This is a genomic window from Colwellia sp. Bg11-12, from assembly GCF_014076955.1.
Classification (GTDB): domain Bacteria; phylum Pseudomonadota; class Gammaproteobacteria; order Enterobacterales; family Alteromonadaceae; genus Colwellia_A.
Genome location: NZ_JACGUZ010000050.1, coordinates 115,343 through 173,013, shown reverse-complemented (window position 1 = coordinate 173,013; position 57,671 = coordinate 115,343). Strand labels below are relative to the sequence as shown.

54 protein-coding genes and 1 pseudogene (1 of these 55 cut by a window edge) are annotated in these 57,671 nt (G+C 36.8%); 27 read left to right on the top strand and 28 right to left on the bottom strand.

Annotated elements, in window-relative coordinates; genetic code table 11:
- From aroB to H4J39_RS02655, 3 genes are all read left to right on the top strand, one after another.
- On the top strand, window positions 1–569 hold the 3' portion of the coding sequence (aroB, locus tag H4J39_RS02665) for a 3-dehydroquinate synthase (RefSeq protein WP_182225857.1). Its footprint begins 496 nt before the window's first position; only the last 569 of its 1,065 coding nucleotides appear in the window; the start codon falls outside the window, past its left edge; the stop codon is at window positions 567–569.
- 24 nt (window positions 570–593) lie between these two features.
- Window positions 594–1,961, top strand: a complete 1,368-nt coding sequence (locus H4J39_RS02660) for an SPOR domain-containing protein (protein WP_182225856.1) — start codon at window positions 594–596, stop codon at window positions 1,959–1,961.
- 89 nt (window positions 1,962–2,050) lie between these two features.
- Window positions 2,051–2,869 (top strand): Dam family site-specific DNA-(adenine-N6)-methyltransferase, encoded by an 819-nt coding sequence (locus tag H4J39_RS02655; RefSeq protein ID WP_220462104.1) that lies wholly within the window; start codon window positions 2,051–2,053, stop codon window positions 2,867–2,869.
- Window positions 2,870–2,875: 6 nt separating this feature from the next.
- Here the strand turns inward: H4J39_RS02655 and H4J39_RS02650 are convergent, their stop codons facing one another.
- Window positions 2,876–3,106, bottom strand: a complete 231-nt coding sequence (locus tag H4J39_RS02650; protein WP_259368729.1) for a DUF2970 domain-containing protein — start codon at window positions 3,104–3,106, stop codon at window positions 2,876–2,878.
- A 297-nt stretch (window positions 3,107–3,403) separates the two neighbouring features.
- Here H4J39_RS02650 and H4J39_RS02645 point away from each other — a divergent pair, with 297 nt between their 5' ends.
- On the top strand, window positions 3,404–4,579 hold the full coding sequence (locus H4J39_RS02645; RefSeq protein ID WP_182225855.1) for a sensor domain-containing diguanylate cyclase: 1,176 nt from the start codon (window positions 3,404–3,406) through the stop codon (window positions 4,577–4,579).
- A gap of 64 nt (window positions 4,580–4,643) precedes the next feature.
- Here H4J39_RS02645 and nagB read toward each other — a convergent pair whose 3' ends face one another.
- Window positions 4,644–5,450 carry a glucosamine-6-phosphate deaminase gene (gene nagB, locus H4J39_RS02640; protein ID WP_182225854.1) on the bottom strand — a complete coding sequence of 269 codons (807 nt, stop codon included), beginning with the start codon at window positions 5,448–5,450 and terminating at the stop codon, window positions 4,644–4,646.
- 250 nt (window positions 5,451–5,700) lie between these two features.
- On the bottom strand, window positions 5,701–6,390 hold the full coding sequence (locus H4J39_RS02635) for a TorF family putative porin (protein WP_182225853.1): 690 nt from the start codon (window positions 6,388–6,390) through the stop codon (window positions 5,701–5,703).
- A 419-nt stretch (window positions 6,391–6,809) separates the two neighbouring features.
- Between H4J39_RS02635 and rpe the strand changes: the two genes are divergently transcribed.
- A complete protein-coding gene (gene rpe, locus H4J39_RS02630) occupies window positions 6,810–7,484 on the top strand; it encodes a ribulose-phosphate 3-epimerase (RefSeq protein WP_182225852.1) in 675 nt (224 codons plus the stop codon).
- A 32-nt stretch (window positions 7,485–7,516) separates the two neighbouring features.
- Window positions 7,517–8,524 carry a tryptophan--tRNA ligase gene (gene trpS, locus H4J39_RS02625; RefSeq protein WP_182225879.1) on the top strand — a complete coding sequence of 336 codons (1,008 nt, stop codon included), beginning with the start codon at window positions 7,517–7,519 and terminating at the stop codon, window positions 8,522–8,524.
- 85 nt (window positions 8,525–8,609) lie between these two features.
- Here trpS and H4J39_RS02620 read toward each other — a convergent pair whose 3' ends face one another.
- Both H4J39_RS02620 and H4J39_RS02615 read right to left on the bottom strand, forming a co-directional pair.
- On the bottom strand, window positions 8,610–9,587 hold the full coding sequence (locus H4J39_RS02620; protein WP_182225851.1) for an FHA domain-containing protein: 978 nt from the start codon (window positions 9,585–9,587) through the stop codon (window positions 8,610–8,612).
- Window positions 9,578–10,831 (bottom strand): serine protease, encoded by a 1,254-nt coding sequence (locus H4J39_RS02615; protein WP_182225850.1) that lies wholly within the window; start codon window positions 10,829–10,831, stop codon window positions 9,578–9,580. The genes H4J39_RS02620 and H4J39_RS02615 overlap by 10 nt, the downstream gene beginning before the upstream one ends.
- Window positions 10,832–10,973: 142 nt before the next feature.
- Between H4J39_RS02615 and H4J39_RS02610 the strand changes: the two genes are divergently transcribed.
- The 10 genes from H4J39_RS02610 (at window position 10,974) to H4J39_RS02565 (ending at window position 22,574) form a co-directional block, all read left to right on the top strand.
- Window positions 10,974–11,408 (top strand): CBS domain-containing protein, encoded by a 435-nt coding sequence (locus H4J39_RS02610; RefSeq protein WP_182225849.1) that lies wholly within the window; start codon window positions 10,974–10,976, stop codon window positions 11,406–11,408.
- 191 nt (window positions 11,409–11,599) lie between these two features.
- On the top strand, window positions 11,600–13,795 hold the full coding sequence (locus H4J39_RS02605; protein WP_182225848.1) for a TonB-dependent receptor: 2,196 nt from the start codon (window positions 11,600–11,602) through the stop codon (window positions 13,793–13,795).
- Window positions 13,796–14,285: 490 nt separating this feature from the next.
- Window positions 14,286–14,510, top strand: coding sequence for a FeoA family protein (locus H4J39_RS02600; RefSeq protein ID WP_070375663.1), 225 nt, complete (start codon window positions 14,286–14,288; stop codon window positions 14,508–14,510).
- Entirely contained in the window at window positions 14,510–16,726 is a 2,217-nt protein-coding gene (gene feoB, locus H4J39_RS02595) for a ferrous iron transport protein B (RefSeq protein ID WP_182225847.1), read from the top strand. Before H4J39_RS02600 ends, feoB begins: the two co-directional genes overlap by 1 nt.
- A 185-nt stretch (window positions 16,727–16,911) precedes the next feature.
- Window positions 16,912–17,307, top strand: a complete 396-nt coding sequence (locus H4J39_RS02590; protein WP_182225878.1) for an MmcQ/YjbR family DNA-binding protein — start codon at window positions 16,912–16,914, stop codon at window positions 17,305–17,307.
- A gap of 183 nt (window positions 17,308–17,490) precedes the next feature.
- The gene (locus tag H4J39_RS02585) at window positions 17,491–18,144 is read left to right on the top strand and encodes a hypothetical protein (protein ID WP_182225846.1); all 654 of its coding nucleotides are present in this window, start codon (window positions 17,491–17,493) and stop codon (window positions 18,142–18,144) included.
- Window positions 18,145–18,150: 6 nt separating this feature from the next.
- Window positions 18,151–20,493, top strand: a complete 2,343-nt coding sequence (locus H4J39_RS02580) for an EAL domain-containing protein (RefSeq protein ID WP_182225845.1) — start codon at window positions 18,151–18,153, stop codon at window positions 20,491–20,493.
- The gene (locus H4J39_RS02575) at window positions 20,494–21,732 is read left to right on the top strand and encodes a hypothetical protein (RefSeq protein WP_182225844.1); all 1,239 of its coding nucleotides are present in this window, start codon (window positions 20,494–20,496) and stop codon (window positions 21,730–21,732) included.
- A gap of 296 nt (window positions 21,733–22,028) precedes the next feature.
- Window positions 22,029–22,310 (top strand): DUF6482 family protein, encoded by a 282-nt coding sequence (locus H4J39_RS02570; RefSeq protein WP_182225843.1) that lies wholly within the window; start codon window positions 22,029–22,031, stop codon window positions 22,308–22,310.
- A gap of 3 nt (window positions 22,311–22,313) precedes the next feature.
- Entirely contained in the window at window positions 22,314–22,574 is a 261-nt protein-coding gene (locus tag H4J39_RS02565) for a DUF3081 family protein (RefSeq protein ID WP_182225842.1), read from the top strand.
- Window positions 22,575–22,636: 62 nt separating this feature from the next.
- Here the strand turns inward: H4J39_RS02565 and H4J39_RS02560 are convergent, their stop codons facing one another.
- Genes H4J39_RS02560 through H4J39_RS02545 form a run of 4 tightly spaced genes read right to left on the bottom strand, consistent with a single transcriptional unit; the run spans window position 22,637 to window position 24,911 of the window.
- The gene (locus H4J39_RS02560; RefSeq protein ID WP_182225841.1) at window positions 22,637–23,374 is read right to left on the bottom strand and encodes an SDR family NAD(P)-dependent oxidoreductase; all 738 of its coding nucleotides are present in this window, start codon (window positions 23,372–23,374) and stop codon (window positions 22,637–22,639) included.
- On the bottom strand, window positions 23,337–23,762 hold the full coding sequence (locus H4J39_RS02555) for a thiol-disulfide oxidoreductase DCC family protein (protein WP_182225840.1): 426 nt from the start codon (window positions 23,760–23,762) through the stop codon (window positions 23,337–23,339). The genes H4J39_RS02560 and H4J39_RS02555 overlap by 38 nt, the downstream gene beginning before the upstream one ends.
- Before the next feature lie 31 nt (window positions 23,763–23,793).
- Window positions 23,794–24,210, bottom strand: a complete 417-nt coding sequence (locus tag H4J39_RS02550; RefSeq protein ID WP_182225839.1) for a DUF3429 domain-containing protein — start codon at window positions 24,208–24,210, stop codon at window positions 23,794–23,796.
- Window positions 24,211–24,263: 53 nt separating this feature from the next.
- Entirely contained in the window at window positions 24,264–24,911 is a 648-nt protein-coding gene (locus H4J39_RS02545) for a flavin reductase family protein (protein ID WP_182225838.1), read from the bottom strand.
- 293 nt (window positions 24,912–25,204) lie between these two features.
- On the opposite strand from H4J39_RS02545, the gene H4J39_RS02540 reads away from it, so the two are divergent.
- The gene (locus H4J39_RS02540; RefSeq protein ID WP_182225837.1) at window positions 25,205–25,972 is read left to right on the top strand and encodes a MipA/OmpV family protein; all 768 of its coding nucleotides are present in this window, start codon (window positions 25,205–25,207) and stop codon (window positions 25,970–25,972) included.
- Window positions 25,973–25,985: 13 nt separating this feature from the next.
- Here H4J39_RS02540 and H4J39_RS02535 read toward each other — a convergent pair whose 3' ends face one another.
- The 6 genes from H4J39_RS02535 to H4J39_RS02510 form a co-directional block, all read right to left on the bottom strand.
- The gene (locus H4J39_RS02535) at window positions 25,986–26,420 is read right to left on the bottom strand and encodes a hypothetical protein (protein ID WP_182225836.1); all 435 of its coding nucleotides are present in this window, start codon (window positions 26,418–26,420) and stop codon (window positions 25,986–25,988) included.
- A 66-nt stretch (window positions 26,421–26,486) separates the two neighbouring features.
- Entirely contained in the window at window positions 26,487–28,244 is a 1,758-nt protein-coding gene (locus H4J39_RS02530) for an alpha-amylase family glycosyl hydrolase (protein ID WP_182225835.1), read from the bottom strand.
- 13 nt (window positions 28,245–28,257) lie between these two features.
- A complete protein-coding gene (locus H4J39_RS02525) occupies window positions 28,258–29,487 on the bottom strand; it encodes a glycosyl transferase (RefSeq protein ID WP_182225834.1) in 1,230 nt (409 codons plus the stop codon).
- Window positions 29,488–29,501: 14 nt separating this feature from the next.
- A complete protein-coding gene (locus tag H4J39_RS02520; protein WP_182225833.1) occupies window positions 29,502–30,353 on the bottom strand; it encodes a mannosyl-3-phosphoglycerate phosphatase in 852 nt (283 codons plus the stop codon).
- A complete protein-coding gene (locus tag H4J39_RS02515; RefSeq protein WP_182225832.1) occupies window positions 30,350–31,231 on the bottom strand; it encodes a kinase in 882 nt (293 codons plus the stop codon). Before H4J39_RS02515 ends, H4J39_RS02520 begins: the two co-directional genes overlap by 4 nt.
- Before the next feature lie 359 nt (window positions 31,232–31,590).
- Entirely contained in the window at window positions 31,591–32,118 is a 528-nt protein-coding gene (locus H4J39_RS02510) for a hypothetical protein (protein ID WP_182225831.1), read from the bottom strand.
- Between the two features lie 173 nt (window positions 32,119–32,291).
- Between H4J39_RS02510 and H4J39_RS02505 the strand changes: the two genes are divergently transcribed.
- Both H4J39_RS02505 and H4J39_RS02500 read left to right on the top strand, forming a co-directional pair.
- Window positions 32,292–32,855 carry a CIA30 family protein gene (locus H4J39_RS02505; protein ID WP_259368728.1) on the top strand — a complete coding sequence of 188 codons (564 nt, stop codon included), beginning with the start codon at window positions 32,292–32,294 and terminating at the stop codon, window positions 32,853–32,855.
- An 18-nt stretch (window positions 32,856–32,873) separates the two neighbouring features.
- On the top strand, window positions 32,874–33,089 hold the full coding sequence (locus tag H4J39_RS02500) for a TIGR02450 family Trp-rich protein (protein ID WP_182179287.1): 216 nt from the start codon (window positions 32,874–32,876) through the stop codon (window positions 33,087–33,089).
- A 52-nt stretch (window positions 33,090–33,141) separates the two neighbouring features.
- Here the strand turns inward: H4J39_RS02500 and H4J39_RS02495 are convergent, their stop codons facing one another.
- Window positions 33,142–34,014, bottom strand: a complete 873-nt coding sequence (locus H4J39_RS02495; protein WP_182225830.1) for a LysR family transcriptional regulator — start codon at window positions 34,012–34,014, stop codon at window positions 33,142–33,144.
- A 349-nt stretch (window positions 34,015–34,363) separates the two neighbouring features.
- Between H4J39_RS02495 and H4J39_RS02490 the strand changes: the two genes are divergently transcribed.
- On the top strand, window positions 34,364–35,665 hold the full coding sequence (locus tag H4J39_RS02490) for a sensor domain-containing diguanylate cyclase (RefSeq protein ID WP_310649708.1): 1,302 nt from the start codon (window positions 34,364–34,366) through the stop codon (window positions 35,663–35,665).
- Window positions 35,666–35,688: 23 nt separating this feature from the next.
- Here the strand turns inward: H4J39_RS02490 and H4J39_RS02485 are convergent, their stop codons facing one another.
- A complete protein-coding gene (locus H4J39_RS02485; RefSeq protein WP_182225829.1) occupies window positions 35,689–36,042 on the bottom strand; it encodes a DUF3802 family protein in 354 nt (117 codons plus the stop codon).
- Window positions 36,043–36,434: 392 nt separating this feature from the next.
- On the opposite strand from H4J39_RS02485, the gene H4J39_RS02480 reads away from it, so the two are divergent.
- Both H4J39_RS02480 and H4J39_RS02475 read left to right on the top strand, forming a co-directional pair.
- On the top strand, window positions 36,435–39,428 hold the full coding sequence (locus H4J39_RS02480; protein ID WP_182225828.1) for a TonB-dependent receptor: 2,994 nt from the start codon (window positions 36,435–36,437) through the stop codon (window positions 39,426–39,428).
- 290 nt (window positions 39,429–39,718) lie between these two features.
- Entirely contained in the window at window positions 39,719–40,042 is a 324-nt protein-coding gene (locus H4J39_RS02475) for a DUF3718 domain-containing protein (protein ID WP_182225827.1), read from the top strand.
- Window positions 40,043–40,173: 131 nt separating this feature from the next.
- Here H4J39_RS02475 and H4J39_RS02470 read toward each other — a convergent pair whose 3' ends face one another.
- The 8 genes from H4J39_RS02470 to H4J39_RS19255 all read right to left on the bottom strand — a co-directional run bounded on the left by H4J39_RS02470 (window position 40,174) and on the right by H4J39_RS19255 (window position 50,389).
- Entirely contained in the window at window positions 40,174–40,992 is an 819-nt protein-coding gene (locus H4J39_RS02470) for a DUF1338 domain-containing protein (protein WP_182225826.1), read from the bottom strand.
- A gap of 197 nt (window positions 40,993–41,189) precedes the next feature.
- Window positions 41,190–42,659 carry a succinylglutamate-semialdehyde dehydrogenase gene (gene astD, locus H4J39_RS02465; protein WP_182225825.1) on the bottom strand — a complete coding sequence of 490 codons (1,470 nt, stop codon included), beginning with the start codon at window positions 42,657–42,659 and terminating at the stop codon, window positions 41,190–41,192.
- Window positions 42,660–42,781: 122 nt separating this feature from the next.
- On the bottom strand, window positions 42,782–43,798 hold the full coding sequence (gene astA / locus H4J39_RS02460) for an arginine N-succinyltransferase (protein ID WP_182225824.1): 1,017 nt from the start codon (window positions 43,796–43,798) through the stop codon (window positions 42,782–42,784).
- Window positions 43,799–43,902: 104 nt separating this feature from the next.
- Window positions 43,903–45,117 (bottom strand): aspartate aminotransferase family protein, encoded by a 1,215-nt coding sequence (locus tag H4J39_RS02455; protein ID WP_182225823.1) that lies wholly within the window; start codon window positions 45,115–45,117, stop codon window positions 43,903–43,905.
- 334 nt (window positions 45,118–45,451) lie between these two features.
- Window positions 45,452–46,597, bottom strand: coding sequence for an HDOD domain-containing protein (locus H4J39_RS02450; RefSeq protein ID WP_182225822.1), 1,146 nt, complete (start codon window positions 46,595–46,597; stop codon window positions 45,452–45,454).
- A 106-nt stretch (window positions 46,598–46,703) separates the two neighbouring features.
- Entirely contained in the window at window positions 46,704–47,288 is a 585-nt protein-coding gene (locus H4J39_RS02445) for an aminodeoxychorismate/anthranilate synthase component II (protein WP_182225821.1), read from the bottom strand.
- A 317-nt stretch (window positions 47,289–47,605) separates the two neighbouring features.
- Window positions 47,606–48,847 (bottom strand): alginate export family protein, encoded by a 1,242-nt coding sequence (locus tag H4J39_RS02440; RefSeq protein WP_259368727.1) that lies wholly within the window; start codon window positions 48,845–48,847, stop codon window positions 47,606–47,608.
- 363 nt (window positions 48,848–49,210) lie between these two features.
- Complete coding sequence (locus H4J39_RS19255) at window positions 49,211–50,389, bottom strand: YcbX family protein (RefSeq protein WP_182225820.1); 1,179 nt, start codon at window positions 50,387–50,389, stop codon at window positions 49,211–49,213.
- A gap of 167 nt (window positions 50,390–50,556) precedes the next feature.
- Between H4J39_RS19255 and mpl the strand changes: the two genes are divergently transcribed.
- On the top strand, window positions 50,557–51,963 hold the full coding sequence (gene mpl / locus H4J39_RS02430) for a UDP-N-acetylmuramate:L-alanyl-gamma-D-glutamyl-meso-diaminopimelate ligase (protein WP_182225874.1): 1,407 nt from the start codon (window positions 50,557–50,559) through the stop codon (window positions 51,961–51,963).
- Window positions 51,950–52,567 (top strand): flavin prenyltransferase UbiX, encoded by a 618-nt coding sequence (locus tag H4J39_RS02425; protein ID WP_182225819.1) that lies wholly within the window; start codon window positions 51,950–51,952, stop codon window positions 52,565–52,567. The genes mpl and H4J39_RS02425 overlap by 14 nt, the downstream gene beginning before the upstream one ends.
- On the opposite strand, the gene H4J39_RS02420 is transcribed toward H4J39_RS02425, so the two are convergent.
- Together H4J39_RS02420 and H4J39_RS02415 are read right to left on the bottom strand one after the other, a co-directional pair.
- Entirely contained in the window at window positions 52,564–52,749 is a 186-nt protein-coding gene (locus tag H4J39_RS02420; protein ID WP_182225818.1) for a hypothetical protein, read from the bottom strand. The genes H4J39_RS02425 and H4J39_RS02420 overlap by 4 nt on opposite strands.
- A 37-nt stretch (window positions 52,750–52,786) precedes the next feature.
- A complete protein-coding gene (locus H4J39_RS02415; protein WP_182225817.1) occupies window positions 52,787–53,224 on the bottom strand; it encodes a hypothetical protein in 438 nt (145 codons plus the stop codon).
- 298 nt (window positions 53,225–53,522) lie between these two features.
- Here H4J39_RS02415 and H4J39_RS02410 point away from each other — a divergent pair.
- From H4J39_RS02410 to H4J39_RS02400, 3 genes and pseudogenes are all read left to right on the top strand, one after another.
- Window positions 53,523–54,056: pseudogene (locus H4J39_RS02410) on the top strand (alkaline phosphatase family protein); the annotation flags it as partial.
- A gap of 227 nt (window positions 54,057–54,283) precedes the next feature.
- Entirely contained in the window at window positions 54,284–55,372 is a 1,089-nt protein-coding gene (locus H4J39_RS02405) for a hypothetical protein (RefSeq protein WP_182225815.1), read from the top strand.
- 37 nt (window positions 55,373–55,409) lie between these two features.
- Window positions 55,410–56,825, top strand: a complete 1,416-nt coding sequence (locus H4J39_RS02400) for a hypothetical protein (protein ID WP_182225814.1) — start codon at window positions 55,410–55,412, stop codon at window positions 56,823–56,825.
- Between the two features lie 110 nt (window positions 56,826–56,935).
- Here H4J39_RS02400 and H4J39_RS02395 read toward each other — a convergent pair whose 3' ends face one another.
- Complete coding sequence (locus tag H4J39_RS02395; RefSeq protein WP_182225813.1) at window positions 56,936–57,478, bottom strand: DUF2780 domain-containing protein; 543 nt, start codon at window positions 57,476–57,478, stop codon at window positions 56,936–56,938.
- Window positions 57,479–57,671: the final 193 nt, after the last annotated feature.

Sequence of the window (57,671 nt, the reverse complement as noted above, 5' to 3'; positions counted from 1 at the left end):
ATAGTTTAGTTACGCTGCCTATTCGCGAATTTAATGCGGGCATGGCTGAGGTAATTAAGTACGGTATTCTAGGTGATAGTGACTTTTTCACTTGGTTAGAAAAAAATATTAACAAAATAAAATTAGGGGATAAAAACACTCTAATTGAAATGATTAAAACCTGTTGCCAATGTAAAGCTGATATTGTTGCGGCTGACGAAACTGAAGCAGGTGTTCGTGCATTATTAAATCTAGGTCATACCTTCGGTCATGCTATAGAAGCTGATCAGGGCTACGGGAACTGGCTTCATGGCGAAGCTGTTGCTACTGGCATGGTACTTGCCTCTAAGTTATCAGTAGCAATGAATTTGCTTGAAGCGTCAGATCTTCGTCGCATTGAAACATTAATTGCCGCATTTGATTTACCACTAATAGCTCCTGAAAATATGGGGTTTGAAGAATTTATTTGTCACATGCGTCGTGATAAGAAGAATTTAGCAGGTGTATTACGCTTAATCGTACCCACCGCTATTGGTCAATCAGAAATGCGCGATGATATTAGTGAGGACATGCTTCAGCAAATTCTGTAATTTTTAATACAGAACAGGTGAACCATGTCTGCACAAGCACATGCCATAGAATATAATGCTCCCCAAAGTGTTACCACCATTAGCGCCAATGCGCGTGTTGACTATATTTTACGCTTTTCAAAGCATGCTGTATTGGTTGTTGACCAAGACGCTAATGTTTATTCTCAAGTAGCAAGTCAGTTTCTTGGCTCTTTGGGTAATGATCATAATGCTGCTTTTATTGCTATATCACCTAAATTAAACGATATACAAATTCGCTGTCGTATTGTTGAACAACTCTTCGCTGATACTTTATTTGATCCCGAACAGTCATTGGCTGTTAGTGTGATCAATTTAGCGAAGCAAGAAAAACAAACGATTGATATTGTTATAGAGCACGCTCAGTTTTTATCAGTACAGATTTTGCATGAATTATGTCAATTAACAGACATTGCTAAAAAAGCAAATTATGCCATTAGCGTTCTTATGCTAGGCACACCCCAAGCAGGGCTGACACTTGCGAAAAACAAATCATTATTTCATAAAAAAATATCGGTATTATCGGGTCAGACAGGACAATTATTAACGCTGAGTTCAAAAGCATTTAAAGGGAACACATCCTTTTTTAAATTGAACCGATTCACAAAGTGGACCATGGCTTTTATAGGCTTTGTCATTTGTTTAGTGTTCACAGGTTATTGGTTGTTTCAACAAGATGTTTTTAGTGAAAATACAAAGCTTAAGTTACAAGAGGTGGCGTCAAATTCCACCAGTATTATTTCCGCTTACAGTAAGAAAAACCTGAGCACATCGGCAGAAGTTGAAGACATTTTTATTTCTTTAACTGCAAATGAAAAAACAGTAAAAGAAAGAACAAGCGTTCCCGCCAAGCCTGCAGATATTGTTAAAGCGATTGTGAACTCTGAAAGTACCGCGACTGAATTAATAGCACCAAAATTAATTAATAAAGCCAAACGCTTTGAATCTTTTTTGGATGAAAATCCAAAAAAACAAAACAAAATAGTACCAAAATTAACATTAGTCGCCGCTGTATCAGACGATGTACTGAGTAAAACACCTAAAAGTAATGTTGGCTTAATTGAAAGTGTGGGTGCTAAAGCCAACTATTATAAGAGTGAACAGACTGGATTTGTTATTCAAATTGCTGGATTTACGCGTCTCTCTGTCTATCAAGAATTTATACCTGATTTTAACGATATAAACATTAGGAGCTACTATAGGCTCTTTAATCAACAAACTATGCTAATGATTACCTCAGAGGTTTTTAAAACTCGTTTAGCGGCTGAAAAAGCCATTACGTTACTGCCAAGTAGTATTCAAGTACATCAACCTTGGGTAAAGTCGGTTGAAGCAATTAATAATGAAATCAATGCTTATCAACTCTCCCAATAATAAGCTAATCAGGATACAATTCGTTTTCTTTTTTAAACGTCTATTTAAGCGTCATACTTAAATAATGAGTTGTAAGGCAAATGGGTTAAATGATTAAAAAGCATCGAGCATTTTTAAAGTGGGCTGGCGGAAAATATGGTCTCAGCGATGTGATTAATAAAATGCTACCTAAAGGTGATCGCTTAATAGAACCTTTTGTAGGTGCTGGCTCGGTATTTTTAAACAGTAAATATGAACATTACTTGTTGAATGATATAAACCAAGACTTAATCAACCTCTACAACATTATCAAAGAAAACCCGCAAAAGTTTATCAAAGATGCAGCTGTATATTTTACGCCTGAGTATAATCAAGCCGATGTATATTATCGGTTACGCGCTGAGTTTAATGCGAGTACGGATAGCTATTTTCGCTCGCTTGTTTTTCTTTATATGAACCGTCACGGTTATAATGGTTTGTGTCGTTATAATAAATCAGGTGGATATAACGTCCCTTTTGGTAAATATAAACGACCATACTTTCCTGAGAATGAAATGCTATTTTTTGCTGAAAAAGCAAAAAAAGCTACATTTGTTTGTGAAGGATACCGTGAAACATTTGCACGGGTAAAAACGGGTGATGTAATTTATTGTGATCCTCCTTACGTGCCTTTAAGTAAAACAGCTAGTTTTACGAGCTATGTCGGGAATGGCTTTGGTTTGGATGAACAAGCAGACTTAGCGAATATTGCAGAAGAGGTCACTGAGCAACATAAAATATCAGTGTTGATCAGTAATCATGACACTATTTGGACGCGCAAGATTTATGAACACGCGAATAAGCAAAAAACGATACAAGTATCGCGTACTATCAGTCAAAAAGCGACTAAACGTAATAAAGTTGCGGAGTTACTCGTTCTCTATAAGTAACTTACACTAGGGTAAAACCAAAGAAACAACCGCAATCAAAACGCCGATAAGAAGAGCAACACCTATAACGCCAGCTATAATGAAATGACTGAGTTTGCCTTCGCTAAAATCTCTCTCTCTATTATTATCACTCTGTACACCAAAAAAAGCGGCTCCAACGCTTTTAGCGGTCGCTTTAAAAGCACTGTTATTATCTGAAGAATTTGATTTTTTAGATAAATTTTCTGTTGGCATCATAAGATATTCTTGTCGGGTGGTAGCATCATAATCACTTACTTTACGTACTAAAACAATCTTAAATGTTTTTCTTTATACTTGTATCTAGATTTTACTGATATTTTATTTAAAATATTTTGCCCAATTAACGTCAGACTTATTCGTATTATTTGACGATTACATTGATCGTTTATTATGATAAAACTAGGTTTACATCATTAAAAAGATATATATTTTTGACATAAAAAATTAGCTAGACTATTCTGAATTGTACATTTCTCTAATTTACTGATAATAAAATAGAAAAAGGATTTTCAATTGAATACGGATTTATTAAATTATGTCAACTTTCCTGCTTTAATCATCGATGAGCATGGAGAAGTTATCAGTCGTAGTAAGCATATCAAGGATGTGTATCAAATAAATGAAGGAGACGACTTTTTTGCATTATGTGATAGTAAGGCGAGCTTGTCTGAATTCATTCTTAACTTTTCTAATATGCCTTTAGGCTCTAATGACAAATGTCTCACACATTTTAGTTTCATTAAAAAAAATATAGAAGTATATGTCAGTATTATTAATAAAAGCCCAATCCACTTTCTTATTGAATATAGTGCTGACCTTGTGCAGGATGCTTCGGTTGTAGACTTAGTTGACCATTCGAATAATTTACTCTCTTTAGTGGATAAAGATTATCATTATTTGTCGGTAAATGAACAATATTGCCATAAGTGGGGTATGGAAAAATTCGAGATTATAAATCAGCATGTTGCAACAGTACTTGGTGAAGAAGCCTTCAATAAAGTGGTAAAAAAAGAGCTCGATTTGTGTTTTTCTGGAAAAATAAGAACTTATACTGATTGGTTTTATTCGGAAAAGAAAAAACAAATGCTCTTTCTTAAAGTTGCTTACCAACCTGTTTTTGAGAATCAATCTGACCAAGTTAAATCTGTAGCGGTAACCGTAACCGATATTACGGATATTCAAGTTCAAAATGAAAAGCTCACTGAGCAAGCCTTTCATGATTCATTAACTACATTAGATAATCGACATGCTTTAATCGAGTATTTTGAAAAGATTTCAGCAACATTAACGCGAAATGATTGTTATACCTTAGTGATGATCGACTTAGACGACTTTAAGCGAGTTAATGATTTATATGGTCATAATGTTGGTGACGAACTTTTAAAAGCTTTTGCTACTAATTTAAAAAATACGCTACGCTCTGATGACTTCTGTTGCAGATGGGGAGGTGATGAATTTGTGTTGTTATTGGCGCAAGGACAAACAATTCAAACATTGGAAGTCGCTACAGAAAGTATTAATGAGCGATTTTATGCACTACAAAAAAAAGTTTATCATGTTGGTGAACAACAATTATCATTAACCTTTTCATTTGGTTTAGCATTCTTTCCTGAACAATCAAAAAACTTAAAACAATTAATCTCGATAGCGGATTTAAAAATGTACAGTGAAAAAAATGTCAAAAGTTGAGTTAATTCTCTAACTTAAAAAGGCGCTAATATTTATTAGCGCCTTTTTGTTAAGCTTTATCGCGTTAATAATTATGATAAAAGCCATAAGCTTCGTTTATTTTACGATGCTGTTTGTCAGCCCAAATATAATACTCATGATCTTTTAGCTGACTTGCTGCGGCTTTATCTAACAAGATAATTGCATTCTCATGCATTTGTAATGCTGATGCTGGGCACATCGCTGATAACGGGCCAGTGATCATTGTGTTCACCGCCTTTGCTTTACTTTCTCCGGTAGCCATTAATAATACATAGCGTGCATCCATAATCGTGGCAATACCCATAGTCATTGCCATGGTCGGTTGTGCTTCACCTTCTTTAAATAGGCGGCTATTATCCGTTAATGTTTGTTGAGTTAATGTTTTTATACGGGTACGAGATGACAAACTTGACGTTGGCTCATTAAAACCAATATGACCATTCGCGCCAATACCTAATATTTGTAAATCTATACCCCCTAATGATTTTATTTTATTTTCGTAGTTAAGCCCTTGCTCACGAGGGTTTTGATCATTAGTGCAGGTAGGTAGATAGGTGTTGTTTTGATCTATATCGACATGGTCAAATAAATGTTGTTTCATAAAACTACGATAGCTTTGTGAATTTTCAGGATTAATATTATGGTATTCATCAAGATTAAATGAAGAGACGCGACTAAAGCTCAGTCCTTCATTTTTATGTTTGTTTACTAATTGTTGATAGAGACTAATTGGCGTGCTGCCGGTAGCTAGACCTAGAACAGGTTTGGCTTTTTTACTGATTAATTCGCTAACCCAATGGGCTGCATTTTCTGCGACTTGTTCAGCATTATCAAAAATAATTATTTGCATGTAAAATCCTTAAAATTTAATTTAATTAAGTGTAAATTTATAATTTCACTAATGGATGCAAATAGTTATTGTGATGAAAGTCGACTTTTTACCTAGCTAAAACATCTTATTATAATGTATTAAGTCTCTTAGCTCTGCTGTCGTTTATTTTTAAATCAACACAGATTTTATTCTACTACGGTGGGAGTTTTTTTGCACTGTCTTTAAAAGGAAGTGTAGCCAGTAATTTATATTACTGGCTTTGGTATTGTTATAAGTCGATATCAACAGCATAAGAAATGACAAATTTCATGTCATCGTTATCCATATCTGTATCAGATACAGCAAAGGTAAAACCGTCTTTACTTAGGCTAACACTGAAATCGTTATAGTCTTCTGCAACCATAGCGTCATCAAAAGAATAATCACCAATATGGAACGCTAATGTTAAGCCATCAGCGACTTCAAATTCAGCGTCGGCAGAAACATATAAACTTGCATCAGCAAATGCCGCGCCGTCATCATTATTAATACCGTAGCTGGCTGAAAGTGAAAAATATGAATAAGACAAAGCACCATATATTTCACCAAAATCATACTCATTTGAATGGTCAGTCTGTGCTGAGTCAGGGTAAGCATAATAGATATAACCTACATCGTAACTCACTACATCACTGAGTTGACCGCTAAAACCTAAGTAAAAATCTAATTCAGCACTCGCATCATCACCAAAATCAATGTTTGAAGCCCATGTTCCAGCATAAAAGCCAGAATCGTCTGCGTAATCAATACCTCCAGATATTGCTGCAGCGTTATCTGTTTGGCTTACACCACGCCATATATAGTTACTGGTAGCGCCAACATTAGCAGATAAACCTTCAACGGCTGTAGCTTGTGTTGATAACAATGAAGTGGCGGCAAGTAAAGATGTCAACGAGATTGATAATAGTGTTTTTTTCATGAGAGTCTCTTTATATAATGGATTTTTTATTTACTATTCTACTACTACACAAGACATTGCAAGGTGGATGCCTGTACGACCAAGTTATATGAATAAATTTTTATTTAACAATTTCAATCAATTAGGGCGCTGATGTTGAGGTTGCTCTTTAATTATTATGAAAAATGAGCTTTTTTGGTGCAATTAAAAAGCTAACGCTCATAAAAAGAGCATGAAATAGAAGCACATTTTTAAGTAAATGATTCAATTTCTTAGTCCTTTTATAAAGACAAGAATATTAAAAAATTAACAGTAGAGTAAAAAGAGTTGTTCGTTCGATGATTATCATTAAGTTAAATGGTGCAGGGATGAATGAATCTATAGAGTTTTCCCTTAGGTCATTGTTATAATAGCGCGCAATATTCTAAAAAGGTTTATCTATGTCTTCGTTTTTAATTGCTCCTTCTATTTTGTCTGCTGATTTCGCACGTTTAGGTGATGATGTTGCTAAGGTCCTAGCTGCCGGTGCTGATGTTGTGCACTTCGATGTAATGGATAATCATTTTGTACCCAACTTAACGTTTGGCCCAATGATTTGTCAGTCACTACGCGATTACGGTATTACTGCACCCATTGATGTGCATTTAATGGTAAAGCCTGTTGATAGTTTAATTCCCGGTTTTGCTAAAGCAGGGGCTGATATTATTACCTTTCATCCGGAAGGGAGTGATCATATTGATCGTACTTTGCAATTGATTAAAGACCACGGTTGTAAGGCTGGGCTTGTATTAAACCCTGCAACACCATTGCATTGCTTAGATTTTGTTATGGATAAACTTGATGTTATCTTGTTGATGTCAGTTAACCCTGGCTTTGGTGGGCAATCATTTATTCCTACCACGTTAGATAAATTAAGATTAGTAAAAGAGCGAATAGTTGCTAGCGGCCGTGATATTCGCTTGCAAGTTGATGGTGGTGTTAATGCTGATAATATTGCAGAAATAGCAGCAGCGGGCGCTGATATGTTCGTCGCAGGTTCAGCTATCTTTTCAAAACCAGACTACAAAGTTGCCATTGACGAAATGCGCACTGAATTAACGAAAGTTAGCCAATAGATTTATAAACAAATTAATTAAAATAAAGAGAAATCATGAGTAAACCTATCGTATTAAGCGGCTGTCAGCCATCAGGTGATTTAACCATTGGTAATTATTTAGGTGCGTTAAAACAATGGGTGAGTATGCAAGATAGTCATGAATGCTATTACATGCTGGTAGACCAACACGCTATTACTGTTCGCCCAAATCCTGAAGACTTGAGAAAAGCGACACTTGACGGCCTAGCATTGTATTTAGCATGTGGTGTTGACCCTGAAAAAAGTACCATATTTATTCAATCGCATGTCCCTGAACATGCTCAGCTGAGTTGGGTGTTAAATTGTTACACCCAAATGGGCGAGTTGAATCGAATGACTCAATACAAAGACAAGTCTCAAAAGTCTGAAGCAAATATGAATTCTGGCTTATTTACTTATCCGGTATTAATGGCTGCAGACATTCTACTTTATAATGCTGACCGTGTACCTGTAGGTGAAGACCAAAAGCAGCACTTAGAATTAGCACGAGATATTGCAACGCGCTTCAATAATCTTCATGGCGAAACCTTTACTGTTCCAGATCCTTATATTCCTGAATTTGGCGCACGGGTAATGAGCTTGCTTGAACCGACTAAAAAAATGTCAAAGTCTGATGCTAATCCAGGTAACTTTATTGGCCTATTAGAAGACCCGAAAAAAATCAGTAAAAAAATTAAACGTGCCATGACTGATTCCGACGAAGAAGCTAACATCTATTTTAATATTGAAGAAAAACCCGGTGTGTCAAATTTATTGTCTTTATTGTCTTGTTGTACAGGTGAAACTGTTGAGCAATTAGTGCCACAATATGAAAATAAAATGTATGGGCATTTAAAAGGCGATGTTGCTAATGCAGTGGTTGCCTTATTAGAACCGATTCAGCAAAGGTATCAGGAAATTCGACATGACCAAGCTTATTTAGATTCTGTTATGAAAGCAGGGGCTGAAAAAGCGTCTGCTCGAGCGAGTAAAATACTAGCAAAAGTTTATGACGCAGTAGGTTTCATCCCTCGCCCATAATTTATAACAAGTTAGAATGCTACGACAAAAAAGGCTAACGATGACTCGTTAGCCTTTTTTACTTTTGCAATTTAATTATTGTTGTTTATTTTTCTTCTTTTTTTGCCGCTTCTTGGGCATCGTTAAATAACGCTTTGCTGTTTTCAAGAAACCCTTGCACATTATTACTGCCAGTAAACAAATAACTTGGCGCCAGTAAAGTGCTATTAAAGGCTGGTTGGATACTAAATTCAGGTTTTTTACTTAATTTAATTAAAAAGCTACCACCAAATAACAACAAGGTCATGCAACTCGCGATTACTGTTCTGCGTTGGTTACTCATATGGAAACCAATATGGCAATTTAACCAGAATAAACAAAAAGCTAATACGATTGGTAATAAAGCGGCAATCACACCAAACATTGACTGAGATGAAGCATTAAAGCTTACTATATTTTCAATGAAATCACTTAACCACATTAAATTGTAAAAGACGAAACAGATACCTAACTGTCCCCAAAATCGAGCATCGTGTTTTGTTAAATGAGAAACCAAAGCAACACCGGCAGGCCAAAGCGAAAAGAGCAACGTCATACCAATGGCAGGAACTAATAGTTGGGTAAAATTAACCTCCACGGGGTTGTGAAGATTAAATAACCAACCGGTGACACTGGCAAATAATACAATACTTAACGTTAAGAAAATAGGGTGCCTTGTGAGCGTTAAAAGGCTTTCAAAAGAGCTAAAACTGACGCTTTCAGGCACAGGATGCTCAGGAAAAACAATTCGCACTAAGCTTTTGCCAAGAATAAACACTTGCCCAGAATGAACTATATGCTCATTAACTGCTGATTTTGTTTTTGAAAATTCGTCTTCATAGAAGCTACCATTAACAGATCCGTTGTCATTTAAGACCCAATGCTCACCATTGAAGTTTAGGTTAAGGTGTTGGGCACAAATATGTGGGTCTGCCATAATAATATCATTATCATAACCACGACCAATATTAACGTTATTTTGTAAGAACTTATGGCGAGCGATTAACTTATGGGAGCGGGTGATTTCTTCAATGATTATTTCCATGAGATAGACTCCATAAATTTCTCTGTGAAATTAAGTGCACTGTTTTGGCTAACGCCCGCAATGGTAAAGTGGCTTAATAGCGCTTCATCACCCTTATCAACAGAAATCGCTATGTATAAAACATCAAATAAATTGGGAAAGTCTTTATAAGCGCGCGTACAAAAAACAGATTTATTGGTAATTGCCTGGTTTGATGGAGTAACAATATCGTGCTGACATTGATATTCAGAGACATCATCTTTACCTGCTTTGTTACCCGGCATAACTTGGTTTAGTTGGCGTTCAAAAATTTGATAAAACTTGGTATCGCTAAGCTCTTTTGCTTGCATATACCTATATTCCATTTCAATTGAGCCAGTGAAAAAATCATTTGAAATATAAGTGTTTTCATCTAAAGAACAATTGGCCACAACAGCTAAAACAATGGCGTCTGCTTTGTCAGCATTTGACTCCCCCCAGCAACGAATAAAAGGAATATTAACTACCGGTATTAACCCTTCGCCTAAAGGTCGCATTTGCCATTCGCTACTCAGTAACGTTGTTATTAATTTGTCTTGATTATCAGCAAGCTGTTGCGCCATTTGTGCTTTAATATTTTCAGGTTCAGATACTTTATAGCGCTCATACAAGTTAAGCAATTTATCATGTGGCACTAAAAATCCGATTTGGTTACCTGATGTGGCAACATTTATGCCCACAACCTCAGAACGTTTGTTGACAACAGGTCCGCCACTCATTCCCGAGTTTACCGAGCCAGTAAAATGGATTCGGTCGTTGAATGATTCTTTTTTCAACCCGTTATAGGTGCCGGGTACTACTATCATGCCTAGATCATGTGGGTTTCCTAAAGAATAAAGTTCTTCACCTTTGTGGGGAACACTTTGCGCAATTTCAAAAAAAGGCATTTCGCCATCAGTGACCCTTTTGACTAAGGCTAAATCATTAATAACATCAACACTCTGTAACGTAAGTGGAGCTTTTTTACCTTGATGATCAAAAATTTCAATAGTGTATTTATTTGGATGGCGCGCATAGCCAGAAATAACATGATAGTTAGTGGCTATTAAACCGTCGCTGCTGATTTGAAAACCCGAACCAATAGATGACTTTTCACCACTGGCAATATCGATAAGTCGTATTTGATAAAGTGATGGAGCAAGTTTTTTGAATATTTCTTCTGCTTGTTCAGTGGCATAACTTATTGTGCTAATACACAATAAAATTAAGGTAGTTAAACCCTTCATTTATATTCCTTATTTTTAGTCTTTCCTCATTGTGCCACTGTTAGGCTAATTGTCATCTATTATCCCCAAATAAAGTAAATTCTCTTTGTCGTTTTGGAGTATATTCTATAATTAATAATAAATTGATGAGAGGGAGAGGATAATGAAAATAGCAAGCATCATGACGAAAGGGTTTGTTAGTGTGTCTTTGGATGATAACTTACTGACGATAAAAAATATTTTTGAATATGCTAGTTTTCATCATTTACTCGTTGTTGATAATAAAAAATTATCAGGGGTTATTTCAGACAGAGATCTTTTAAAGGCGCTTAGCCCCTATATTGGCACGGCTGGAGAGCTAGCCAGAGATTTAGCGACTTTAAACAAAAAAGCTCATCAAATTCAGAACAGAAAGCTAATCACGCTAACACCCGATGCTAATGCCTTTGATGCCATAGATATTTTTAATCATACTAATACGTCGTGTATTCCTATTGTTGATAATAATAATATGCCAGTAGGGATATTAACCTGGCGTGACATTATGAAAATGTTAGGAAAAAGAAATGCAGCGCAAACTGCAGAAACAAAAACCTAGTCATTTACTCTCTTATTGATATTTATTATTCTGACATTTATTAACCACTGTTTGATTTAGACGAAATAAGTGGCTTTTTATTGCGACAATATGTCGCACTTCTTTGTTTTTCCTTTGTTTTCAAAAGCTCTAGCTAGCAGAATAACGTTATACCCATTTTCTATATTTAAATAAAAATAAGTGAAATACCTATGACGTTTTCAATTAAGCCTATTGTTTTGGCAATAAGTTCTCTTCTACTTTCTAATAGCTTTTGTTCAGCCAATGCTTTTGCCAATAATACGGTTGCTCCAAATGCGAGTGAAGCTAACATAGATGACATTGAAGTGATCACCATCACTAATCAGCGCCACCGTCTCGGTATTGAAAATAATGAAAGCTATGCACAAGGTAAAACGACTGAGCCAGACTTAGCTCGTTGGCTAATGTCGGTGCCAGGTGCAAATGTTAACAGAAATGGCCCTGTAACAGGTATTGCGCAATATCGTGGATTATACGGTGATCGCATTTCAACGACCCTCGATGGTCAAGCCGTTATTGGCGCTGGACCTAACGCTATGGACACGCCACTAAGTTATTCAACACCACTTATTGTCGAGTCAATGACCGTATATCGGGGTATTGCACCTGTTTCTGCAGGTATTAACACCATTGGCGGCGCTATTGATGTAAAAATGCGTAAAGCAGAGTCACATAATAGTGACAAATTAGCCGTAGATGGAGATTTACAAGTTGGAGCAAGAAGTAATAACGAAGCACAAACGTTATCCTCAGTCGTTAATATTGCTAAAGGTAATCTAGGCGGTTTGTTTTACGCCAACTTGCAAGACGGTAACAGCATGGAAAGTGGTGATGGTAAAAAAATATCACCAACAGTTTATGCTAAACGTCAGTTGGGTGCTGATTTGCGTTATGTTGGCGCTACGAGTGAAACCGGTTTCAGTTACCATTATACCGATACACAAGATTCAGGTACGCCAGCATTACCGATGGATATTGAATATATCTTCAGTCATCGAGCAAGTTTAGACGGTAATTTTATGTTGGCAGACTGGCAAGCTGACTGGTTATTAGGTTATACCGATGCGGATCATGGCATGACTAATTTTGATATGCGACTTAACAGTAACCCTGAAAAATATCGTCGCAATAACGCTACAGGCATAACGACTAATTTTAAATTTACGGTTGGAAAAGCGTTTTCTTTTGGTGGTTTATCATTTGGTTTAGATGGATATTTAGCTGAACACGACTCTGTGATCACGAATCCAAACAATGCAATGTTTGAAGTCGTTAATTTTAATGATGTTGAAGATAACCGTCTTGGACTATTTGCTCAGTGGCAGCAAACCTATAGTGAGACTAAAATTCAGTTGGGGGCACGCTTAAAAAGAGCAGAATCTGATGCTGGAGAAGTAGCAACATCAATGGCCATGATGATGCCTATGGCGAGCACTATGAATACAATCAATTCTGGTATGAGCTCAACGATGCCTAGTATGGCTGATTTAGCTAAAAACTTACGTGATAACTTTAATCATAGTGACCGCAGTGTAGCTGATACTAATGTCGATATCGCGTTAAGTACTGAAACACAATTATCGACAGAATTATCACTGTATATGGGGCTCGGTTTAAAAAATCGTGCGCCATCATATCAAGAGCTTTATCTTTGGACACCTATGGAGTCAACAGGTGGTTTAGCTGACGGTAACACTTATATTGGAGATATAAATCTTAAAAGTGAAACGGCGTATCAAGCGGATATTGGTTTCACTTATCAAACCCCCAAAGCGATGATTGCACCTCATGTTTTTTATCAAAATATTGATAACTATATTCAAGGTACACCACTAGGTATGTCAGATATGTCAGCAAAAATGATGGCTCAGATGATGTCGGGAGACAACAATCCTCTTAAATTTACTAATGTTGATGCCAAACTTTATGGGGCTGACGTAAACGGTCATTACTATGTCAATGATCACATTCAGCTATCAGCAGTGGTCAGTTATGTTCGCGGTGAACGTCGTGATATTAACGACAACTTGTATCGTATTGCGCCATTAAATGGTCAGATAAGTGCCAGTTACTTTACTGAAAATTGGTCAGCAAACTTAGCTTTAGTTATCGCGTCGGCACAAAAAGATGTTTCATTAACGAACCTGGAAAAAGTAAGTGCAGGTTATGGTGTCGTCAATATAGATGCGCAGTACTACGTTAATAATGAATTAACTCTTCGTTTTGGTATTGATAACCTGCTAGATAAAGAATACCAAAATCATTTAGGTGGCTATAACCGAGTTAAAGGCAGTGAAATTACACTGATGGACCGTTTACCTGCTGAAGGTACAAGTGGTTGGGCTGAAATGACATACAGCTTTTAACTTGCTAATACTAAAATAATGATAAATATTGGCGCTTACCGATAAGTGAATATAGCTTATTGGTAAGGCTTGCCGGTTCTTATTTAAACAATAGTGGCAGGTGTGAACATACGGGATCAAAAAGAGTAGAAGTCACTTTCGCCATGAATTTGAAATCTCAGTAATACACGGTTAGTCACCTCGTTTATTATTTCTGATTTTGAACACAGTGACGAGCTTCTTCATCTATTGATGCCATCATACTATTGACATGAGGGAGCACATTTACGGTTGCTGAACTTCTAGTTTTAGGGGAGTCGTACATAAAAGTCGACTCATATTTTTTACACTAAGAATATGGATCGTTTGTTAGCTAATGAATTTCCAAAGTAAATTAGCGGGTAGATTATTTTTTGCTGATTTAGATCAATTCCGCTGTCATATACGCTTGCTGAAAAGTTAATAGTAAAGTAGAATCAAATGATAATCATTATTATTTGAGTTGTTGTTTATGACCCTTTCACAATTAACGCGTACCCAGCGAGCGGTGATCAGAACGTTACCGACAAATTTCGATTTAACGTCAAAGTTAATCGAGCAAGGATTTGCGTTAAAAACTGAAATATCATTAGCCCATAAAGCTCCATTTAATGGGCCACTTGCCTTTCACCTCCATGGTACTAAGATTTGTTTAGCGCCAAGTATTGCTCAACAAATAGGTATAGAAATAGTCTAATGTCACAAGCTTTACATTTGGCTCTAGTTGGTTTTGCCAACTCAGGAAAAAGCACCTTTTTTAATGCCTTAACTGGTGCGAAACAACAAACTGGAAACTGGACTGGTGTTACTGTAGCGACAAAACAGCATCATTTCTCATTTAATAATAATCAAGTTTTACTCTCAGACTTACCTGGTATTAGCTCTCTTGCAACTCGATCTGAGCAAAGTAAAGATCTGACTATTACTCAAGACTTTCTTAAAAACAAAGGCATTGATTGTTTGATCAATGTTGTTGATGCGACTCAATTAAAGCGCCAACTGTATTTAACCACACAATTACTTGAACTCGGTTTACCCTTATTACTGGTTATTAATAAATCAGATCGCAAAGAAGCTCAAACAGTTGACACCAATATCTTAGCCAAAGAACTGGGCTGTAAAGTTATTATTGCCAATAGTTTAGCTAAAGATACTTTAAAGAAAGTTGAAGAGGCTTTACTTGAATTACCTAAAGCGACTCAACGTCCTAAAAAATTAATTTTATCACCAAGCATCGTTAGTAAACTTGCTGATCAAAATTCAACTGAAGCCTTGATTGACCTTGAATGTGGCTCTTGTAATGATCAAGGTGCTTGTCAGCAAACGAATACTGATGCTATTAGTATTATGCAGGCGCGTTATGAATTCATTCAGCAATTATTGATTGATATTAAAAAAAATCTGCCAAACTCAAAAAAAGAACCTGAGATAAGTTTGAGTGATCGCCTTGACCATTTTATTCTTCATCCATGGTTAGGTGTTCCCGTTTTCCTGGGCATGATGTACTTATTGTTTATGTTTGCGATTAATGTAGGTAGTGCTTTTATTGATTTTTTTGATATTTTAGCTGGCGCTATCTTTGTTGACTATCCTCTACACTTTTTATCCAGTTTTGATTTACCTCAGTGGCTGCTCACTCTCATTGAAGGTGCTGGCTTAGGTATTCAAACAGTCGCGACTTTTATTCCAATCATCGCTTGTTTATTTATTGGCTTATCGATTTTAGAAAGCAGTGGCTACCTAGCGCGTGCAGCGTTTGTGGTTGACAGTGCTATGCAAAAAATTGGTTTACCCGGTAAAGCTTTTGTGCCTTTAATTGTTGGTTTTGGCTGTACGGTTCCTGCTGTAATGTCAGCACGAATTCTTGATAGTGAGCGCGAACGTATCACTACGATAATGATGTCGCCGTTTATGTCATGTGGTGCGCGTTTACCCGTATATGCGCTATTTGCTGCTGCATTTTTTCCTGACTCAGGACAAAACTTAGTTTTCTTACTGTATTTAATCGGAATAGCCGCGGCTCTTTTTACCGGCTTCTTATTAAAGCACACGGTATTAATGGGTAAAAATTCTGTCAATATTATGGAATTACCGCTTTATGAAATACCTAAACTTTCTTATCTTGTACATCGTGTTTGGCAACGCACTCGTTCATTTATTTTGGGAGCGGGTAAGACGATTGTTTTAGTGGTTTGTGTCCTTAACTTCTTTAACTCATTAGGTACTGATGGTCAGTTTGGTCACCAAGACTCTCAAGAGTCTGTATTAAGTAAAAGTGCTCAGGTTGTTACCCCTTTACTTGCACCGATGGGAATTAAGGAAGACAACTGGCAAGCAAGTGTCGGTATTATTACGGGTTTGTTTGCCAAAGAAGCGTTAGTGGCTACTTTTAATAGTTTATATACTGATACAAATGCTGAAAAAGAGGCATTAAAATCGATGCCTGAACTGTGGAATGATGCAGTAGATTCAATAAAAGAAAACTTATTAGGTATTCAAGCTGACGACCCTTTAGGAACTGATATCGGAGATGTTACCAACTTACATACCGCCGCAGAACAGCAGGGTGTTAACGAGGGAACCTTTACGGTTATGCAAGCGGCATTTGCTGGAAAAATCGGCGCATTTAGCTACCTGTTATTTATTCTACTGTATACACCTTGCGCAGCGGCAATGGGTGCAATTAAAAGTGAAGTAGGAACTCGTTGGGCTTCCTTTGCAGCTTTATGGAGTTTTTCACTTGCCTATTTGGCGGCTACATTCACTTATCAAGTGGCTACCTTTACTGATAATCCGTTGTCAGCAGGCGTTAGTATATTGATCGTTATTGGTATTTTTGCGGCGATATATTATTGGCTAAAACGTTTTGGAAAAAGTATTTTAACAATACCTACACAGGTTTCTTATTATTAATTGAACTTAGGTTGTTGTTTATTAAATACCGATAATTTTTTATCGGTATTTTTTTGAGTAAAATACTTGTTAGCAGGCTTTGGAGTTAACTGACAAGGCTGAAACGTCTATTTACTGATAGGCTAAAATTGATTGAGAAGTAAAGTTAAGTGTTTTAAATAGGGAAATAAACTTCAATGAGTAGTTTGAATGAGCAAGAGGTTGAACACTATTTATTAGCAAAGCCAGTCGCCTCACTTTATTATCCTTTTGGCGATGATATTAAAGTTTTTAAAGTAAAAAATAAAATGTTTGCGACAATTGCTCATGGTTCTAAGGCTAAAAGTGCCAACGTTGATGACGAAGCCAAACACTACTTTTGGATGAATATAAAGTGTGAGCCAAGCGAAGCTGAAATGTTACGTGATATTTTCCCCGCGATTATCGCTGGATATCACATGAATAAAAAGAATTGGAACAGTGTTATTTTAGACGGCTCAATTCCACAAGGCGAGCTTGAACGGATGATCGACAATTCATATAAACTGGTTGTTAGTAAAATGACGAAAAAAGATCAGCAATCTATTTCTCTCCACATTTGATTATTGCAACAATAGAATAAGTATTTTATTTTGGACAAGTATTTTCCTTAAATGGTAATTTTTTTTTGCTATTACCGTTCTAGTTAGTAAGTGAAAATTTATCTTAAAGGTTTTTCTGTCTTTTGTGGTTTATGCTCAACTAATAGGAATTTGAAAAATCTACTTAATGTGTAAGGAAAAAAATTGAAATATTTATTCTTAATGACTGCGGCAATGTTGGTTGTGTTTGATGTAATATCGAGTGAATTAATCGTTAAAGTTATTGATACTCAAGATCAGGATGTCAATGGTATTGTTGTATACGCCCGACCAATTGAGGGGATTAAACATTTACCTCTTAATACTAATGCGCTTTTAATCAACCAAAAAGATAAAAAATTCTCGCCTTATATAACGGTGATCCAAAAGGGGCAGCCGATTAAGTTTGTTAATCAAGATGATATAACTCATCATATATATTCGGTATCGGGTGAAAATCGCTTCGAATTTAAGATTCAATCTGGTGTAGAACAAATGACTGAACCTATGCTAGTAGCAGAAGAAATAGCGATGGGTTGTAATATACATGACTGGATGAGCGGCTATACTTTAGTGGTTGATACACCGTATTATGGAAAAACAGATGGGTCGGGACAACTAACCTTTACCCTGCCAAATGCTGGTGAATATGTAATTACAGCATGGCATCCGCAATTAGATGTCGAAAATAATAGGATCAGTCAAATAGTTACTGTTGATGATTCTATTAATAATGTGACAATTTCACTGCCAAAAAAACTATTACCTATACCTGAACAAAAAGGGCAAGATGAATTCAATTTTATAGAAGAGTACTAATATCAAATGAAGCTTTTAAAAGTACGTAGTTTACAAAGTAAAATACTTATTCTATTCATATTTCTATTGCTAATTGTGCAATTAGTATCATTTTTTTCAACTTATCAAGCGAGTCAAAAGTTAGAGCGTACTCAATTAAATAATCGTATTACCAATGCGACAAATGTTTTTAAAACTCAAATAAACAATCGACGTTATTATTTATCGGCGTTTGCAGAAACTGCGGCTAAAGATTATGGGTTAAAATCTGTTCTAGAAGAAGACAATAAAAGTTTCTTAATTGCGCTCAATAATCACCGAAAAAGGATTAACAGTAATCTTGCCATGGCATTCGATATGAATGGCATTGTGTTTGCGCAATTAGTGACTTACAAGACATCAGATGGCAAAGAGAAAGTTAAAATTGGCGCGGGGCAAGGTCAGCTATTTGATCAACAAAATGATTTCATTGACGAAGAAAATTCCCAACTAGTTAAGCTTAATGGTCAGTTGTATCAATTAAGTTTAGCTGCCATTAAAAGTGGCGATCGTACGATTGGCTGGATTGGTTTTGGTTATTTAATTGACACCGAGTTGGCACAAGAGCTCGCCACGTTAACAGATGTCAATATCGCTTTCGCTATTGAATCGGATACAGGTTATCTAATTACCGCGAATTCAGCTGAAGAACGTTATCCCATAGATAGCAATTTATTTTCAGCGATCATAAAAAAAACAGAGAAGCACTATATTTATCAGCAACATTCTCTTGGTTCAGTTGGCAGTAACAAACTTATTGCCTTGTTATTTAAGTCAAAAATTGATGTTTTGAAAACAGTCGGCGTGCAGTGGGAAAATCTGGTGCTATTGATTATTTTGACACTAGTGCTTTCTATTATTAGTGCGCTAGCTATAGCCAAAAGTATTACCCGACCTATTACGCAATTGGTTAGCCAAGTAAAAGCTATTACCCATGGTGACTATGATGGCAATGTAGCGGTTGAAGGAAGTGAAGAGCTTTATCAGTTATCAAACGAATTTAATCATATGACTAAGGCCATAGTATCAAGAGAAGAAACCATTAGTTTTCAAGCATTTCATGACCCACTTTCAAAATTACCTAATAGAAATGCACTCATCAATGAATTGAATAAGCGAAAAGCAAGCAACCTAGATTTCCTCGTGATCCAAACTTGCTTCATCGGTGCAGCAGATATTACTGACACTCTTGGGTATAAAGTGAGTGACGATGTGGTATTACAAGTTTCAAATCGGATGTTGAAAAGCCAATTACCGATTACCTGTTTCCATTTAGGTAATGAAAACTTTGTACTGCTTGTTGCAAACCAAGCGGTGTCACCGTTAATTGAACAGTTGCTAGCTGAATTGAACATTCAATGTCAGTTTGAGAGCATTAGCTTGCACTTACAGTTTGTTATTGGTGTGGCGGTTTCTACATTACATAATGGGCATAATGTTGATGAATTATTACAAAAAAGTAATGTTGCTTTGCAGTATGCAAAAAAGAATAAGAAGAGTTTTCAAATTTACGAGCCGCAATTTGATATCAATGCACTAGAGCGCTTGTTTTTGACCAACAGTTTAAAGCAGGCGATAGAGCAGAACGAATTGGTATTATTTTATCAGCCAAAAATGACTTTGGAAACAATGACAATTAGTCATGTTGAAGCTTTAGTGCGTTGGCAACATCCGGATAAAGGGCTGATCCCACCCGATTCATTTATCAGCATCGCTGAAAAAACAGGACAAATGGGGGCGCTAACTCGGTGGGTAACAACAGCGGCAATTAACCAATACGTGAAGTGGCGAAATCAAGGGGTAGATATCAACATTGCTATTAATATTTCAGCCGAAAATATTTTAGATAAATCATATCCTGATTTCGTTATAGCACTAAAACAACAACATCAATTATCTGATAACGCAATAACGTTAGAAGTTACTGAAGACGCAGTCGTAGCTGATCCTGAAAAAGCGACTGAAATTTTATCTTACTTAAGTGAACAAGGCTTTAAATTGTCAATTGACGATTATGGCACGGGGTATTCGTCTCTAGCACAGTTGAAACAATTACCAGTACAGGAGTTAAAAATTGATCGCTCATTTGTGCAAAATTTATCAACTGATGAAAGCGATAAAATAATTGTCCATTCAACGTTAGAGTTAGCCCACAATTTAGGACTTTCTGTTGTGGCAGAAGGAATTGAAGATGAACCCACTTTACTCTGGCTTAAATCTCTCGGTTGCGAGTTGGCCCAAGGATTCTTTATAAGTAAACCATTACCTGTCGATACATTAAATTTATGGATGGAAAATACATCTTATAATATCAATAGGATAGAGGCTTAAATGTTAAGACCTTCGCTAGCTATCGTTCTCATCCTTTGTAGCTCGAAGATTTGGAGCGCAGAATCAACCTTCAAAGGTATTATCGATGTTCGTGCTTATTATGTTGATAACATCCGCCATTCACAAAGCTACCTTCAAGGTGGGTATGGCAAGTTTAGGTACGATGCCGGTAGCGGGCTAGCGTTGGGTCAATTAGGTTTGCAATATCAATTGAGTTGGGATAATAACTGGTCTGCGATGATTGTAGCGAACGCGTTTGCTGACAAAGTAAATAACAACATAGGGTTAACGGAAGGTTATTTACAATATAAAGGTTTACCAAATGCTCAAGGCTGGCGGATTAAATCTAAAATAGGTGTTTTTTATCCTCAAATTAGTATGGAAAATGTCTCAACAGCATGGTCAACACCTTATACGCTAACTTCTAGCAGCCTAAATAATTGGATTGGTGAAGAATTAAGAAGTACAGGCGCAAATTTTACAATAGAAAAATTGGGTAAAGCAACCAAATCTCCACATACATTTTCTATTGATTTTGCTTTATTTCAAAATAACGACAGTGCTGGCGCTATGTTAACGTGGCATGGTTGGACAATGGGGAGTAGGCAAACCTTATTACAAGAAAAACTTACGGTACAAAACTTTCCTGCCCGCAATGCAACCTTATCGGAGCAAGCGGCGAACTCGGATCCTTTTATTGAGCTAGATAATCGGTTGGGGGGACACTTTTCGGTGACATGGCGTTATCAAAATGCACTGAAAGTAAATTTAGGTTTCTATGATAACCAAGCAGAAGAAGGGCTGGTTGAAGAAGGTCAATATACTTGGACGACAACATTTAGCCACTTAGGTGTTAAATATAAAGTAGCGCCTCAATGGGAAGTTATCGGACAATATATGCAAGGTAATACTGATATGAAATCCCCATATGGTGTAGATATTGTTAACGGAAAATTCAATAATGCTTTTGTGCTCATCAGAAAAAAATGGCAGAGCAGTCACTTGGCATTTAGGTTAGAACATTTTGACGTTGACGATCGAGATGATACTTTGGGTGACAACAATAATGAGAGTGGCAACGGAGCTTCTCTTGCGTATCGTTACAAATTAACCCAACATAGCTTTGTAATGGCAGAATATAACTGGCTCAAATCAAACAGGCCTTCACGCTATTACGAGCACCAAGCGGTTGAACTTATTGAACGTCAATACCAATTAGCCTACCGTTATTATTTTTAGTGGTATATAAAATAATAGTACTAAAAATTACATCAATAAAAAGAATGGGAATCGTGTTGTTTTTGACGGTTAAGTTCCATAAGGCAGCTTAAACGGATGAACGAAAATTCATATTTATTGGTGGTCAGTAAAATGACAAAAAAAGATCAGCAATTGATTTTGGTGCATTTGTGACAGCTCTGAAACCGTAGTCATTGATTTAAATCCCAAGGCTTATATATAAATATAACCTGAACATTGATCTTTAATAGTCAGGTAATCGTATTAAATAGCTGAATGCAACGTGGAGGTTTATTATGATGAATACATTAACTAGCAGTGGACAAACTACGATACCTACTATTATTGGCGTAGCCGAATCAACTCATTATCTTGTTGGGGCTGTTGATTCACTCAATAATTTTATTGGTTTAAGCCAATCTAAAGATGTTGCTGTAATGGGATCTTTAGTTGAAGCTAAAAATTACCTTAGAAATAATAATATATTCAACGCCGCACTCGAATATCAATCAGCGTATGATGAAATGTGTGGTACTACCAGCAGTAGTGGTCGCTGCAGCCAAATGATTAAGTTTTAACTGATGAAAGATAGACAATTAACGCTTAGAGAATTTTTAGAAATTTATGATTTTATTACCAAAGAGGGAATTAAACTCGATGGTATGTATGAGCACTCAGGTATTAAGGCGTGGCACGACTTTGATGGCTACACTTGTTGGCTTGGTTATAAAGATTTAACAATAACGTTGCTATTTCATGGCAGATTTTCCATAGAATATGAACATAAAGACACACTTGAGTCTTTCCATAAAATAGCGAATAAATTTACTGTCAACAATTAACATTAATTAAAAACTGCAACTTGTACTTGTAGTTTTTAATTATAATTTGCCTTTTCTTTCTATTACCAATTTATAGACTTACCCTCCCAATCAAGATAACTCAACGTATGATCTATTGCTGTATTCTCTACAATGCTCAGTAGTTGTTTGGCAACAAATTCGCTGGTAAAAAGCTTTTCTGGTGGAACATTTTTCTGAAATGGTTTAGATAAAGGTGTGTCTGTAGTTCCTGGATGGAATGAAATAAGTTTTATATTTTTTGCTCTTCTCGCCAATTCTATTGAGGCAGTTTTAAGCATCATATTTAGTGCTGCTTTTGAGGCTCTATAGCTGTACCAGCCGCCTAGGTTATTATCACTTATGCTGCCAACTCGGGCACTAAATACTACAAATTTACAGGGTGACTTCCTTGTCAGTATTGGTGTCAACTTTTGTACCCATAACATTGGTGTTAGTGTGTTTGCACTAATCACTTGATGAAATGCTTGGGCATCGAAGTCTTCTAGGCGCTTTTCAGGCTGAAAAGTCTCACTATGCAGTATGCCATTACAAATAAAAACTTGGCTTATTGGCAGTTCACTATGCGCCGCTATTTCTGCTACAGCCATTTCAATTGATTGCGCCAGATAATCTTTTACTTTTATGTATTTAACGTTAAGTTCATTAACAGATTTATCTTTATTACTTGCCTCTCGACTAATAAGAATAAGCCCAGTGTCAGCTACGTTTTTTATTTGAGTCGCGAGTGCTTTGCCAATGTCGCTATTTGCGCCAATGATCAGTGTTAGTTGATTTATCATAACAAGTTCCCGAATTACAGTTTGTCGTTTTTATGCCAAAAATTTTGGCGAGAAGCGCTGATATTTGATGACGATATTTTGCTAGCCCCAAGTAAACCCAGTGACTTAATGTTTTAAATACTGGCCAATTAAGGGGGGCTACCCAAAAGCCTTTACCAACAAGTGTCCAAGCACGATGTGTTACTTCTAATCCCAGTAGCACTTTGCCATTGAACGTAGCATGTAATATTTTCATTGCTGCCGAAAACTCAATCTCAGGATAGAGTGATTGAAAATCTTTCTGGTGAATATCCACCAAAAATATGACGTTATCTTGATCGTGCCTTTTGAGATGAATCATCTCAGTTGCACACATTGGGCAATTACCATCATAAAATATTGTTAGCATAGGGGATCCTAAATCTTGTTGTATGTTCATGTTAATAAAACCATAAAAAGTAGGCCGTTATATGGAGTGAAACAACAATCAATGTTAGCCAAAATCGCATTTTCATATAATTTGCGTTCAGATTATTCTGTTGAGTATCTTTAGCTAATTTTTGTTCGTAAATAAAGAGGAATAGAAAACTAAAAACTAAAATAATTAGCGCAAGGTCACGTTCAATAAGTAAGGCTAAAAATGCAATTAAGCTTAACGTATTACTCGTTATTTGCTGATTTATATGATGGTCGTCTTTACGCCATAATGTGCCTGCAATAAAGCTGACAATAATAGCGCTGTATGCTACAAAGGCCTGTTGAGCGGTAATATTTGGATTTTCCACATTAACGCTTAAATATAAAAAGGCTATAAAAGGGAGTAAACCAAGGTACCCAAGTAATTGCCAACTTTTCATTTGTCTTCCTTAAATTTTTAACTATTATAACCTTTACATTAATTACTGTTTAGCTATTGACCATCAAGTGAAATTTTTGATGGTATATATTCAGGTTTAGCGTAACTTAATCGAGATAACCGCTGACTTTTGTGGTAACTGTCTAAACCTGATATTGCAACCGTATTTAATGACTCGATATCAATGTAACCGTCTTTTTTAAGCGCTGCTGCTTCACAAAGTATATCTGTTATTTCACCAATAACTAATTGGGTACCATTGAGTTGAATAGGCACTATATCGCGTAGTATTAACGCGTATTTCAGTCGGCTCTCCTTAACAAAAGGTACTTCGATACCGTCAATATCATAGGGGGTTAAGCCTGTTTGTTCGAACTCACACTGGTCAGCACCATAACGGGCTGAAGTTTGATGCGCTTCTTGCCAGAAACTTTCACTGACTTGGTTTATCGTAAATTGTTTAGTTTGTAGAATATTCTCTAGTGTATGCCTTTGCACACTGTCTGGACGGGTAATAAAACCGACCAAAGCTGGAGACGAGCCAAGGTGAACAACAGAACTGAACATCGCCAAATTATTTTGGTTTTGCTCGTTGCGCGTACCAATGAGGTTAGCACTTTTATAACCAGACAAACTATTAACTAGTTGAGCACGGTAGCGAGCGTTCATCTGTAGCAGTTCGTCTTGACTGAAGTGTTGCATTTAAATATCACTTTGTTGGCTTGGTACATTTAAGTACGTAATTAGCGCGAGTCACGATCACCTTGCGGATATATTTTAATCGTTGTCTGCACTAATAATAAATTATATGGGTATATTTTGCTGTGAATGAATACCTTGCGGATATGATGTTTTCAATAAAGTGATTGCACCTTTTTAATCATCATTACAGGTTGCTAAAGTACTAAAGAGATAATTTAGGGATAAATTAAACCCAATTGCAATTTAAAACGTATAATTTGTAAACAATCAGAATGAATGATGATAATTACATAATGAAAAACATCTATAAAATCTTAATATTAAGTCTATTCTTTGTGCCTTTTTACACCTTCTCAGAGCAGAAAACAGCCTCAGTAACGCGAGAAAAATCCACTGGTTTTTTATATGGTGTTGGTATTAGCGTTAACAAAGAAATATACAAAGGTTATAGCTCACGTACGATGCCTCTCCCTTTGATTGGTTATAAAGGAGAAAATTTATCAATATTTGGACCTTTTGTAAGTTATAAGTTAAAAGAAGTTAATCATTTTACAGTGTCAGCGAAGCTATCACCGAGGTTTCAAGGGTTTGATGAATCTGACAGTTATATTTTCAAAGGCATGGAAAAAAGAAAGAGTTCTTTAGATGCGGGGGTTAGCGTCGATTATCAAAAAAATGATTGGAAGATTGGGCTTTCGTCGATGTTTGATGTGTTAAATAGATCGAATGGTTTTGAAATAAAGTCTAGTTTTGGCCGTGTTTACAAGTTTGGCTCCGTATTCCTTGAACCTTCTATCTCATTGAGTTTGTTAGATAAAAATCATGTTGATTATTATTATGGTGTATCAAAGTATGAAATTAATCAAGACAGAACTGTTTACAGCGGTAAAAGCGCATTTAATAAGAATGTCGGGCTTTCAATTGCTACACCTATTTTTTTTGGCGGATATACCCGCTTAAATCTCGAATACACTTGGTTTGATAAAAGTATTACGGACAGTCCTTTAGTTGAAGACAAGAGCAGTTTACAGTTGCTTTTCGTGTTTACGAAAAACTTCTAGCAGCACCAAAAAGCTATACTAAGTCGTAAGCATTTAATCCTTTTGTTGTAGTAAAACCATACTCACTGAGCCAGCTAATCGCTTTATCTTGGTCAGAAAATATTCGTCTCTCAAAGTTACTCCGTGTTTCAATTGTCATTTTATCGAGGTACATTTTTTTCATCATTGATTCATGAGCGACTTGCGCTGATTTTTCTAAACCATTTAAAATACAAAAAGCGGCTAAATCATCAACAACAGGGGCAATTTCAGGAACACTTATTTGCCAGTCATCTAAGAAGACTAAATGCGCCCATCTTGGTGTTTTTAACAATTTTACTTGCGCTATAAATGCTGCTGAAAAATTTTCTGCGCACTCTTTATTCCAAGAACCCGTTAAGCGCGCGATAATTATATTATTACTCACGTGTAATTTAAATTCACCATGAGGTGCAAAATAATGGGTCATTTGTAATCCAGCGTTATCCTAAAAGTTGTTTTTAGTTAGTATAGCGTATTTATTTCACCTTTCACCTTAGATGTTTGATATCCATACTGTTTGATAGGGCGTTAATACCAGTTCTTGTGTTAACTCTGTTATTTTTTCATGGGTAATGAGCTCAACCCAAGAGTCGGTAATAATTAAATTTAGCTCACTTAATGGCAATACAACAGGTTGGTCAGATATATTACTCACACAAAATACACTTTGTTTTCTGTCTTTACTTTGTCGCCAAAAACCAAACAGTTGTAGGCCTAAGTGCAACGTGAATTGCGTTGCATTTGGGTGAAAAGCTGATTGTTTAATTCTTATGTCTAATAAAGACTTTAGGGTTGAAAGTACTTTAGCGTGGTGTAAATCTTTATCAGCAAGAGCTTCTTCTAAAGCATCTACATGCCAGCGACGTCTGTTAATTGAACGATTGTGATGAGTGTTTGCTAGTTTTTGATAATCATTTTTTGTCCCCAGCATACTGTGTATGTAAATCCCAGGGATCCCCTCAAGCGCAAACATTATGGCGTGCGCACAAATAAAACGTTCAAAATTCCACTTATCCTTACCGTGCACCGTACCTTGCAATGCATCATAAAGTGCAATATTCATTTCATAGGCTTTTTGTTCACCGGTGTCTGAGGTACGCCATGATATTTTTCCACCAAAATTCTCTACCGTATGTACTAAGGTATCAAGTTCTCTTTCGCTTAATAAGCCTTCTGCTGGACGTAACCCAATACCGTCATGCGAAGCTATAAAGTTAAAATACATGGTGCCATCTTGCGAAGGTGGCATGCTCATAAGCCAACGTTTTAAGTATAAACAATTACCGGTTAGCAAGGTATTTAGCAACAGCGGCGGTAATGAAAAGTTATAGATCCCGTGGGCTTCGTTGGCATTACCAAAATAAGTGAGGTTCTGTGTGTTGGGAATATTGGTTTCAGTGATGATAATGGCGTGTTGTTCTGCTGATTCAATAAGGGTTCTGAGTAACCGGACGACTTCATGGGTTTGAGATAAGTTAATACTGGGTGTGCCGACGACTTTCCACAAAAAGGCGATGGCATCTAAACGAAAAATTTGTACTCCTGCATCAATATATTGCTTAATTATTGAGGTAAATGCCTTTAATACTTCAGGATTACGAAAGTCAAAATCAACTTGGTCGTGGCTAAAAGTGCACCAAACGAATTTCTTCCCCTTACCTGTCTCTACTTCTTTTAAAAGTGGAGATGTTCTCGGGCGAACAACGCCTGACAAGTTATCGTCAGGAAGTGCAGTAAAGAAAAAGTCACTACCTTGGCCTTCACCTTTAATAAAATTGTCAAACCAGGCACTGCGACTTGAACAATGGTTAATAACAAGATCAGACATCAAGCGATAATTTTTACTTATCTGCGTGATATCTTGCCATGCACCTAACGATTCGTTAACGGATGAATAATCGATAACAGAAAAACCATCGTCGGAACTATAAGGGAAAAAAGGTAAGATATGCACGCTATTAATTGTCTTGCTAAGCGTATTATCTACAAAGTTTTTTAAGGTTTTTAGTGGTGCTTCATCTGCCTTAATGATGCTGTCGCCATAGGTGATTAGAACAATATCTTCTTCTGACCAATGGTTTGTGAAAGGTTTTGCTATTACTGCCTTTCGAGATAGCGCCATGATATCAAGCAGGGATTGCGCAATATCATCAAACGACTGTTCAAGTGGAACATCATGATAAATAGTTGCAAGCTGCTGAACTAACTTATCTTTTAATGGTTGTTTTAACTGATTGACTGGCGTTGGCATAATGCACCTTTCTCTATAATGCTTGTCTAAATTCTTCATTGTCCAACTCTACCGCTTCTTTTAGTTGCGATAAAATATCAGGTATGGCGCTGACTACTCTATTCCAAGAAGGAATAAACGGTGTGTCCATGGGTTGATCTAAGAAAGTATTGCCGGCGGTTAGTATATTTTGTGCAAACATCTCAACCGCTTTTTCTTCATTATGGATATCCAGCTTAAGCCCATTCATCATCGCGTCGTTTCGATAAGTTTCGACATAATCTAAAGCAATTCGATAGTAAGTGGCTTTTAATGTTCTAAATTTTTCTGCAGTGAATGTCTCACCTTGAGTAGCAAGTTTACGAATAAAGGCTTTGCTGATATCAATCGACATTTTTGATAAACCACCATCAGTATTATCTAACGATAAATCTTGATGCTTATGATCGTACGTTGCGGCTATATCAACTTGGCATAAACGGTTAGGCGAATAGTTGCGATACATCTCTGATAACACGCCTATCTCAAGGCCCCAATCACTGGGAATACGAATATCGTTTAATACATCTCGACGGAAAGAAAACTCACCTGCTAAAGGATATAAAAAACTGTCCATGTATTCTAAATAGTCGCAATGACCAACTGTTTTTTTCAACGCTTTAATCAGTGGTGTTACTAGTAGACGAGATACACGGCCATTTATTTTCCCGCCCGCCACGCGCGCATAAAAACCTTTTGCAAACTCATAGTTAAACATTGGATTCGCCACTGGATATAGAAGCCTATCGAGTAATTCTCGTTCATAGGTCAAAATATCACAGTCGTGTAACGCAATAGATTCAGCTTTACCCGAAGCCAAAATATAGCCCATGCAATACCAAACATTTCGCCCTTTGCCTAACTCTTTTGGGGCTAGGCCAAGGGCTTGTAGTTTTTCATCTATCGCTTGTAATCTAGGCCCATCATTCCAAAGCACTCTATGGTGCTGTGGCAGTTGGCCAAAAAAAGTTAAGGCATGTTTGTATTGCTTGAGGTCGGCTCGGTCGAGGCCAATAACTATCTCAGACAAATACTCGACATCTTTAATTTTATTAATAATATCGGGTAAGGCTTCACCTTCTAATTCAGAAAACAATGAAGGTAAAATAAGCCCTAAAGGTCGTTTTTTAGAAAAGTCTAATAATTCAGCGGCCATATCTGCTGGTTCACGCTGTGCTAAATTATGTAACGTGGTTACGGTACCGTTTTGATAAAAATCAGCCATGGTTTACCTCTTTATTAATTGTATGTATTAGTTGAATGGGATAGTTGCTTTACTAAAAGTATCTGTATCGCTTCAGCCCAGCCTTGTGGGCCATATAATTGAGTACGAGTTGTTTTAAATTGACGGTATAACTTGGGGAAATTATGAACGGGTGAACGAATTTGTACCGCGATATCTGCGGCTTCTAACATTGGGCTGTCATTTTCTCCATCACCTAAGGCAATGGTCATAATTGCAGGGTTATTAGCATTTTCTCGATATTGTTCAGTGAGCCAGATCAGGGCTTGACCTTTATCACAGTAACCTCCGATATGAATGAATCTTCCGCCTTGAACAACATTCGCGCCTAAATTAAGCAGGTGATCTATAAACTTATTTTTAGTGGCGTCATCACCTAACCATTGAATAGGTTCACCATATTGTCTTTGTTTAGCACGTTGGGCCTCGGCTAAGGTTAACCCCGTTTCTTGGGATAACATTTCTAAAGACATCGTTGAAAAACTTCGATAATACTTTTTAAATTCATCAGTTTGTTCAGACAACAACGTTAGCCAATGCTGTCTTGGTAAACAAAATGATTTTACCCAATAGTTATCAATAATTACGGTGTCTGAGGGCTGTTTCGCAAAGGTATTGAGTGGTATATAAATCGCAGCGCCATTTTCTACAATAAAGGGGGTATTTAGCTTAAGTTTGCTGTTAATACTCTCTAATTCTGCAAGTGTTTTGCTGGTATTTAAAATAACGGGAATACTCGCTCGCTTCAATTGTTCAAGCGTTTGGATCGCTGCTGTCGATTGATAAGTGAAGTGATCCAGTAATGTGCCATCTAGATCACTAAAAATCAGTATTTTAAATGGGCTCATTGCTCATCCTTCACTGGTTTTTCAGTGATCTGACGAGCATAATTCAAGTAAAAAATTGCGTCAGCAGACTGTGATATGCTGGTACAGCTTTGCACACTTAACCTTTGAAAATATTGGGTGAAATTAAGTATTTCTTCTGGAGTCATCACTTTTGAATTTACTAAACCAATATTTCTGGCTTGTAATTTTTGCTCTTGTTCTAATCGCCATTTATAAACACAGTCAAATGATGGCGCTTGCAGTGCTAACCAAAAATCCATTTTTTTATATAAAGGGGCATAAGCTTTTTTGAGTTGTTCATTGACATAATTTCGCCATTGCCCATTTGCGTCATGTTGTAATTCAAGTTCATTAATAGGTGACTTTAATTGTGCTTCAGTTTGCGGTTTTACGCCCCAACACCAACCTTCTAATAAAATGATATCAACGGTTTTTTCAATGACTGTCCATTGTTCTTTGGGGAATGGTTCATCGGTCGCTTTATTGAATTTAGGAATGAGAAAATCGGTTTTTTGGGTATTTAATTGGTCAAGTACTTGTTCAAGCGCTAACACATCATGGGTCCCCGGAACGCCTCTCGTTGCTAATAGTGGATGCACATCATTAGCAAGCTTGTTGCGCTTATCACCGGTTAAATAAAAATCATCTAAAGACATGACAACAACATTCAGTTGGTACTTAGCAATTAAATACTCAGCAATAAAGTCGGTTAATGTCGACTTTCCACTACCTTGACAGCCATTAATGCCAACAAAGTATGGTGTGTTATTCTTTTTAAATTGTCGATATATCCGATCAGCAAGTGGTCGGTAATACTGCTTTACGGTGTGCCCAAATTCTTTAGGTAGTTTGTGTTGTGCAATAAAAGCTGAAAGCATAATTTTCACTGTAGATAAATACTCATATGTTTACAGTTCAAGTCTCATGCCACTTAAATTCAACTGAGCACTTGTTCGTTAGTCTTTTGTAAAATAATGATTATTTATTAAATAGGCAAAAATAAATATGCTTAAAGGATTTGATAAATGCACCAATCTAAGTAAACGCCCCATGATGGTGCGACAGCCAGTGAAAAATATCACTCGTTTACCATTCATTTTAAAACAATATTCTTTGAAATTTCTTGGGAGGTTAGAGGGAGAGGAGCATCTGTTATAAAGGGGGGGAGAAAAGAAATTCGGTAAGAAATAATAGCTTTGAGAGATTATTTCTTACCATTACTACAAAGTGACTATCGCTATTTTGAAGGCGTTAATTTATCTCTAAGTTCATTAAGTGCAGCAACTGAGAAACCATCATCATAAAAATAAAGCACGACACCTTCTTTGTCTAACAACAGAACTCTAGCGTTATTAGGTGCCTCATTACCGGTAAAAGCTTGCACTTTATCACCATCTTCGTAAACAGTGATCACTCCTTTCCAAAGGGGTTTTGGGATACCCGCACGCATACCATTATCAATAAATGTACTGAACATTCTTGGAAATAATCCCTGAATGGTAGGAAGCTCATAAACATCAACGTTAGTCTCTGTCATATCTAAACCAATTAGCCATCGATCGATATCAAACTGTGAGTTTTGTTTGTATCCGACGAGTAGCAAGGTAAAGTCTTTGTTAAAGTCTTCAGGTATCTTTACCGTATTTTCTTCTAATGTTTGTCCGGTAACAGAAGGAAAAGACATCCCGGTTACTGATTGATTTGCATATTTTGTGCTACAACCTGATGCTAGGCTGATGAACAATATAAATAAAAAAATGCGCATGTGTTATTGACTCGTTGATTATTAATTTAGTTAATGTTTTATACGTTAGAAATTAAACTTTAGCTCATTTTTTATCTTTTGATCTTAAAAAGTTAACTCTACGTATTATTATAAATATATAACCACAGATACTTAAGTGAAATTTACTGATGAGATTGGTATTAAGTTTATTAATGTTTTTTAGTGTCTATGCAAATAGTAACAACGGTAATGGATACGTTATTGCAAACGATAGTTTGAATAAAAAGGCTTATATGATTGATTTTTCAAAGCAAGAAAAGGGACTTTGGCAGGTAACCGATGACAATGTTATGGGAGGCTTCTCAAATGGAAATATGACTTTTGAAAAAGACCATGGCATTTTTAATGGCAATATCTCACTTGATAATAATGGAGGGTTTAGCTCTGTTTTCCGTGCTGTTGAAAATCTTCCTAAAGGTGCCGAAAATCTAGTTGTTGATGTAAAAGGTGATGGTCAGACTTATCAATTGAGACTGGTTATTTATGCTAATGGTTACCGTTTAGCTTACAAACATGACTTTAAAACGACAGCGAATAAGCGTGAAAAAATTATGCTCCCAATTGCTGATTTTAAAGCAACTTTTCGAGGAAGAATGATAAAAAGTGCGCCGATACTTAATTCTGCGGCTATTAGAGAAGTGGGATTTTTAATGACTAAAAAGGTAGCAGGTCAATTTTCATTATCGGTATTTGAACTCTCTTTTTTAAAAGAATAAATAATGACTAAGGTAAAGATGAATAAAGTTAACCCTAAAGCACTTATTAACAGCAAATGGACTAAAGTTGATATTGTTAACAAAGAAAAGCATTTTGTTATCACTAAAGTTGAGTTTGATGAAGACCAAATAGTGACCCACTGTATTATAGAAGCAGTGATGACCCACAATGAATACACCATAGATTGGCGTGATTTAAAAATAAGTGATAAATGGCTAGTAGGCTGGAAATAAATGATGAATCAAGCCTTTTTAGTTTCTAATATCAACTATTTGCTTATAGGTATTATGCAATAAACTCATGAATAGATTGTTTGATGTATGTTCGCCTTTTAGTTTCAAAAGAATGCCTGTTTTGACAAAGGTAAAGTGTTTCATTCACCGGTACTTTTAAATGGTGTATGTTAATTTTACTTTGGTCAGGGAAAGCATTTACAGCATGAAGTGGTAGCACAGTGAAGCCTAACTCACGGCTAACAGGCTCTAAAATCAAACTAATTTGATTAGAGAATCCTTTGTGCTCAAATTGACTGGTATGTTCAAATTCAGGATAGTTCTTACTCAGTAACTGTTGTGCATGATGTGCTGAGTCAGGGTGACTGATAAAACCGAGGGAAGTCAGTACTTGCCAATTTATGCGTTTTACACTACTCGCCGTTACTAAAACCAAAGGTTCAATCGCTATCTTTTCATTAAGTAAGAGAGGGCTACGGCTTAATTCGGTTAGTATGCCAAGGTCTATTTTACGTTCAATCAAGTCTTGCTCAATACGCTTATTCGGTGCAAAGGTGTAATCAATAACAAGTGCAGGAGAGTGTTGTTGTATATCGAGCATATAAGGGTATAACTTTAAGCCAACACTCCCTGGGGTACTGACCTTAATTATTCCAATAAAAGCATCGTCCTGTTTAATTGATGCTTCAATGTCTGCTGATGTTTTTAACAAAAATTGCCCACGTTGGCGTAACTTTATTCCCGCATCAGTCAGCGAGAAAGACTTCCCTTCCCGAGTCAATAATAATGTATCTAGTTGTGCCTCAAGTTTCTTTATATGTTGGCTTACGCCTGATTGTGTCATAAAAAGAATTTCTGCTGTCTGAGTAAAATGACCTACGTCAGCAAGTGTGCAAAATGTTTTTAACCACGTTAGGTTTATCATAACGAAATGTTCTTATTTTTGTTGCAAATAATAATTTTATATACTTTATAAAGTTTACAATACTGTGTCTATTCAATTTAACGAGGTAATAAAAATAAGCAAAGCATCCCCTAATTAGGAGGAAATTTAAAATAGCCTATATTGCCGCAGTTGTTGGTATTGGTGTTGAGTTATTTAAATTGTTGAGTATGAGAAAACAGGCGTTGTAACTTATTCTTTTAAGATCATCGTTTAAGATCATAATATAAACGTGGGCTAAAGCATGATTTTAGCTGGGACGTAATGCCTATTTTAAATATTCAACTACAATTAAACTTTCTGTAATGTTTTTTATATTTAAGGTTTATCAGTGAGCAAAGATCAACAATCAACAATGCTATCTCATAATAATTTATTACTAAAAGTTAAGATGTTAGCTGAAGTATTGACGAATGTTGGGGCGTGTATTTATACCAAAGATTTAAATGGTCATTACACCTACGTGAATCAAGCGGTACTTGATCTATTGAATGTGACCACTGCAGAAATTATTGGCTTTGACGATACCCATTTTTTTGATTTAGCGTTATCTCAACAACTCAGAGAAAATGACCAGAAGGTAATGAAAGAAGCGATTACGGTTAAGAGTGAAGAAACAAACTTTATAAGGTCATTAAAGGAAACGCGCATATATAAAACGGTTAAAAAGCCACTGTTTGATGATAATAATAACGTTATTGGTATGTGTGGTATATCAACAGATATAACAGAAGAAAAAAAGTTACAAAAAATAGTTAAATCTCAGGAAAAGTTACTTCATACGGTACTTGATAACGTAGATGCTTATATTTATATGAAAGACAATGAGAGAACATTCAAATATGTAAATAGCAAAGTAGCTGAATTATTTGGCACGACACCAGAAAATATTATCGGTAAAAAAGACATTGAAGTGTTGCCATTTGATGTCGCTGAACATTTTAATCACTCAGACCAAAAAGTATTTGATACTGGTATTAAGCTAACAATAGAAGAGACATCAGAAGACGAGCAAGGTAATTTACTTCACTATATCAGTACAAAAATCCCCTATCAACAGCAAGGAGAGTTACCGGCTTTAATTGGTTTTTCTACAGATGTAAGTGAGTTGTTTGCTTTAAAGGAACAATTTAAAAAACAAGCAAACACCGATTCATTGACTGAACTTTATAACCGTCGCTACTTTATAAAGCATGCTGAACGAGAGTTTCATCGTGCTAAAAGACACTTACGTATTTTATCTTTAATTTCCATTGATATTGATCATTTCAAAAGTATTAATGATGGTTATGGACATCCTGTAGGAGACAAAGTCTTAATTTCAGTAGCGCAATGTTTATTACCCTGTGTTCGACAAGAAGATATTCTAGCGCGAATGGGGGGGGAAGAGTTTTCAATATTACTGCCTGAAACTACCTTACAATCAGCAAAAGTTGTTGCTGAGAGAATTCGACTTAATCAGAGGAACTTGACTATAAATGGTCAGTGGCATCAAGCAATTAAAATAACAGTAAGCATTGGCGTCACTTGTATAACATTTGAAGATGACACCTTTGACGATTTTTTTACTCGTGCTGATAAAGCATTATATCAAGCGAAAGACAACGGTCGTGATCAGGTGTTTTGTTTGTAAGTAATATTGACTAACGAACCAGGTTAAGACAAAAACTGAGTATGAATTTCGGTATCAAATAAGTTTTTAATAAGTAGTGCGAACTCTTTAATAAATGTTTTTTGTTCATTTGTTACTGCGTTGTTTACAACACCAGAGAGTATCTCTTCAAGGTCATAAACAATGGCGTCAACTTCTCGAATAACCGTGTTACGCTGATTAAACGACAAAGCTTCATTCTGACTACAAATACTTATAATCTGCTCACTTAATTCTTGCTCAATAACGGCCATAACGGTGTCAGAACCAGAGGATGAAGACGGTGAGTTCTCGAACAAACTTAAGTGCTCTGTTAAGTATTCAATAATATGAATGTAACCTTCAGTATCTGTAACCATTAAAAAACACCTTAAAAAATGAAGATATACCATACCCTTTATAGAGGCGTTTAATCAAGACCATCAAGATCTCTTTATCTGAATTTATTATAGTTCCTACTTAACGAAAATAGACTGTCTTTATTAAAATCACCAAGATAAATATCTTTATCATGCCAATAAAACGATACATACAAGACAATAATGTCGAGATAGTGATATTTATCTATTAAAAAACAATTGGTTAGGTTTATTGGTGAAAGTTCAAAATCATTTGCGTAATAGGGGTTGTATTATTTCTATATTCAGGCAGAATTGAGTGATATTGTTATCTATTGTAACAATTTGTTCTAACATGCAAATATAAAATATAAACATAAAATAATAAATTTATAAGTCCAGAGAGAAACACTATGAGAAATAATATTTCAAAAACATTTAAACGCTCGATTGCAGCTGTCGCTGTAACAGCCGTTTTAGGTATGACATCAGCTTCAGCGGATGATTTAGTTGGTCGTATTAATGGCTCATCAACAGCTGGCGTTACAGTTAAAGCAGTTAACGTTGATACAGGTACACAACGTACAGTAAGTATCGATGAAGACGGTAGTTACCGTTTAGCAAAAATGCCTTCTGGTAATTACAAAATTACTGTTATGCAAAACGGTGTAGTTATTGCTGAAGATAATGCTCGCGCATCTTTAGGTAGAAACACGGTTACAAACTTCGATGTTGCCGCAACTGACGACACTGAAGTTATTCAAGTGGTTGGTTCTTCAATTGCTACTATCGATGTATCTTCTTCAGATGCTGGTTTAGTTGTTGGTGAAATTGAAATTGACCGTATGCCTATCGCACGTAACATCACTGCTGTTGCTTTATTAGCTCCGGGTGTTGTACAAGGTGATTCTGCCTTTGGTAACACAGCCTCTTTTGGTGGTGCATCTGTTGCAGAAAACGTTTGTTACATTAACGGCATGGAAGTAACTAATACTCGTCAAGGCTTAGGTTGTGGTGAATTACCGTTTGAATTTTATAAAGAATTCCAAGTTAAAACCGGTGGTTACTCAGCTAAATATGGTCGTGCTACAGGTGGCGCAATAAACGCGACTGCTAAAAGCGGTACGAACAACTGGGAATATGCAGCAACAGCTTCATTTACTCCTGATTCATTAAGATCTGAGTCTCAAATGTCTCGTGGCGATGGCGGCGTAGGCAAAGTATACCGTGATGCTTCAAATGATGAATTTGACACGACAGACTTTACATTCTCAGTTGGCGGCCCAATCATTGAAGATAAATTATTCTTCTATGCTTTAGTTAACCCACGTGATGTTTCAAGTGCTGTAACTTCTGGTGGTGGTCGTACGACTCCAGATGACGAATGGAGCACACGCGATGCTTCTGGTGGCGATAACATCTTTTGGGGCGCTACAATTGATTGGGATATTAGTGAAGATCATCGTTTAAGTTACTTCGGTTATTCAAACCGTAGTGATACTACTCTAGATATCTACGCATATGATCTTGAAAATAGCGTACTTGGCGCTCGTTCTGGTGGTTTCTTACAGAAACGTGGTGGCGATACGCATAGTCTTAGCTACACAGGTTACATTACAGATGATTTAATCGTTACTGCAATGGCTGGTCGTATCGAAACAGAATATGAAAACACACCTGATAACCTTCTTTGTCCTTCAGTAACTGATTCTCGTGATAATCCAACTGCAGTTTCTTGTGGACCTGGTGGCTCATTTGGCGCAAACAATGATGAGAACACTCAATTTGCATTAGATATTGAATATATCTTGGGCGACCATACAGTCACTGCAGGTTATGAATACCAAGAACGTGATTCTTCACGTATAAACCGTCCTATTACTGGTCACAGCTATACTTATTACACGTTAGAAGCTGGCGCTAACATTCAAGGTGATAACGGTGTTTTATACACTAACAACACTGGCGCTGAACAAGATATCGTTTCTGACCGTATTTTTGATGGTGGTGGTAGCTTTAATTCTGAAATCACAGCTTATTACATTCAGGACAAATGGCAGGTTACAGATAATTTAGTACTAAACCTTGGTTTACGTATTGATGAATTTGAAAACTGGGGTACTACAGGTAAATTGTTAACGTCATTCAAAACAGATGTTGCTCCACGTTTGGGCTTCAGCTGGGATCCAACAGGTGACGGAGAAAGCAAATTTTACGGTACTCTAGGACAATATTACTTACCCGTTGCGAATAACACAGTATACCGTGCTGCATCAGGTGTAAGTGATACGACTACGCATTACACATTCTCTCAGCCTGGTGCTGATGGTGCTCCAGAAGGTGCTGCTCCGGTAAGTGGTACAGTTGCTAACTCTCAAACAGTTGGTTCTGTTGCTACAATTCCAGAAAAAGATATATTCCAAGCTCAAGAAGCTGACCCGTTTTCAAAAATCGAGTATATTCTTGGTTATGAAACAATGCTAAATGAAGAGTTCACTTTAGCTATTAAAGGTACTTACCGTACTGTTGATACAGCGCTTGATGATTACTGTGGTGCTTTCTCTTGGCCTTACTGTGTATTACTTAACCCAGGTGAAGATTCTTCATGGTACAAAGATGGTTTCTACTACAATGGTAACGGCGATTTAACTGTTGAAGGTGATTTATTTGATGGTTCTCCTGATGCAGGTTCATTAACTACACATTCTAATGATTCGCAAATTATGCTTCCTGAAGCTAAAAACGAGTATTACGCTTTAGAAACTATTGTTAAATACAATACTGATTCATTAAGAATGACACTTAGCTACAGCTGGTCACACAGCTACGGTAACTTCGAAGGTGCTGTTAAATCTGATATCGGTCAAGCTGATGCAGGTATTACACAAGATTTCGATTTCCCAGCCTTAATGGATGGTGCAAATGGTAATCAAGCTAACGATCGTCGCCACGTATTCAAGTTATACGGTAGCTACAGCATTACTGATGACTGGATAGTTGGTTGGAACAGTACATTAGCAAGTGGTCGTCCATTATCAGCATTTGGTAAGAGTTACCCATCTGACAACCCTGATTTATTCGGTGGTTACGGTGATACATTCTACACTACTGATACTAACGGTACTGATGACGAAGCAGATGATGTAATTAATCGTTTACCTCGTGGTGCAGCTGGCGAAACTAGCTGGACATTTAAAGTTGATTTATCAAGTAGCTACGCGTTTGAAATTAACGGTATAGATATGGAAGCATCAATTGATATCTTTAACGTGTTTGATATTCAAACAGCGACTACACAGAATGAATTGTGGGAAACGTCTCCTGGTAATCAAAACCAATATTACGGTACTGATGCAACTTGGCAGACACCTCGTTATGTTCGTGTAGGATTTGAAGCACGCTTTTAATAGCGACTTTATTTCTTAGATAGAAAGTAAAAAGCCTCGTTTATCGGGGCTTTTTTATGTCTAATTGTTTTTGAATGTAAAATTGTATGATTATATTATTTTGAGTTTCAATTTATATTTGATTGTTAAAACATTCAGTTGAGTTGAATTCCATAATAAATAATTAAATAGATTAAACACGCGTTATTACATATCAACATTAGTTTAATACAACTTTTTTTCATTTTAGCGTCACTATTAATAAGACAACGCAATCTGTGTTGTCATAAATATTAATTTGGAGAGTTAAAATGAACTATAAAAATATAGTAGTAGCGACAATCATCACATTGGGTTTTTCAATATCAGCACAAGCTGCAAAAATAACAGCTATAGATAATAGTATTGAAACGAATTTATGTGTAACAGCAGCCACAGGTAATAGAGCCGCAATGTACAAATCGATAAAGTCTTCCGGATACTCTTCAAAATATGTAGCGAATAACATTGAATGTAATGGAAAAAATTTATTAAGCTTTGTTGAACATAACGGCAAAAATTCAGCAGCTATGCTGAAACTGTTAGATCGGACAAAGACTTCAGTTTCAATTACTGATTTAGCAAGCGTTAACTAAAAGAAAGGAACGTTGAATTATTAAGATGTATTACGAGGTGATCACAAGTGTGACATTTTAGCGAGCAGATCTTGTCATTCCTGCTCGCTATATCTAGCAAATATTATAATACAGATAAAATATGATAATATTTAACTGACGTTAGTACTTTCGAATATTTTATCTGCAGAAGCAGCAACAAAACCAGAATATAACTGCCCGTTCTCTAGAGGGTAGCGCTTAGCAAACTCATAAAAACAACTAGGGATTTCTACTTCACCGTCTGAAAATTTAACAAGCGCTTTATCAGCCATTGTTGAAGATTGCTCTAGTTTAACCGTCGAATCACCTTTAATTTCTCCGCCGGTGGTGTTTAATAAAAAACCGCCTGCTTTAACTGCTGCATTTACATCTTCGATATCCGTAAAGTTTGCTAGGTGATTTATGCTTACTGTAAAGTGGTTAGCACGATAGCCCCAGGCCGCAACCCATGCAGCATATTCACTTTCTGCTAACAAGGTTTGGTATTCTGCTTTACTGACTTGCCAATGCGTACCTGAGTACAAGAAGCGACTATCAGCAATGATGTCATCGTCTATAGCACTAACCATTTTTTCTATAATAGCCTGAACTTCAACAGAAAATTCTTTTACACGCAATTCACTAATGAAAACTTTAGGCAAGCTAGTATCGCTATGCTCAAAATGTTTTGCATTTAATTTTTTGCTTGAAAAGTCATACTCACCAGCATATTTATAACCTAGGTCAATCAAAATAGCCGCTAGTTTATCTAAATTGACTTTAGCGGTATCAAAGGTGCGGTAAGCAACATGATCGTTTATTAAGTCAGTACCCGAGCTTAGTAACTCATGAATCTTATGAGCTGAAGGGGTAACTTCAATATAATTCTGCCAGATATTAGTAAACAAGTCGGTAACTTGTTGGTGTTGGTTTGATATAGCATTAGTCATGTGAACATCCTTAGTATATTTAAATGGGTTACTAACGAATAGTTAAAGAATAGCGTTCATTTTTGGAAGATCAATTTGAATGCGAGTTACTGCTAACTATTCAAATGAATCGTTATATTTGATCTATATTTTTAAAAAAGCTGGGACGAAGCCCAGCTTTCAATATAGGGTTATTAGCGAGCATACTAAAACTTAACCTAGATACTTAAGCCAGGACTTAAAGTAGCGGGTAATGACACTTTAGGAGCTTCAACAGAAGCTACTGGGTATGCACAATAATCAGCAGCATAAAATGCGCTAGCTCTGTGATTACCACTAGCACCAATACCACCAAACGGTGCAGCACTGCTTGCGCCAGTAATTGGTTTGTTCCAATTAACGATGCCAGCACGTATTCTGCGGAAAAAGTGATTGTATAAATCTTCACTGTCACTTAACAAACCAGCAGATAAACCAAATGAAGTATTGTTTGCTTCATTGATCGCCGCGTCAAAATCGTCGTATCGGTAAACTTTTAATAAAGGACCAAAATGTTCGTCATCAGGCATTTCATTAATCGCGGTTACATCAAGTATACCCGGAGAAATAAAGCCAGTTCCGGCTTCCAAGTGTTTCATCTCAACTAATGAGTGAGCGCCTAAATCAAGTAACTGTTGCTGAGCAGCTACCAAGCTTAAAGCAGCTTTCTCAGAAATCATAGAACCGATAAAAGGTTGCTCTTCGTCATCATAATAGCCAATCTTAATTGTTTTAGTTGCTTCAATTAACTTAGCTATAATTGCATCGCCTTGCTCTCCCGTTTCAATGAATAAACGCCTTGAACAAGTACAGCGTTGACCAGTTGTTACAAAAGCTGATTGAATAATATCGTGTACAACCGCTTTTACATCACTAATGTCTTTAACGATTAATGGGTTGTTTCCACCCATTTCTAACGCTAAGATTTTACCTGGCTGGCCGCCAAATTGCTCATGTAATAAGTGACCGGTGTTTGAACTACCGGTGAAAAACAAGCCATCAATTTGTGGATGAGAAGCAAGCGCTTTACCTGTTTCGACTTCACCTTGTACAAGGTTAATTACGCCATTAGGTAAACCTGCTTGTAGCCAAAGTTTTAACGTTTCTTCAGCAACTTTCGGCGTTAATTCACTTGGTTTAAATACAACCGTATTGCCCGCTATTAAAGCGGGAACAATGTGGCCATTAGGTAAATGACCAGGAAAGTTATAAGGACCAAAAATAGCGACAACACCATGTGGCTTATGACGGATCATTGCTTTTGCACCTGGCATTGGGTTTTCAACAGTGCCAGTACGCTCATTGTTAGCTTTAACAGAAATGGCTATTTTACCCATCATTGCGCCAACTTCAGTGCGCGTTTCCCAAAGGGGCTTGCCTGTTTCTTGTGCAATCGTAATCGCTAAACTTTCTTTGTTTTCACCTAACAAAACAGCAAACTTTTCTGCAATAGCAATACGTGCCTCTAAGCTCATATCTGCCCAAGACTCAAATGCCGTTCTAGCACTTTTTACCGCGGTATCAACTTGTTCTTTAGAAGCAGATTGACCCTGCCAAATAACTTCGTTTTTAGCGGGATTTAACGAGCTAACATCGTGGCCTAAACCTACTTGCCATTGACCATTAATTAATTGTATTGCTTGTGACATTTTTCTGTCCTTATACTTTGCGACGTCATCATGTGATTGAAAATCCCATGATGAACTCATGATTACTTTACTACTATCAGTTAAGCGAAATTCAAGCCCTGCTTAAAAGAATAAAGTTTAGTTTAATTACGTACTAAGCGTACAAAATCACCTTCATTTACTTGTAGTGCTTCTGCGATATCACTAGGGATCACGACTTGCTCTGCTGTTGCTCTTAACGATATTTTCGCTTGAACAGCTCTAAAACCTGCAACTTTCGTGTTACAGATAATAAAGTTAACCGTGTCATCAGTATCACCGATAATCACTTGATATTTTCCACTATTACGTATGGTTTTTACTTTCGCTGTTTGTGCTTCAACGGTTGGACCGCCATCAAAAATATCAACATAACCTCGACGTGAAAAACCTTCAGCTTCTAATAAACGTAGTGCTGGTAACGTTTTTGGATGAACTTCGTTAATAACTTTTTGGGCATCTTTACTTAATAAGTTGACATAAATAGGATGCTTTGGCATTAATTCAGCGATAAATACTTTTTTACCAATACCGGTTAGGTAATCGGCAGTAGGAAAGTCCATTGAGAAGAAATGTTCTTCTAACCAGTTCCAAAAAGGAGAACGACCTTCCTCGTCTGAAATGCCACGCATTTCAGCGATAACTGTTTCAGCAAAGCGTTCTTGATGCTCAGCCATAAACAAAAAACGACAACGAGACAAGAAACGTCCATTTTTGTTTTTACGATGACTTTCACCTAAAAACAATGTACATATTTCAGATGCACCTGTGTAGTCATTACACAGTGATAATGTTTCTACGGTATTATAAATGCCTAACTCACGAGAGTTATGAACAACTTTACCTAAATGATAATGGTAAAAAGCGTCTTCTAAACCTACCGCTGCTTCAATACCACTCGTGCCAACAACTTTACCCGTGTCAGTATCTTCCATTACAAACAAATAGCCTTCGCTAGATGGGTGCGACACTTCTTTATTGAAAGAAACTTCAGAGTGAGCGATACGTTGCTTTAATAAGCCTTCATTGACCGGCAGTGATGTAAAACCGTGTCCTGATTCTATCGCAATACGATGTAAAGAGTCATAATCGCTTGCTTGAATAGGGCGTATAATAATCATAGAAAAATCTCATTTTTTACAAAGAAAAAGAAATTGTGGCTACTCTTAAAGAATAATCACAATTTCAACGGTGTAATTGTTTTATTAAATTAAATTAACAATGACTATATTGCTAATTTAGCAACGGCTTTTTCAAAACGTGCTAAACCTTCAACGATATCAGCATCTGGGATAACTAAAGACGGGGCAAAACGAATAATGCTTGCGCCAGCAACTAAAGTCATAACACCTTCAGTCAATGCCGCGTTTAAAAAGTCTTTTGCTTTACCTTGATATGCATCAGTTAATACAGCACCAATTAATAAACCTTTACCACGAATTTCTTTAAAAACGTTGTATTTAGCATTAATTGCATTTAAGCCATCAACATAGATTTTTGCTTTTTCTTTTACACCATTTAAAACTTCTGGTGTATTAACTGTGTCAAATGCAGCTTCAGCTACAGCACAGGCTAAAGGATTACCGCCATAAGTACTGCCGTGAGTACCTATTTTAAGGTGCTTAGCAATCTCAGTTGTTGTTATCATTGCGCCGATAGGAAAACCGCCACCTAATGCTTTTGCTGTGGTTAAAATGTCAGGTACAACGTTTAAGCCCATGTAAGCATATAAGTCGCCAGTACGGCCAACACCTGTTTGTACTTCATCAAAAATAAGTAAAGCGTTATGTTGATCACAAAGCGCACGAACACCTTCGATAAAATCTTGTGTAGGAGAGACTAAACCGCCTTCACCTTGTAATGGTTCAATCATTACTGCACACGTTTTGTCAGACATAATGGCTTTAAGTGCTTCAAGATCGTTGTAATCAACGTGATCAATGTCGCCTGGCTTAGGTCCGAATCCATCAGAGTAAGCAACTTGTCCACCAACAGTAACCGTAAAGAAAGTACGGCCGTGGAAACCTTGTTTAAAAGCGATGATTTGTGTTTTACCTGCACCATGAACGTCAAGTGCCCAACGACGTGCCAATTTTAGTGCGGCTTCGTTTGCTTCAGCACCTGAGTTTGCAAAGTAAACTTTATTTGCAAAAGTATTATCAACGATTTTTTTAGCTAAACGTAAGGCAGGTTCGTTAGTCATTACATTTGATAAATGCCAAATTTTATCTGCTTGGTCTTTTAATGCACCAACTAATGCAGGATGACAATGGCCTAAACAGTTAACAGCAATTCCGCCAGCAAAATCAATGAATTCACGATCTTGTTGATCCCATACTCGAGAGCCTTTACCACGTACAGGGATAACCGTTGATGGTGCATAGTTCGGTACCATAACGTCATCAAATAATTCACGGCCTACAGGAAAATGGTTAGTCATTGTTTACTCCTCAAGTGATTAAACACTGCTGTGCAGTGCATATTGGCATTACTGCTGAATAATTCAGCACATAAAAACCTTATATTAGTTTATATTTCAGCAGACAAAAAAGGATGAAGCTAGAAATTAGGTGCTCAGTATGACAGAGAAAACAGGCATTGTCTTGCTCCAAGTGACCGCAAGCCTTTTAAAATTGGGGCTTGTCGGGTTTTATTCAGTATAGGTGCATAACTATATAAAGAGAGTTTAAAGAGCTTGTTGACGTAATTGCTCGTTAGGTCGCTGACTAAGTGCCTTATTAACAATAGGAAGAATTTTAATAAATAATCAAAAATTATTTAAAATTTAATTTTATGTGATCAATATCACTTTTCTTTAATAAACTGATCTCTTGAGGCGTAATACGCACTGACGTTAAGAGTAGCTTAGCTTCGTCATTACTGATCAACTCATCTTTAGCTAAGCTTCTAAATGCCACATAAGCCTTCGCTTTAGTAACAATTTGCGCTAAAGGGCACATTTTTTCAAGTGTTTCTGTATAAGCAAGATCAAATATAGCTTCAGTGATCCGTAATCGGTCAAGGCGCATTAATTCAACTAAATCTGCTGATATTTTACTGCTGCGCGTAATGAGCTGTTCAAGTAATAAATCAGGAGAAGCATCAAAGTTAACTAAGGTATCGTGAAGTTTTTTATCTTTATTATCGTAAGCTGTTTTTAATTCTGCGGTGTGTAATTCACTATAGGTTGTCAAAAAACAACGAGACACAGCAATTAAGCCTAAATGACTAAACATACCCGCAGCAAAAGCTGTAAATTCATCCATACCCTCTTTTTTGGCTAATACAGAGGACGACATCGCGATGGCTAAACTGTCATTCCAAAGCTTTCTTTTCATTAAGGAATAGGGCGCTGTGCTACTGGGCAACCAATGCTTAAGCATAAAGGTAGGCATGACTAACTTTAAGTTGTCTAAGCCTATGTAACTTAGCGCTAAGCTTGCGTCAGATACTTGCACATTAGCACGCTTACGATATTGAGGTTTGTTGACTAAGTTTATAAGTTCATCAGCTAACCAAGGTAGCGACTTTGCTAAAGGAATGATGCGGTTAATTGATGCAGCACGCACCGACAGTATTTCCATGATATTAGGGGCGGCATCTTCAATTTTTAATATATTGTTGTAGAGGTTTTCTTTGTTATCAAACTTCTTATTCACTTCTGCCGTGACATGAGCAAAAAATTTTGACATAACTTGGTCAGTAAAAAAACTTTCACCGTGTGCTCGAATTATTTTATTTTTTTTGGCTTCTTCTTCAACAGCAAGTAACTCTCGGCGTCGATTAGATTGTTCACTATTTTGCTGGCTAGCAATAGCAACTTTGCCACTTTGTTGTTCAGCAAACTCTTTGCTGATCATTAAGCTCATAGCTCTTCGGTATATTGGGGCGACTAAGTCGTTGTTTTCAAATATCTGCATGAGCGTAAATAATGTTTTCCAATAAAGTTGAAGTTAAGTTTTTTGTCGGCGATATGATCAAAAGTATGAGTGATAACGGATGAGATTACTCATCTTATTTAAATTTTTACTGAAAGCGACTGAGAAAGTTATCCAGTAACATCATCCCTTGTTCAGTTAGAATTGACTCAGGATGGAATTGTACGCTAGCAATGGGTAATTTTTTGTGCTCTAAAGCCATAATTTCATCATTTTTACCATTTTCATCACAGCTCCAAGCCGTAACTTCGAGACATTCAGGTAAGGTCTCTTTATTAACAATTAATGAATGATAGCGAGTCACCGTCAGTGGGTTATTTAATTGGTGAAATAATCCCTTTTCGACATGCTTTATTTTACTTGTCTTACCATGCATCACTTTACGTGCTTTATCAATGGTTGCACCATAATGTTGTGCAATACACTGGTGCCCCAAGCAAACACCTAAGAGAGGTACTTTTCCTGCAAAGTGTTTAACGATATCTAATGACAAACCTGCTTCATTGGGTGAGCAAGGACCTGGCGAAATAACAATATACTGAGGCGACAATGCCTTAATTTCAGTTAACGTTATTTGGTCATTACGGGCAACCACGACTTCTTGTCCTAATGCTTGGAAATAATGTACTAAATTAAATGTAAAAGAGTCGTAATTGTCGAGCATTAATAACAAAATAATCCCTTGAATAGGAAGGCTATAAACGCGGTTATTCTAATCGCTCGCCATAGACAATTCATTATATATTTATGGTTTAGCGCTTGACGCTTGTTTTTGCTGGTTTTTTAATACTCTTTCAAGGAGTATTTTGTCTCTATGTACTGAAATGTATTGATGCATATGAGGTAAAAACGGCCATCTAACTAATACAACGTCTGCGTTATTTACATTCGTTAAGTATTCACATCCATGTGTCCATAACGTAAATCCTGTACATTCAAGGCTGTTACTTTTGTAACAGCCTTGAATTTAAGTAAGGCTAAACGCAAGCTTTAGAACTTAGTTGCAACTTGTATCCATAATTTATGGGTATCATTACTTAACTCATCAGCACTGTAGCTTGCAAATTTAATCAGTAAATCGTAGTCCTTTTTAAGGGAGTACGCAGCGATTAAGTCTACCTCTGTTCCGTAATCGATATGACCTTCATTTGAAGCAAGGTCGTGAAATGTTGCCGCTAACTTAACACCATTCAAGGTTGTTTTTACCGTAATGTAAGTATCTTCAACGCCATTAGCCATCCCTGTGCTACTACCTGTACCTAAGAACTTATCTGCAAATCCTTGGAATTTATGTAATGTAGCAAAAGGTGTACTAAAAGCTGCTTTACCCTCATCGCTGCCTAAAACTTCTAAACCACCTAAAAGCGTAATCTTACCCAACTCTGTGCCTATTTCAGCATTGTAATAACTTGCATCGTAGCTTAGCGGGTTGTCGCCAGCGTCACTTTGTGTTGCAGCGCTTAAGTTAACTTTTATCGCGCCAAAGTTACCTTGATAAAGTGCGCCATAAGTGTTTGAAGACATGGCATGTGCTTTGTTGAAATCTAATACGTAGGCAAATGCTGAAAGTGTATGCGCTTTATTGATTTTGTAGCCCGCATTTGCAAAGTGGAAGGCTCCAGAAAGATTGTTCGATTTTTTACTATTCTCTTCAAAAATACGATTAGCGTTGTGAACAAAACTATAATCTAATGAAACTGCATCGTTTACCGCATATTGAATGCGGTATCCATCATAGGTTTGCTCGTTTTGACGCCAGCCTACACCCCCTATAAAACGCTGGTTGTTATGTAAAATACGTTGACGACCCGCAGTAAGTTTTACTTTTTGAGTATTGAATTGTAAAAATGCTTGGTTAACGTCAGTTCCTTCGGGGTCTATAACAATAGAGTCAGAGCCGTTGTAGCTATTTGTTAAGTCGTTATAGTTATCTATAACGGCTGTTACGTTGTCAACTTCAAGGCCTATTGACCAATGCTTATAATCGCCTGTTTGCAGTGTCAAACGAGACTTTATGGTTAACGCTGCGGCCTCTATATCTGAAGCGCCATTTACGCCATCTTCATCAACCCCTTCGTAGCGAGCACGAAAGCTAATGCCGACTTTACTATCCGCAAGTGCTTTTTTTATTTCTGAATTGAACGAGGTATCGTCTGCTATTGCAAAAGGTGCCGAGATAATAGCGCTAGTCATTAAAGCGAGTGACAATTTTGTTTTAATAAACTTCATCATTTATATCCTGTGTATTTCATTCTTGAATTTTTTGTGAATACCTCTTGGCGTTGCTATGCCAAGAAGTCGCATTGAACGGGAGGGTTAATATTGTTAATATTTTCTATTTTATTTGAAATAATTGATGAGCAGAGTTTGTCACCTTGCCAATAGGGAAAGTTTGATTCATATCAAGTTGTTATTTTTTGGGGGAACACCGCTGTTTCATTGTTGATTTACATCAAACAGTAGAGCGATAGTCATAGGTGGATAGTCGTAGAATGGTAAAGATTTTATAAAGATGAATTTTTTATGATGAAATATATCAAGGCATTGCATTTATGGCTTAACTTACCGTACTTGTTAAGCCATTTAGCTGGCGTGTTATCGCTTTGCTAACACTAAATCAGATTGCGGAACAGAACTACAGGCCAATACAAAGCCTTGTTCTTTATCTGCATCGCTTAATCCATCATTCGCTAACTGTTTCACTTCGCCACTTTTTAGCTTTATCTTACAACGACCACACATGCCGCCTCGACATGAATAAGGTAAGAGCATACCTGCTGCTTCACCTTGATCTAAAATAGAGTCTTTGGTGTTACCGATAACGTTTTTGTTCCATGAGTCAAAGTGTAAATTCACTTTCCTTTTGGGCTTTTTTTTCAGCACTTTATTCGCAGCTAAATCGGGAGAAGATTTTGTCTCGGCAGTTTTCTTTGCTGGGTGAGGTATAAATAGAGGGGAAGACTGCTTCTTTAAAATAACTATTTCATCACCTTGCTTAATACTTCCCTGATTTAGGGCAATTAAATTTTGTCCAAACATAACGTCACCGCTGGCGACTTGTCGGTAATTTTTTAAAGTGGTCAGGGGGTCTTGCTGTGGATGCTTTTCTGCATTCTTAGGATCAACTGTGGTAAATATACAGCGAGAACAAGGCTTAGATATTTCAAATTCTACTTCGCCAATGCGAATATGTTGCCAAGTGTCTTCAGCAAAAGCATCACAATGGTCAACAACAAGATTAGGGCGAAATTGCGACATACTAACGCTTTGATTTAGCTGCAGAGACATTTTACGATTTAAATCATCAAGAGAAGCTTGCGAAAGAAGTAAAAGAGGATAACCGTCAGCAAAAGCCACTTGCTTGTGGCTATTACGAACATAACGCTGCGACTGCTCACCAAAATAAAGTAGCTGAGAAGGTTTATTTAAATACTGGCTAAACCATAAATCATAATTCTTATGACCATACTGCGCCTTTATACCGTCGTCCCATACGCTAATGTCTTTATAAACTTTTGATAACATATGATAAGAGATGTGCAGTGCTGGCATGTCTGGAGCGGTTAAAATTAACCCCTGCTCAGATAAATTAACCTTAATAAGGCAAAGTGTTGGTTCAGTACGAGCGGTTATAAACAGCCCACTTGGGTCTGTTAGAACAAAGCGTCGGTCGAAACTTAAGCCAAAATCGTCAACCCAACTATTAGACAAAGAAATGCCAGCAGCTGATTTTATAGGGTATATATGAAGAGATTGTAATGAAGGTGATTGCACAACGCGTCCTTTATTTTATTATGACTATGCATACTTACTAAATTAACACGGTATTGCAATGCCTTTTTTGTTTCTGATCAGGTATATTGTCAGGCATTATTTTGAACTTATTTTTATTACTGGTTGGCAACGCAATAGCAGAGCACCAGCGCTTTAACGGACATTATATGCATATTCACATTTTAGGTATTTGCGGCACATTTATGGGTGGTATCGCGGCAATAGCAAAACAACTTGGTCATCGTGTTTCAGGTTGTGACGCTAATGTTTATCCGCCAATGAGTACACAGCTCGAACAATTAGGGATTGAATTAAAACCAGGCTATTTAATAGAACATTTAAACGATGAACCTGATTTAGTGATCGTTGGTAATGCCATGGCTCGCGGTAACGTGATGGTCGAGTATGTACTCGATAGAAACATTCCTTATACCTCAGGCCCACAATGGTTATTAGAACATGTCTTAAAAGACCGCTGGGTAGTAGCTATTTCAGGTACGCATGGCAAAACGACAACCAGTTCTATGGTCGCTTGGATTTTAGAATACGCTAACATGAAACCTGGCTTTTTAATCGGTGGTGTTCCACAAAACTTTGATTGTTCTGCACGCTTAGGCGATGCGCCATTTTTTGTTATTGAAGCCGATGAATACGATACCGCTTTTTTTGATAAACGCTCTAAGTTTGTTCATTATCGTCCACGTACTTTGGTGATTAATAATATGGAGTTTGATCACGCTGATATTTTTAATGACTTGTCAGATATTCAACGCCAGTTTCATCATCTTATTCGAATGGTTCCTAGTAACGGCTTAGTGTTGTCACCAAAAAATGAATCGGCCATTACTGAAACGTTAGCGCAAGGTTGTTGGACTCCTACAGAATTTAGTGTTGAACATAGCGCTCGCCAAGAAGGCTGGCATGCAGAAAAACTTATTGTTGATGGCAGCGCGTTTATTGTGCGTTTCAAAGGTGAAATTCAAGGCACAGTAAAATGGAACTTAATTGGCGACTTTAATATCGACAATGGTTTAATGGCTATTGCTGCCGCTAGACATGCTGGTGTTCCTAGCCATGTTGCGATTGATGCACTGGCTGAATTTATTAATACCAAACGACGTTTAGAGTTGCGTGGTGAAGTACAGCAAGTGCGCGTTTTTGACGATTTTGCGCACCACCCAACGGCTATCGCTAAAACACTGGCTGGGGTGCGATCTAATGTCAGCGCTAATGGTGAAGGCGATCAATCTTGTCGGATAATTGCCGTGTTAGAGCCAAGGTCAAACACCATGAAATCAGGTGTACATAAAGACACACTTGCTACCTCATTAGCACAAGCTGATGTTGTGTATTTGTTTCAAGGTGAGCAAGTGAAATGGTCGGTGAATACCCTTATTCAAGATTGTGAGCAGCCGTGCTTTGTTGAAACGAACATTAACGCTTTAGTCAGTCATATTGTTGAAAACTCTCAAGCACGCGATACCATTGTTGTAATGAGTAACGGTGGTTTTGGTGATATTCACAATAAATTATTAATAGCATTGGAAAAAAAGGGTAAACATGCACGAGTTTAGAGAAAAAATAACGGTCGCTATTACGGGGGCTTCTGGTGCGCCGTATGCATTACGACTTATCGAGTGTTTAGTGGCCGCGAATGTACAAATTTATGTACTATGTTCAAGCGCAGCTCGGGTTGTTCTTGATACAGAAGTTGGCGTTAAAATACCGGGCTCTCCTGATGGCGCAACTCAATTTCTGAGTGAAAAATTTAAAGCAAGGCCTTCACAAATCACTGTTTTTGGCAAAGAACAATGGTTCTCACCAGTGGCTTCAGGCTCTGCAGCCCCTAAAAAGATGATTGTTTGTCCTTGTTCAACAGGCACATTAGCGGCTATTACCCTAGGCATGAGTGACAACTTGATTGAGCGTGCAGCCGATGTTGTTATTAAAGAAAGAGGACAGTTGATTTTAGTGGTACGAGAATCACCTTTTTCTACTATACACTTACAAAATATGCTGACACTTTCACAAATGGGTGTAACCATAATGCCAGCAGCGCCTGGGTTTTATCATCATCCTCAGTCAATTAATGACTTAATCGATTTCATGGTAGGAAGAATGTTAGACCATTTAAGCATTGAGCAATCTATTATACCGCGCTGGGGTTATCAGGTTTAATGGTTTTTGCCAGGCAATACATTCTTACCTTCAATTTTACAATTGGGATCTATTTCCTTGCGGTGAATATCGCAAGGAGCGGGTTTAGCGTTAATAATAATCTCTTGTCGTCCGTCGCTCATCGACACCGAACCACAAGAAAATAAAAAGAGTATCAGTAAAGTAGACAATAACTTTTGCATATTTTTGATCTAGAATCCTGTGTGAAATCAGTATAAGTTATTTAAATAAGTTAGAACAGTTCTCAGGTGAGGCTGTCATTAACGTAACTGTTTTACCACTTCGCACTTTTACACAACTTACTGATTCAGGAATTTTTTTCTTTTGAATGACATCAAATTCACCTTGGATAGCCGAATTTAGATGGTACTGAAAAGCATCATTACTCCCCTCAAATAAGGCGGTAAATAACCCAAAAACTAATGCCCCAGCAATGGTCCCTGCAATCATATCTTCATGGTTACCGTCAAGCTCGCCTAATAAGCCAATGCCAGCACCGGTAATGATACCTGTTTTGACCTCTGAAGATAAAGTTACCGGCGTAACCGACGCAATAGTCGCATAAAATTCTTTAATTATTTGGTGTTGGTCTGCTCGGTCAACCCCATGGCTTGCACATCCGGTTAACAGTAAAGCGCTAAGTAATAATCTTTTCATAGTATTTTCTCAATAATTTAGTGCGCATATAAAAGGAGGGCGCAAGTGGTTACGACAAGATTTTACCGATAGTTACAAGCCAAAAGTATGTAAAAATTGTGTGTTAATTGTTCACGGTGACTTACATGATTTTACATTTTCAAAAAAATTAGAGGTAATGCGTTAATAGGATATTGCTTATGCCAAGGTTGGCTGGAAAGCACCTGAAAAATTCATTACATTGATGAGTGAGATAAAACCCAGTTTTTGCCAGCAAGGTTATCTAAATCATGCTGAACTTATTAATAAAATACTCAAATGGGATGAATGGCATTATAGTTTAAATACCTCACCTAAAATCGTTGTATTAGATAAACGCACCCAGCGATGGCGCTCTGAAAGTAATGCTGGTAAATCTTCTGGGTTAATGGACTGGGAGTCATTATCAGCCCTACAACAAGTGTTAATTAATGAGCCTAATATTATCATGGTCTCTTCGGCGCCTATTTATGGGGCTAAGTTGATTGAAACTATTCAGCGTATTTTTACTTTTTGGGGAAAGCCTTTAGCAGTAGATGCTGAAAACTGGATGGCACACTCTGGCACAGCTAATGTGATGTTAAATATTTTTAGACACAATAAAACACCGCTTAATTTCATTATTCTCTCAGGGAATGTGCACTATTCTTTTGTTTATGAAGTGACTCACCGTTTTCGTCGTAACAGCTCAAAATATTACAAGTCACCTGTAGCGGTTTAAAAAATTAATTTCCGACCAATTTATTACATACCTTAGAAAGGCTAAATAAATATTTGTATGCGACTTATTTCACCGCTTAACTGGTTTACAAAAGAAAGTGGATGAAGAACCGTGTGAGAATGTCTAATTATACGGACTCAGCTAACGACGTAACTTTATTTAATGGAGTGGTATTGGCTTGTTAGCCGTAAGCGAAGATAACCAAACCAACTTGAACTCAATATTGGCTAGTTATTGGTTGGTTGTTGATTAGTTATTGATTAGTTGGTACTTTATATTCAGTTTAGACATAAACGTTAATGTAAAATGGAATTTACCCAATGGCTATTTATCAAAGAACCTTTATAGTAGGATTACTTTTTTTACTCGTCTCGTGCAGTCCAACAAAACATAGCGAAGCCTTGCAGGCATACCAGCAAGCTAAGCAAGAACTCAACCTCATTCACTCAATTACTGCATTAAAAAAACTGGTTCAACTAAAGCCTTCAGAATACCAAGCCGAATTAACGCTTGCCGAAAAAGCGCAAGGTAAATTAATAGCGGCACAAGTTCACCTTGCTCAGGGCGATTACTATTTAGCTTATCTGTTAAGTCATGATTCTCATCAGTACTTTCCCAGTACCGAAAATAAAAAAGTATTAATACAAACGGCTAAAAAGTTAGTGCCAATAATAAAAATAATGCAATTTATTAGCGAATCATTTAATAGTCTGCCAACAGATCTACCTGAAATTTATCAGGAATGCCTTAATCGACCTGTTGATGAATGGGACTTAATAAAGGTTAATAGCGTGACCAACCAGTTAACGCAAAGTAAAGCCAAATTAACCAAAGCGTTAAGTCGAATAAACAGCAGTAACCTCGATTCAATACTACCAACAGAGTTTGCATTACAGCGTGGAATTAAAGCACAACTTACGCTCATTGAGCGCGAGAGAGATTATCTACCTAAGCTCGCTAAGCACCTAAGTGCAAAGTTACTGATAGATTTAAATAAATCATTAACGGATAACACCATCGAACTGTTATCTATGTTTGACTCTGAAATGGCAAAAAGTAATAGCCAAGCCACCTTTATTGGCGCTAGAACAAGCTACTCGCCCTATAAAAATCTAGTAGTTAACCTTTCTTTAGCGACAAACTTAGCTTCAGGTGATCGCCATGCAAGTTGGTACCAAGCATGGCAAACTATGGAGAATGAAGTACTTGACCCACAAGGTTTATTTTTAAATTATCCTCTTCAAGCAGAGCGAAGAAGTAAAAATATAAACCGTCATATCAATGTTAATGTTACTGAACCTTTACAGGTGAAGGTCGAAGTTATTGATATTAATGATTTTTATTTACGCTACCCAGCCGTCAATGCACTGACCAAAAAGTTAGTAATTGATAAAGTTATTTTATTATAAATATAAGTTATTCATAAATTATAGAGGAGTTACCTTAATGCACGTTTTTCTAAAACTAGTTACCTTTAGTTGTTTTTTACTCTTTCCCATGCTTGCTTTTTCAGCCGCTGAGGAAGTCGTACTGCCTCCTATTCTTGACTACTACCCTAATTGTGAATACCAAGTCATTAAAGAAACGAGTGTTATTGGTATGGTTAAAGGGCAGGAATTGGCTAAAACGACCAAGAGATTGTTAAATCAATTACAACAAAAAGCGATAGATGCTGGCGCCAATGGTGTCATTATCATGGATAAAAAAATAGAAGAACTTGACGTTTTAGATGAAAAGGGCGAGCAACAACAAATACGTTTTTTTGCTAAGCTAATTGTACAGTGTAAACAGGAAGAAATAGCCTATAAAATGGGCTCTCCAAATGCCATCCATCAAAAATTTACCGCATATAATCATGAAGGTGTTAAAGCAAAAAGTATGATGACTTTCAAATTGGCTTCTTCTGACTCTAGAGTTGGCCGGCCTAAAGTAATCAATACTGAGATATCTTTGGCTAACGGTCTTTATGGCGTAAAATTAGGCGATAGCTATCAACAAGTCATCAAAAAATTTGGTGAGCCTAATGTGCAACTAACCTTGCTGGCTGATGAGTTGATTATAGGTTACGGAAGACACCATTGGTTGCACTTTCAATTGGATAAATTAGTAAAGGTACAAAGTACTTTGCCATATTTATCAGCCAGTATTTTGAATAAAATTCCCTTACTTGATTTTTTTGATGCCAATGCTTGGAAGATCAACAATAAGGTCGGTCAACAAGCACTTTTAGAAGACGTTTATCCTGAATTAGCGTTAGATAAGCCTTTAAATGAAAAGAATCAATTAGTCTTAAATAGCCAAGACAAGGTGCTAATACTAAATTTTATTGCCAGTAAAAATTCTCATACCAATGAAAAAAAATATACGTTGGGTGGCTTCTCTATGGAGCGAAGCAACTACAAAGAAAGTCTTATGCTGCCTTTTGATGATCAAGTGATTCAAAACGAGGCCATTACACAGGCGTATTTAGCCTTAGTATCAAACAAAGACATAAACGTTAATAAGCTTGCAGAGCAACTTGGTGAAGTTAAAGGGCGGATAGTATTGCAAAGAGGGGGCACTATGCATCTTTATAACCAACATTTAATGTTAAAGGTAAACGCTACTGAACTTGTTGAAATTCATTTGTTGGAAGAAGTTTTTATAAATGATAACGCTAATTCAAATTCAAAAGCTGTTTGGGCTTTGGGGGATTTTATTCAAGGGGGATCATTTGAACAACTTCAAAAGTCTTTTCCTGACGATGCCTATGAAAGTAATTATGGTATCGAAATACCGTCGGTAGGGTATTCGTTATTTTTGCTGTTTGATGATTATAATAATCGAAAGCCGTTATATGAAGCGGTAATTAGCGTATATTAATTACAGTCTACAATGAGTAGTTAAAAATCAACATTCGCTAATTTCACGGAGGTTATGTTTTAGTAAGTTCAGTGAAATTAGCTGCAGCGATTAGTCGCTAATATAGCAAGTTACCCAAGTAACTTGCCTAAACCTTGTGTTAACACTTGTTTTGCTTGTTGTCCTTGCTCAGTGTCTAAGTAACCTTGAGCACTAGATATAAAGCTGCTAATCATTTCAGGTTTTAAACCTAATGCTTCAAATTGTTTTTTCACATCATTAACTGCTTTTAATGAATCACTGTATTGTGCAGCTTTATCAAGTAAACCACCTAAACCTTCACCCGAGCTAAGTTTGCTAATATCAGGCATTTGACTAACAAGCCCATCAACACCCGGTAGTGATGTAGCAAGCTGACTAAACTGTTCAGTAGACACATTGTCTTTGACATAATTAAAAATAGCACCCATGCCACCAGAGGCTTGATCAGCATTAACATTTAATGAACTAGTTAATAGGCTAACTAAACCGTCGGTGCTAGGCGCTTTAACACTTTGCTCTTTAGCTTCACTTAAACCCACAAAGTTTTTTAAGCTATCAAGCCAGCTTGTTTCTTCTGCCATAGCCGAAGTACTTAATGTTGAAATAGTTAATAATATGATAAGTTTTTTCATAAGAATTTCCGTAATGATTAATAGTTATTATTTAGTTAATTAATTGTACAGTATATAAAACATTAATAGGATCAATGTTTACTATAAATTGAAGGTAGTCAACGGCTATAGCAACTTTTAAAAGATTATTAGGCATTCTACAGATATATTTTTTACAGGGTGTTACTGATAATCTAACCATGCTCTTAAAAAT

Bases quoted from the DNA above. Each gene is read 5' to 3' on its own strand.
- H4J39_RS02660 (WP_182225856.1), top strand. From the start codon at position 594: ATGTCTGCACAAGCACATGCCATAGAATATAATGCTCCCCAAAGTGTT.
- H4J39_RS02655 (WP_220462104.1), top strand. From the start codon at position 2,051: ATGATTAAAAAGCATCGAGCATTTTTAAAGTGGGCTGGCGGAAAATAT.
- H4J39_RS02650 (WP_259368729.1), bottom strand. From the start codon at position 3,106: ATGATGCCAACAGAAAATTTATCTAAAAAATCAAATTCTTCAGATAAT.
- nagB (WP_182225854.1), bottom strand. From the start codon at position 5,450: ATGCAAATAATTATTTTTGATAATGCTGAACAAGTCGCAGAAAATGCA.
- H4J39_RS02635 (WP_182225853.1), bottom strand. From the start codon at position 6,390: ATGAAAAAAACACTATTATCAATCTCGTTGACATCTTTACTTGCCGCC.
- rpe (WP_182225852.1), top strand. From the start codon at position 6,810: ATGTCTTCGTTTTTAATTGCTCCTTCTATTTTGTCTGCTGATTTCGCA.
- H4J39_RS02620 (WP_182225851.1), bottom strand. From the start codon at position 9,587: ATGGAAATAATCATTGAAGAAATCACCCGCTCCCATAAGTTAATCGCT.
- H4J39_RS02615 (WP_182225850.1), bottom strand. From the start codon at position 10,831: ATGAAGGGTTTAACTACCTTAATTTTATTGTGTATTAGCACAATAAGT.
- H4J39_RS02610 (WP_182225849.1), top strand. From the start codon at position 10,974: ATGAAAATAGCAAGCATCATGACGAAAGGGTTTGTTAGTGTGTCTTTG.
- H4J39_RS02605 (WP_182225848.1), top strand. From the start codon at position 11,600: ATGACGTTTTCAATTAAGCCTATTGTTTTGGCAATAAGTTCTCTTCTA.
- H4J39_RS02600 (WP_070375663.1), top strand. From the start codon at position 14,286: ATGACCCTTTCACAATTAACGCGTACCCAGCGAGCGGTGATCAGAACG.
- feoB (WP_182225847.1), top strand. From the start codon at position 14,510: ATGTCACAAGCTTTACATTTGGCTCTAGTTGGTTTTGCCAACTCAGGA.
- H4J39_RS02580 (WP_182225845.1), top strand. From the start codon at position 18,151: ATGAAGCTTTTAAAAGTACGTAGTTTACAAAGTAAAATACTTATTCTA.
- H4J39_RS02575 (WP_182225844.1), top strand. From the start codon at position 20,494: ATGTTAAGACCTTCGCTAGCTATCGTTCTCATCCTTTGTAGCTCGAAG.
- H4J39_RS02570 (WP_182225843.1), top strand. From the start codon at position 22,029: ATGATGAATACATTAACTAGCAGTGGACAAACTACGATACCTACTATT.
- H4J39_RS02565 (WP_182225842.1), top strand. From the start codon at position 22,314: ATGAAAGATAGACAATTAACGCTTAGAGAATTTTTAGAAATTTATGAT.
- H4J39_RS02560 (WP_182225841.1), bottom strand. From the start codon at position 23,374: ATGATAAATCAACTAACACTGATCATTGGCGCAAATAGCGACATTGGC.
- H4J39_RS02555 (WP_182225840.1), bottom strand. From the start codon at position 23,762: ATGCTAACAATATTTTATGATGGTAATTGCCCAATGTGTGCAACTGAG.
- H4J39_RS02550 (WP_182225839.1), bottom strand. From the start codon at position 24,210: ATGAAAAGTTGGCAATTACTTGGGTACCTTGGTTTACTCCCTTTTATA.
- H4J39_RS02545 (WP_182225838.1), bottom strand. From the start codon at position 24,911: ATGCAACACTTCAGTCAAGACGAACTGCTACAGATGAACGCTCGCTAC.
- H4J39_RS02540 (WP_182225837.1), top strand. From the start codon at position 25,205: ATGAAAAACATCTATAAAATCTTAATATTAAGTCTATTCTTTGTGCCT.
- H4J39_RS02535 (WP_182225836.1), bottom strand. From the start codon at position 26,420: ATGACCCATTATTTTGCACCTCATGGTGAATTTAAATTACACGTGAGT.
- H4J39_RS02530 (WP_182225835.1), bottom strand. From the start codon at position 28,244: ATGCCAACGCCAGTCAATCAGTTAAAACAACCATTAAAAGATAAGTTA.
- H4J39_RS02525 (WP_182225834.1), bottom strand. From the start codon at position 29,487: ATGGCTGATTTTTATCAAAACGGTACCGTAACCACGTTACATAATTTA.
- H4J39_RS02520 (WP_182225833.1), bottom strand. From the start codon at position 30,353: ATGAGCCCATTTAAAATACTGATTTTTAGTGATCTAGATGGCACATTA.
- H4J39_RS02515 (WP_182225832.1), bottom strand. From the start codon at position 31,231: ATGCTTTCAGCTTTTATTGCACAACACAAACTACCTAAAGAATTTGGG.
- H4J39_RS02510 (WP_182225831.1), bottom strand. From the start codon at position 32,118: ATGCGCATTTTTTTATTTATATTGTTCATCAGCCTAGCATCAGGTTGT.
- H4J39_RS02505 (WP_259368728.1), top strand. From the start codon at position 32,292: ATGTTTTTTAGTGTCTATGCAAATAGTAACAACGGTAATGGATACGTT.
- H4J39_RS02500 (WP_182179287.1), top strand. From the start codon at position 32,874: ATGAATAAAGTTAACCCTAAAGCACTTATTAACAGCAAATGGACTAAA.
- H4J39_RS02495 (WP_182225830.1), bottom strand. From the start codon at position 34,014: ATGATAAACCTAACGTGGTTAAAAACATTTTGCACACTTGCTGACGTA.
- H4J39_RS02485 (WP_182225829.1), bottom strand. From the start codon at position 36,042: ATGGTTACAGATACTGAAGGTTACATTCATATTATTGAATACTTAACA.
- H4J39_RS02480 (WP_182225828.1), top strand. From the start codon at position 36,435: ATGAGAAATAATATTTCAAAAACATTTAAACGCTCGATTGCAGCTGTC.
- H4J39_RS02475 (WP_182225827.1), top strand. From the start codon at position 39,719: ATGAACTATAAAAATATAGTAGTAGCGACAATCATCACATTGGGTTTT.
- H4J39_RS02470 (WP_182225826.1), bottom strand. From the start codon at position 40,992: ATGACTAATGCTATATCAAACCAACACCAACAAGTTACCGACTTGTTT.
- astD (WP_182225825.1), bottom strand. From the start codon at position 42,659: ATGTCACAAGCAATACAATTAATTAATGGTCAATGGCAAGTAGGTTTA.
- astA (WP_182225824.1), bottom strand. From the start codon at position 43,798: ATGATTATTATACGCCCTATTCAAGCAAGCGATTATGACTCTTTACAT.
- H4J39_RS02455 (WP_182225823.1), bottom strand. From the start codon at position 45,117: ATGACTAACCATTTTCCTGTAGGCCGTGAATTATTTGATGACGTTATG.
- H4J39_RS02450 (WP_182225822.1), bottom strand. From the start codon at position 46,597: ATGCAGATATTTGAAAACAACGACTTAGTCGCCCCAATATACCGAAGA.
- H4J39_RS02440 (WP_259368727.1), bottom strand. From the start codon at position 48,847: ATGATGAAGTTTATTAAAACAAAATTGTCACTCGCTTTAATGACTAGC.
- mpl (WP_182225874.1), top strand. From the start codon at position 50,557: ATGCATATTCACATTTTAGGTATTTGCGGCACATTTATGGGTGGTATC.
- H4J39_RS02425 (WP_182225819.1), top strand. From the start codon at position 51,950: ATGCACGAGTTTAGAGAAAAAATAACGGTCGCTATTACGGGGGCTTCT.
- H4J39_RS02420 (WP_182225818.1), bottom strand. From the start codon at position 52,749: ATGCAAAAGTTATTGTCTACTTTACTGATACTCTTTTTATTTTCTTGT.
- H4J39_RS02415 (WP_182225817.1), bottom strand. From the start codon at position 53,224: ATGAAAAGATTATTACTTAGCGCTTTACTGTTAACCGGATGTGCAAGC.
- H4J39_RS02405 (WP_182225815.1), top strand. From the start codon at position 54,284: ATGGCTATTTATCAAAGAACCTTTATAGTAGGATTACTTTTTTTACTC.
- H4J39_RS02400 (WP_182225814.1), top strand. From the start codon at position 55,410: ATGCACGTTTTTCTAAAACTAGTTACCTTTAGTTGTTTTTTACTCTTT.
- H4J39_RS02395 (WP_182225813.1), bottom strand. From the start codon at position 57,478: ATGAAAAAACTTATCATATTATTAACTATTTCAACATTAAGTACTTCG.